This window comes from Pseudomonas paraeruginosa (genome assembly GCF_003025345.2).
GTDB lineage: Bacteria > Pseudomonadota > Gammaproteobacteria > Pseudomonadales > Pseudomonadaceae > Pseudomonas > Pseudomonas paraeruginosa.
This window is the reverse complement of sequence record NZ_CP020560.1, coordinates 2,191,563-2,247,157: the sequence shown is the minus strand read 5'-3', so window position 1 is coordinate 2,247,157 and position 55,595 is coordinate 2,191,563. Positions and strand designations below refer to the sequence as shown.

Below are 55,595 nucleotides of genomic sequence, written 5' to 3'. Positions count from 1 at the left end.
CAACGCCCGGCGCAACGCGCGCAGCCGCAACCCTGGATCATCCGCCCCGCCGTGTCCATAGCGCTGCGCCTCGAAGGCGTCGACGAAGCCGCCGATCGCCGCCGCCTGCGCCGGCAGGACGCGGGCGGCGCGCTCACCGAAGGCGCGCAGCCCCTCCCCCGGCGAGCGGCGCAGGCCCTGGCCTTCCAGCAGGCGCTCGAAACGTCGCAGCTGGCGATCCTGGGCATCGCCGCGAGCCTGCCAGGGCTTGAGCAGGAACAGCGCCAGCAGGCCCACCAGCAGCGCACCGGCGCCCCCCAGGAGCAGGCCCAGGCGGGTCGGGTCCAATCCACCGAACCAGCGCTGCAGGAAGGCCCCCTGCTGTTCGCCCTGGTAGGACAGGACCCAGCGCTGCCAGCCGTAATTGAGGTTGTCCCAGGCCAGGCGCATCTCGTTGAACCAGGGCAGGCCGCGGTAGCGCAGCGCCGACAGCGGCGAGTCGGCGAGGAAGTCGTCCTGCCCCGCCAGCGCCTCCTCGAGCCCCTGCTCGATGCGCTCCGGCGCCACCTGGTAGGTCGGGTCGACGCTGCGCCAACCCTGCCCCGGCTGCCAGTACTCGACCCAGGCGTGGGCATCGAACTGGTGGACCAGCAGGTAGTTGCCGGCCGGATTCAACTCGCCGCCCTGGTAGCCGGCCACCACTCGCGCCGGTATCCCCGCGGCGCGCAGGACGAAGGTCATCGCCCCGGCGTAGTGGGCGCAGAAGCCGCTGCGCGTCTCGAAGAGGAACGCATCCACGCCGTCGGCCCCGGTTGCCGGCGGTTTCAGCGTGTAGGCGAAGGGCTCCCGGTTGAACCGTCGCAGCAGTGCCTCGACCAGCGCCTGCGGTTGCCCGTGGGCCTGGCGCAGCGACTCGGCCAGGGCTCGCGCGCGCGGGTTGCCCTGGGCTGGCAACTGCAGGTTGCGCCAGCGCGTCCGCGGGTCGATGCCGGCTTCCCGCAGCGCCTGCGGCCAGGAACTGACGCGGTAGAACAGGCGCTGCTCCACCGGGCGCCGGCGCTGCAGGTGGAAATCGCTCATCAGCCGGGTGTCGGCCTGGTCGGTCTGGGCCACATCGAGGGCGAACAGCCAGGATTGCGAGCTGGGCTGCATGATCACCTCGTAGCGCAACTCCGGGCCACGCTTCTGCCACAGGCCGGCGCTGTCGCCGTCCCACTGCGGCCCCTGCGACCAGCGCCGGCCGTCGAAGCGCTCCAGGGTCAGGGCGCGCCAGTAGAGCTGCTCGCGCGGCGGCGGCGCGCCGTCGAAGCGGACCCGGAAGGCCAGTTCGGCGGAACGCCCGAGCTCGGCGATATCCCCCGGCGCCATGCTTTCCGAGAGACCGGTGACGCCCTTGTCGCTCGGCATCGGCAGCGACCACAACGGCCCCAGCCGCGGGAAGAACAGAAACAGCAGGAGCATCAGCGGCAGCGCCTGCAGCAGCAGGACGGCGGCCAGGCGCAGGGTCGGCCAGGGCCGCGCGGCGAATCCGCTCTGCTGCAGGCCGATCAGCGCCGCCAGCAGCGCGGTCAGCGGCAACAGGCTGTACAGCGCGGCGAGGAAGCCGTCGTCGAACAGGTAGCCGACCAGCACCGCGAAGAAGCCGAGGAACACCAGCACCAGGGCGTCGCGGCGGGTCTTCATTTCCACCAGCTTGAGGATGAACGCGGCGATCAGCAGCACCGCCCCGGCATCCAGCCCGACCAGGCTGCCGCGCGCCAGCCAGACCCCGGCTCCGGCGAGCAGCGCCAGGGCCAGCTTGACCCAGGTCCCCGGGTAGCCGGCGCGCATGCGGAAGATCTGCACGCGCCAGGCCGCGCAGCCCAGCCACATGGCGACGATCCACGCCGGCAGGTAGGCCAGGTGCGGCAGGATCACCAGCACCTGCGCCACCAGCAGCCAGACCAGCGCGACCCGCGGGATGGCGTTCACCGCGGCGTCCGGAACAGCGCCAGGGCGCGCAGGCAGGCCTCGCGCTGCGCCTCGCCGGTGGCCGGCGGCAGGCGCGTCCCGGGCAACGACAGGCCGTAGGGTTGCTGCCGCGCGGACAACTCCAGGACCGCCTGGCACAGGCGTCCCAGGCGGCTCTCGACGTCGCCGCCGAGGCGCTCGAACTCCAGCCACAGGTCGTCGCCACCGAGCGCGGCGAAGTCTTTCACCAGCAGCCCCTGGCCACGGGAAAACGCCTTCCAGTGCAGGCGTCGCCGCGAATCCCCCGGCTGGTAGGCGCGCAGGCCCTGGTAATCATCGACGCCGGCGTTCGCCAGGGCGCGCCCCTGCTGCTCGGCATCGCGCTCGCCGGGCGCCTGGAAGCGCTCGCCGGGCAGCGGCCGCGGATAGACCAGGGCCTGTTGCCGCAGGTCGACCCAGCTCCAGGCCACCAGCAGGCCGAGGGGAAAGCGGCTTTCCACCCGCAAGCGCGCCGGCCGCAGCCAGCCGCGGCGCTCGGCGGGATGGAACAGCAGGACTTCGCCGGCCGCGTCGCGCCCCAGGTCGCTGTACTCCAGGGGCCGCTCCGGCCAGCCGACGGCGATGGCCTGGCGCGCCCGTCCCGGGCTTTCCAGGCGCACCCGGAAACCGGCACGCTCGCCGACGAACACCGCCTCCGCGCCCAGCGCGGTGAGGCGCAGGCCGGCGAGATTGCGATAGGTATGGAGGATGGTCACCACGCCAAGCGACAGGAGCAGGAACGTCAGTCCATAGGCCAGGCTGTTCTGGTAGTTGATCGCCGCCAGCAGCATCACCAGCAGCGCCAGGCCGAAGGCGCCGCCCTGACGGGTCGGCAGGATGAAGATACGCCGCTGGTTCAGCTCGACGCTGCTCGCCGGCGGGATCCGCCGGTCCAGCCAGCGCTGCCAGCGTGCCCGGTTGCGCTGGCGCATCAGAGCGCCGGGACTTCGCGCAACAGCCACTGCACCAGCGCGCCGCCGCCATGGCCGGTGGGGTCGGCCTGGTCGCGCAGGCGGTGCCCGGCCACCGCCGGCAGCACCGCCTGGACGTCTTCCGGAATCACGTAGTCGCGTCCCGCCAGCAACGCCCAGGCACGCGCCGCGGCGAGCAGCGCCAGGCTGCCGCGCGGCGACAGGCCGAGGGCGAAGGCCGGCTGCGTGCGGGTCGCCTCGACCAGGCGCAGCACGTAGTCCACCAGCGCGTCGCTGGCACGGACCTTCGGCACTTCGGCCTGGAAAGCGGCCAGCGCCGCGTGGTCGAGCAGGGGCTCCAGGCGCGGCAGCAGATCGCGCCGGGCTTCGCCGAGCAGCAGCGAACGCTCCGCGGCGCGCCCGGGATAGCCCAGCGACAGGCGCATCAGGAAGCGGTCCAGCTGCGACTCCGGGAGAGAGAAGGTACCGCCCTGGCTGGCCGGGTTCTGCGTGGCGATGACGAAGAACGGCTCCGGCAGGGGCCGGGTCGCACCCTCGATGGTCACCTGGCCCTCTTCCATGGCCTCGAGCAGGGCGCTCTGGCTCTTCGGCGTGGCGCGGTTGATCTCGTCGGCGAGCACCAGCTCGGCGAAGATCGGCCCGGGATGGAAGACGAACTGCCCGCTGTCCTTGTCGAACACCGAAGTGCCGAGGATGTCGCCCGGCAGCAGGTCGGAGGTGAACTGGATGCGCTGGAAGCTGAGCCCGAGTACCCGCGCCAGGGCATGGCTGAGGGTGGTCTTGCCCATCCCCGGCAGATCCTCGATCAGCAGGTGACCGCGGGCCAGCAGGCAGGCCAGGGCCAGGCGTACCTGGTGGTCCTTGCCCAGCAGAATCTCGTCGACCGCCTTCAGACAGGCTTCCAGGGTGTTCAGCATCCCGACCTCGCGTTCCCGGGGAAAACAGCGATCCTACTGGCCTGGCGCCAGCGGGCAAGGCGCTTGCAATTTTTCCTCACGAAACTGTGAATCCGTGCCACCGGAAGTGGCCGGAGCGCCCATTACCAGCCTAGACGCTGGCGAGGACAGGCGGCCACCGGCGCTATCCGCCACGCCGGGGCCGACGGGAGATGGGGGGAGCGCCTCAGCCCAGCTCGGCGACGATCGCCGCCAGCGCCTTGGCCGGGTCGGCGGCCTGGCTGATCGGACGACCGATCACCAGGTAGTCGGAACCGGCGTCCAGGGCCTGGCGCGGGGTGAGGATGCGCCGCTGGTCGTCCTGGGCGCTGCCGGCCGGGCGGATGCCCGGGGTCACCAGTTGCAGGCGCGGATGGGCGCCCTTCAGCGCCGGCGCTTCCTGGGCCGAGCAGACCAGGCCGTCCATGCCGGCTTTCTCCGCCAGCGCGGCGAGCCGCAGCACCTGCTCCTGCGGCTCGATGTCGAGGCCGATGCCGGCCAGGTCCTCGCGCTCCATGCTGGTCAGCACGGTGACCCCGATCAGCAGCGGCTTCGGCCCGTTGAACGCCTCCAGCGTCTCGCGGCAGGCGGCCATCATGCGCAGGCCGCCGGAGCAGTGCACGTTGACCATCCACACGCCCATCTCGGCGGCGGCCTTCACCGCCATCGCGGTGGTGTTCGGGATGTCATGGAATTTCAGGTCGAGGAATACCTCGAAGCCCTTGTCGCGCAGGATCTCGACGATGCCCGCGGCGCAGCTGGTGAAGAGTTCCTTGCCGACCTTCACCCGGCACAGTTTCGGATCCAGCTGATCGGCCAGCGCCAGGGCGGCCTCACGGGTGGGGAAATCCAGGGCGACGATGATGGGGGACTGGCAGGCGGACATGGGCTCTCTCGCGGCGAATCGAAAACGGCGCGCATTGTCGCAGAATCCGGGCGTTTGCCGTAGCCCGGATCGCGCCGGGGGGACGAACGTCGCCGGGACACCTAGAGCCGCGCGCGGAGCAGCCGCTCCAGCCAGTCGACGAAGGCCTTGACCCGCCGCGACAGGTGCCGGCGGTGCGGATACAGGGCATAGACCGGCATCGCCTCGGCCCGCCATTGCGGCAGCACTTCGCGCAGTTCGCCGCGCTCGATGTGCTCACGAACGTCGTAGGCGGGAATCTGGATCAGCCCGAGGCCGGACAGGCAACAGGCGATGTAGCTCTCCGCATTGTTCACCGTGACCCGGCTGCGCAGCACGCGGGTCACGCTGCGGCCGCCCTCGCGGTACTCCCAGGGCAGCACCCGGCCACTGGTGGGCGAGGCGTAGTTCACCGCCCAGTGCCCGTCGAGCTGCTCCGGCGCCTGCGGCACGCCATGTTGCGCCAGGTAGGCGGGACTGGCGCAGTTGATCAGCGCCATCTCGCCCAGGCGCCGCGCCACCAGGCTGCTGTTGCCCAGTTGGCCGACCCGCAGGGCGCAGTCGACGCCCTCCTGCACCAGGTCCACCGAGCGGTCGCTGGAGCCCAGCTCCAGCTCGATGTCCGGATGCTCGCGGAAGAACGCCGGCAACGCCGGTGCGATCAGCAGGCGCGCCACCCGGCTCGGCACGTCGACCTTGAGCCGGCCGCTGGCGCGGCTGCCGTCGCGAAACAGGCCTTCCAGCTCCTCCATGTCTTCCAGCAGATGGCGGCAGCGCTCCAGCACCGCGCTGCCGTCCTGGGTCAGCTGCACCTGGCGTGTGGTGCGGTGCAGCAGGCGGCTGCCGAGCTGTGCCTCGAGCTGCTGGACCGCCGCCGAGACCGTCGCACGCGGCATGTCCAGCAGGTCGGCGGCCTTGGTGAAACTGCCGGTTTCGGCGACGCGCAGGAACACCCGCATGCTGTCCAGACGATCCATGGGCGGGCCCTTCTCTCTATACGGGATGGCTGGACAGTCTATTCAGTCGGATCCCGTTTATCCAAGGAATCCTGACCAATAGCCTGGTAGCCCGCCTTGTCCCGGAGCCACCCATGCCCCACGCCCCGCTCGCCTCCGCTACGTCGGACATCAGCCCGTTATCGGAAGTCGCCGTTTTCTGGCGCGAGGCCGGCCCCAGCTTCTGGTTCGCCAAGGACCCCCGCTTCGACCGGCGCTTCCGCCTGCGCTTCGCCCAGGCCCATGAACTGGCCCGCGCCGAGCGCCTGCGGCCGGGCCACACAGACGCCCAGGCACATCTTGGCCTGCTGGTGCTGCTCGACCAGTATCCGCGCAACGCCTTCCGCGGCACCCCGCGCATGTACGCCAGCGACGCCCTGGCCCGGCGCTGGGCGAACCGGGCGCTGGCAGCCGGCCTGGACCGGCAGGTCGAGGAAGCGTTGCGGCTGTTCTTCTACCTGCCGTTCGCCCACGCCGAGAACCTCGTCGACCAGGATCGCTCGGTGGCGCTGAATCGCGGCCTCGGCCAGCCGTACCTGGACCACGCCCGTGGGCACCGCGAGATCATCCGCCGCTTCGGCCGCTTCCCGCACCGCAACCCGATCCTCGGCCGCTCGTCCAGCGCCGCGGAACTGGCCTTCCTCGCCGCTGGCGGCTTCGCCGGCTGAGCCGGCGGGATCAGCGGCCGCCCCCGTCCGCCGGCAGGCCGCGATCCAGCAGGCGATCCAGCAGCCAGTTGGCCGCCGGACCCAACGGCCGCTGCCGCGACCAGACCACGTCCACCGCCTGGCTGCGCGGCCAGCCGGCCACCGGCAACTCCTGCAGCCGTCCGTTGGCATAGCCGCTGACCAGCCAGCGCGGCAGCTCCGCCCAGCCGAAGCCGTGGGTGGCCATCTCCAGCAGCAGCAGATAGTTGGGCGCCGACCAGCAGCGCCCGCCGCTGGACGGCAGGCCGTCGTTGATCGCCGCGCCGGTCTCGCTATAGGTGTTCAGGCGCAGCAGGCGCCATTCGGAAAGATCGCGCTCGGTCACCCGGGAGAGCGTCGCCAGGGGATGGTCGACGGCGGCGAACAGGCCGAACTCGGCGCGCTCGGCCACCGCCGCCACGCCCAGTTCCGGCGGGTAGTGCGGCTGCGCCGCGAGCAGGCCAAGGGTGGCGCGGCCACGGCTGACCTGGGCGATCACGTCCTGGTCCTCGGCGATCAGGCATTCGAACTCCAGTTCCGGGTAGCGCGCGTCCAGCTCGGCCAGGCGCGCCTCGTAGCGCGCCGAATGATAGGTATCGGACAGCGCCAGGGTCACCCGTGGCTCCGAGCCGCCGGCGAGCAGCGCGGCAACCCGGCGCAGGCGGTCGGAGGCGCCGAGGACCTCCTCGACCCGTCCCAGCAGCGTGCGCCCGGCCTCGGTCAGACGCGGCTGGCGACCGCTGCGCTCGAACAGTTCCAGACCGAGATCGATCTCCAGCCGGGCGATCGCCTCGCTGACCGTCGACTGGCTCTTGCCAAGCTTGCGCGCCGCCGCGCTGAAGGAGCCGAGGGAGACGGCCTGGACAAACGCCTCGAGTGATTCGGGAGAAAGGTGCATATCGGTTTTTCCGATGGTATCCAACTTAACCCTATCCCAGACTCCGATGACAATACAGCCCGAACCGTAACGACGAACCCGGAGCGTTCGCCATGAGCCACACCCCCACCGCCCTGAACAAGACCCTCAAGGAGCGGATCTTCCATGCCCTGGCCTTCGAGGGCCTGGCCGTCCTGCTCACCGCGCCGGTGCTGTCGCTGGTGATGGACAAGCCGCTGGCGCACATGGGTGCGCTGACGCTGATGTTCTCCACCGTGGCGATGCTCTGGAACATGCTTTTCAACAGTCTGTTCGACCGCGCCCAGCGGCGCATGGGCTTCCAGCGCACCCTGCAGGTGCGGGCGCTGCACGCGGCGCTCTTCGAACTGGGCCTGATCGTGGTGCTGGTGCCGCTGGCCGCCTGGTGGCTGTCCATCGGACTGGTCGAGGCGTTCCTCCTCGACATGGGCCTGATCCTGTTCTTCCTGCCCTACACCATGGTCTTCAACTGGAGCTACGACGTGCTCCGCGCGCGCCTGGTGGAAAATCGCCAGGCCGGGGCCGCCGGCTGCGACGCCGGCTGACGCGGCCTCAGGCGCTCAGGCGCTCGCGCAGCCGGCCGAGCATGCCGAGCAGGCTACCGACCCGCTCCTTCTCGCGCTCGTCGCGCGGCACCTCGGCCAGCCGGTCGACTTCCGGCAGGCCCTGCCCGCGCCACAGCAGGGCCTGCTCGGCGGCGGCCTTCAGGCCTTTCTCGAACAGCCCGCGGCGGATCGGCTTGGGCAGGTAGCGGAAGATCTGCGCCTGGTTGATCAGGTTCAGCAGGGCCTGGGTATCGCGGAACGGCGTGACCACCAGGCTGAGCAGGCGCGGATGGGCCTGGGCCAGCGACTTGAGCAGCGGTGCGGTGTCCTCGCCGGCCAGCTTCAGGTCGCTGACCAGCACCTCCACCGGCTCGGTGTTCAGCCACACCAGCGCCTCGGCCAGGTTGCGCGCGCGCAGCAGGCGATGCCCGCCGGCATGGCAGAAGGCGCCGACGCAGGCCAGGGTCTCCGGATCCTCGTCGAGCAGCAGTACGCTCAGCGGCGCCGCCAGCGAGGCCACCGGCGCCGCCGGCGGGAGCGCCTGGCGGCTGGCGATCTCCGCCGCCTGGCGTAGGGTGAAGGCCATTTCCTGGGGATTCCAGGGCTTGGTCAGGTAGCGGAAGATGCCGCCGTCGTTGAGCGCGTCGACGGCGGCGTCGAGGTCGGAATAGCCGGTGAGAAGGATCCGCAGGGTATCCGGACAACGTTCCCGGGCCTGCGCCAGCAACTCGGCGCCACTCATCCGCGGCATGCGCTGGTCGCTGACCAGCACCTGTACCCGCTCGCTCTTCAGGCGTTCCAGCGCGCGCCAGGGGTCGCTCTCGGTCAGCACCTGGTAGTGGCGGCGGAACTGCATGGCCAGGCTACGCAGGATGCGCTCCTCATCATCGACGAAGAGGATGCGGACGGGGGATGGGCTCATGTCAGGCGCTCCGTTGCAGTTCGCGGGCCTGCTCTCGCGGCAGGCTGATGAGGAAGCGGGTGCCGCGGCCCGGTTCGGAAGCCACGCGGATGCTCCCGCCGTGCTGCTGGATGATCTTGTAGCTGATCGACAGGCCGAGCCCGGTACCCTGCCCCACCGGCTTGGTGGTGAAGAACGGGTCGAAGATCCGGGCCAGGACTTCGGCCGGCATGCCCTTGCCGTTGTCCTGCACGGAGAGGTACACCTGGCGCTCGTCGGCCCAGCTCTTCAGCAGGATCCGGCCGAAACGCTCCATGGCCTGGGCGGCATTGGTCAGCAGGTTCAGCAGGACCTGGTTGATCTGCGACGGCGCGCAGGCGATCCGCGGCAACTCGCCCAGCTGGCTGCTGACCTCGGCCCGCTCCCTGATGCTGGCACGGGCGATCAGCAGGGCGTTGCGCACGCAATCGTTGAGGTCGACCTCCTCGCTGAAGACGCGGTCCAGGCGGGCGAAGTCCTTGAGCCCGGAGACCAGCTCGCCGATCTGGCCGAGACCGTAGCGGGTATCGGCGAACAGTTGCTGCAGGTCCTCGCGAACCTGCTCCACGGCTGCCTCGCGACGAGCCACGTCGGCCGCCTGCAGGGCCTGCGCCAGGCGCGTTTCGTCGCACTGCGGGTCGCCCAGGCAGTCGACCAGAGCCGCCTGGGCATCGGCCAGGCGCAGCAGCGGGTCGCTGAGTTCCTCCAGCAGCGCCAGGTTGTTGCCGACATAGCCGAGAGGCGTGTTCAACTCATGGGCGACCCCGGCCACCATCTGCCCGAGCGAAGCCATCTTTTCCGACTGCACCAGTTGCGCCTGGGACTCCTTGAGGTCCACCAGCGCCTTGCGCAGCACCCGGTTGCGCTGGGCGATGCGCGCCTCCATGGCCTTCAGCAGGTCGAGCACGGTGCCCAGGCCACGGTAGCGGCTCTCCTCGTCGATCAGGGCGAAGTCCTCGGTGATCGGGTATTGCAGGCGCCCGGTGACCTGCTGCGCAGCCTCTTCCAGGCTGGCGCCGAGGAATACGCTGAGGGGCGCCCGGTTCATCACCTCGCGCACCGGATGGCGGCCCCAGAGGTCGCGGCCGAAGCGCTGCATGAAGATGTCCTGGAGGGTGTAGCGGCTGACCAGGCCGAGCACCCGGCGTTCGTCGTCGACCACCGGCAGCGACAGGAAGGCGCGGTGCTCCGGCATCAGCAGGCGATCGGCGACATCGCTGATGCTCATCGCCGGGGTCAGCGGTTCCACCGGGCGCAACAGACGGGACAACGCGCTCGGAGACATCGGCAACCTCTCGACGGCAAGCCCGGACGGGGCAATGAAGGGATGGCCGCCAGTTAAGCAATGTCAGATTGCCAACATGTGACAGGCATCACGGCGCCTGGCCGCCATCCGCAACTTCGAGCGGGCAACGACAGTCTCAAGCACAAGGCGTGCGACCGGGAGTTGCCTGACAGAACGGCAAACCCGGCGTATGGTGGACAGTCAAATCGATGAGGAAGACGCTATGCCCTGGTATGCCTGGTTGATCATCGTGCTCGCCCTGGGCTCCATCGTCGGCGGGCTCCTGCTGCTGCGCGACTCGGCGAAGAAGCTGCCGCTGAGCGAGGAACAGCTCAAGCGCATCCACGAACGCAACGCCGAGCTGGACGCGCAGGAAGCGAAGGATCGCTGAACCCGTCGGCTCCGGACGGGTCATTAGCTCCAGGTCCGGGGCCGTTCCCGTTTTTTCTGGCAGAAGGTCCGTTCCTTGCGCTTTTCCCAACCGCGGGTCGAAATGCCTTTAGAATCCCTCCTTTAAACGGGAGGTTGCATGCTTGGGCGTCTGATACCGCTTCTACCCATTCTCTTTCTGCTCGGTGGATTCTTCACCGGGCATATCGCGCTGCTGACGGCGATCATCGTCCTGCTCTACATCCTCTGGGTGACCTATGCCGAGCGCTGGTTGCCGACACTGCTGTGGTGGCCGGTCAGCCTTGCCGCCAGCGCCCTCATCGCGATCCACTACCTGCCCGGCTTCATTCCCCTGCGCCTGTTCCCCTGGGACCTGGCCAGCGCCAGCCCGCCGATCCAGATGATCTGGCTGCCCTGGGACAAGGCCCTGGTCGCGCTGACCCTGCTCGCCTGGTGGCTGCGCCGGCCGAAGCAACCGCTGGTGTCGCTGGACATCACTGCGCTGGCGTTCTGCCTGACCTTCTTCGTGGTGCCGCTGCTGTCGATCATGACCAATGCCGCGAGCTGGCAGCCGAAGTGGCCGGAGGCCTTCTGGTGGTGGCTGGTGCTGAACGTCGGAGTGGTCTCGCTGGCCGAGGAGGCCTTCTTCCGCGGCCTGTTGCAGAGCCAGCTGATCCGCTGGTTCGGCGCCTGGCCGGGGATCATCGTCGCGACCCTCGCCTACGCGGCGCTGCACCTGCTGGTCAACCCGGTGTACGCGCTGCTGGCCGGGATCGCCGGGCTGGGCTACGGCATGGTCCTGCATTTCAGCGGGCGGCTGTCGCTGGCGGTGCTGCTGCACGCCTCGATCAATACCCTGCACTTCCTCCTGCTGAGCTACCCGTTCCGCCTGATCTCCGAGTGATCAGGCGTCCTTGAGCACCAGCGCCAGGGCCTCCTCGGCAAGCTGGTCGAGCGTCATCGGGCCTTCCGGCCGGAACCAGGTGGTAGTCCAGGACAGCGCCCCGGTGAGGAAACGCCGCAGGATGAACGGATCGCCCTGGCAGTAGCCGGCCAGGCGCGCCTCCCCCAGCACCTCCAGCCACATCTGCTCGTAGATGTCGCGCAGGCCGAGGATGTACTCCTGGCCCTCGGCGGACAGCGAGCGCCACTCGTAGACCAGCACCGCCATCGCCTCGCCGGTGCCGCCCATGATCGATTGCAGCTCGCAGCGGATCAGTCCCAGCACGCGCTCGCGCAGGTCCTGCGCGTCAGCCAGGGCGGCGCGCATCAGCGCGGTGTTGTAGAGGATGGTTTCCTCCATCACCGAGCGGAGGATCTCGTCCTTGCTCTTGAAGTGATGGAAGATGCTGCCCGACTGGATACCCACCGCGCTGGCCAGGTCGCGCACCGTGGTGCGCTCGTAGCCCTTGCTGCGGAACAGGTGGGCGGCGGTCTGCAACAGCTTGCCGCGGGCGCTTTCCGGGTCGGTGAGCTGTCCGCTGGCCACCAGTTCGAGCATTACTTCCCGGGCTTTCTGATCATCCAACGCTGAATTCCCCTTTTTCCGGATCGTCGGCGGCTCGGTGCCGCTCGTCCGCGCGCCCGACCGCTCCGTATGCGCCGACCGGCCTTACGACGTTCCCGCAAGTGCTTGTCAGCATTCATGAAATGTATGCCTGGGAAGACGACCGAGCAAGCGCTTGGGTAACACGCGTGACTGGATTTGTTTCCAGCCCCTTCTCAACCAAGCGCTTGCTTGGTAATGTCGCCCCACACTTTCGCCGTCACGGGTCAAGAACAATGCAAAAGACCGTACGCATCGGCTGCGCCTCGGCCTTCTGGGGCGACACCTGTACCGCCGCCGCCCAACTGGTGCGCGGCGCGCCGCTGGACTACCTGGTGTTCGACTACCTGGCCGAGATCACCCTGTCGATCATGGCCGGGGCCCGCCTGAAACAGCCGGACGCCGGCTACGCCACCGACTTCGTCGAGGTCCTCGCGCCGCTGCTCGCAGAGATCGCCGGGAAGAACATCCGGGTGATCAGCAACGCCGGCGGAGTCAATCCACAGGCCTGCGCAGCCGCCCTCGCCGCGGCCTGCGAAAAGGCCGGGGTGCGGCTGAAGATCGCCGTGCTGCACGGCGACAACCTGCAACCACGCCAGGCCGAGCTGGCCAAGGCTGGCATCCGCGAGATGTTCAGCGACGCGCCGTTGCCGCCGATGTGCGTCTCGATCAACGCCTACCTCGGCGCGCCGGGCATCGTCGAGGCCCTGCGCCTGGGCGCGGATATCGTGATCACCGGCCGGGTGGTCGACAGCGCGGTGGTCAGCGCCGCCCTGGTCCATGAGTTCGGCTGGGCCTGGGACGACTATGACCGCCTGGCCCAGGCCGCCCTCGCCGGTCACATCGTCGAATGCGGCGCACAATGCACCGGCGGCAACTTCACCGACTGGGAGCAGGTGCCGGACTACGAGCACATCGGCTTCCCCATCGTCGAGGTCGAGGCCGACGGGCGTTTCGTGGTGACCAAGGCGCCGGGCACCGGCGGCCTGGTCAGCGAACTGAGCGTCGGCGAACAGATGCTCTACGAGATCGGCGACCCACGCGCCTACCTGCTGCCCGACGTGGTCTGCGACTTCACCGAGGTGCGCCTGCGCCAGGCCGGTCCCGACCGGGTCGCGGTGGAGGGTGCGCGCGGCCTGCCGCCCACTGACCGGTACAAGGTCAGCGCCACCTATCCGGACGGTTTCCGCTGCACCGCCAGTTGCCTGATCGCCGGCATCGACGCGGTGAAGAAGGCCGAGCGGGTCAGCCGGGCGATCATCGCCAGGACCGAGGAACTCTTCGCCGCACGCGGCTGGGAACCCTACCGCGAGGTCAGCATCGAGCTGCTCGGCAGCGAAGCCACCTACGGTCCCCACGGGCGGCGCCAGGACAGCCGCGAAGTGGTGGTCAAGCTGGCCGCGCGGCATCCGCGCAAGGAGGCCCTGGTGCTGTTTTCCCGCGAGATCGCCCAGGCCGCCACCGGGATGGCGCCGGGCCTGACCGGAATCGTCGGCGGCCGGCCGACGGTGTATCCGGTGATCCGCCTGTTCTCCTTCCTGATCGACAAGGCGCAATGCGCGTTGAGCGTGGAGATCGACGGCCGGCGCCATCCGCTGGAACTGCCGCGCCTCGAAGCCTTCGACCCGGCGCGATTGGCCGAGGCGCGCCAGCCACCGCGCCCGGACCAGCCCGCCAGCGCCAGCGTGGCGCTGGTGAAGCTGGCGGTGGCCCGCTCCGGCGACAAGGGCAACCACAGCAACATCGGGGTCATGGCGCGGCGCCCGGAGTACCTGCCGTGGATCGCCGAGGCGCTGGAGGAAGGCGCGGTGGTGGACTGGATGCAGCACGTGCTCGACCCGCAGACCGGCCGGGTCGGCCGCTGGTACCTGCCGGGCAGCCACAGCCTGAACTTCCTGCTGGAGAACGCCCTCGGCGGCGGCGGCGTCGCCAGCCTGCGCATCGACCCGCAGGGCAAGGCCTTCGCCCAACAGTTGCTGGAGTTACCGGTGGCGGTGCCGCAGGCGCTCGCCGACGCGCTGGAGACGCAGGGCAGGTAACGACAATCATGAACGGCGAATGCGGCGTGGCGCCGCATCCACCCACAGGATTCATCGGAGTCACCAGAACAATGAGCTACGACTCGATCTTCCGGCCCGGCCTGTTCGCCGGCCAGACCATCATCGTCACCGGCGGCGGCAGCGGCATCGGCCGCTGCACCGCCCATGAGCTGGCGGCCCTCGGCGCCCACGTGGTGCTGATCGGACGCAAGGCGGAAAAGCTGGAGAAGACCGCCGGCGAGATCGTCGAGGACGGCGGCAGCGTCAGCTGGCACGCCTGCGACATCCGCGAGGAGGACGCGGTGAAAGGCCTGGTGGCGAACATCCTGGCCGAACGCGGGAGCATCCACCACCTGGTCAACAACGCCGGCGGCCAGTATCCCTCGCCCCTCGCCTCGATCAGCCAGAAGGGCTTCGAGACCGTGGTCCGCACCAACCTGGTCGGCGGCTTCCTGGTCGCCCGCGAAGTGTTCAACCAGTCGATGAGCAAGACCGGCGGCAGCATCGTCAACATGCTCGCCGACATGTGGGGCGGCATGCCCGGCATGGGCCACTCCGGCGCCGCGCGCTCCGGCATGGAGAACTTCACCAGGACCGCCGCCGTCGAGTGGGGCCATGCCGGCGTGCGGGTCAACGCGGTGGCGCCGGGCTGGATCGCCTCCAGCGGCATGGATACCTACGAAGGCGCGTTCAAGGCGGTGATCCCGACCCTGCGCGAGCACGTACCGCTCAAGCGCATCGGCAGCGAGTCGGAGGTCGCCGCCGCCATCGTCTTCCTGCTCTCCCCCGGCGCGGCCTTCATCAGCGGCAACACGATCCGCATCGACGGCGCCGCCAGCCAGGGCAGCCGCGCCTTCCCGCTGGTCAAGGGCAAGCCGGGACAAAGCCGCGCCTACAACGGCTTCCACCGCGCCTACCTGCCCGACGTGCTGAAGGACCAGGAGGACTGACATGCCCGCGATCCAGTCGCAACTCGACGTCAACGGCGAGGACTTCGCCCGCAATCGCCAGGCCATGCTCGCCGCCGTGGCCGGCTTTCGCGAGCTGGAGCGGAAGGTCCTGGACAAGGCCGCCGAGGCCCGGCCGAAGTTCGAGAAACGCGGCCAGTTGCTGCCGCGCGAACGCCTGGCGCTGCTGCTCGACCCTGGCGCGCCGTTCCTCGAACTGTCCTCGCTGGCCGGCTACAGGCTGCACGACGACAAGGACGGCACCCAGGCCGGTGGCGGGATCATCGCCGGGATCGGCTACATCGCCGGGGTGCGCTGCCTGGTCAGTGCCAGCAACAGCGCGATCAAGGGCGGCACCATCTCCCCGACCGGGCTGAAGAAGACCCTGCGCCTGCAGCAGATCGCCATGGAGAACAAGCTGCCGGTGGTGGCCCTCACCGAAAGCGGCGGCGCCAACCTCAACTACGCGGCGGAGATCTTCGTCGAAGGCGCGCGTGGCTTCGCCAACCAGGCGCGGCTCTCGGCCATGGGCATTCCCCAGGTCACCGTGGTGCACGGTTCCAGCACCGCCGGCGGCGCCTACCAGCCGGGGCTTTCCGACTACGTGGTGGTGGTGCGCGGCAAGGCCAAGATGTTCCTCGCCGGGCCACCGCTGCTCAAGGCCGCCACCGGCGAGATCGCCAGCGACGAGGAACTCGGCGGTGCCGAACTGCATGCCCAGGTCGCCGGCACCGCCGAGTACCTGGCGGAAAACGACGCCGACGGCGTGCGCCTGGCCCGCGAGATCATCGGCATGCTGCCATGGAACGCGCAACTGCCTGCGCGCCCGGCGCCCGCCTGGCGCGAACCGCTGTACCCGGTGGAGGAGCTGCTCGGGGTGGTCCCGGCCGACCCGAAGAAGCCCTACGACGTCCGCGAGATCGTCGCGCGCATCGCCGACGGCTCCGAGTTCCTCGACTTCAAGCACGAGTTCGACGGCCAGACCGTCTGCGGCCACCTGCGCATCGAGGGCCACGCCTGCGGCCTGATCGGCAACAACGGACCGATCACCCCGCAGGGCGCGGCCAAGGCGGCGCAGTTCATCCAGCTCTGCGAACAGAGCAACACGCCGCTGCTGTTCCTGCACAACACCACCGGCTTCATGGTCGGCACCGAGTCGGAGCGCCAGGGTGTGATCAAGCACGGCTCGAAGATGATCCAGGCGGTGGCCAACGCCCGCGTGCCCAAGCTGACCCTGGTGGTCGGCGGCTCCTACGGCGCCGGCAATTACGCGATGTGCGGCCGCGGCCTCGACCCGCGCTTCATCTTCGCCTGGCCGAACAGCCGCACCGCGGTGATGGGCGGCGCCCAGGCCGGCAAGGTGCTGCGCATCGTCACCGAGGAGAAGCACGCCAAGGAAGGCAAGGAAGCCGATCCGAAGATGCTCGACATGCTGGAAACCGTCACCGCGCAGAAGCTCGACAGCCAGTCCACCGCGCTGTACGGCACCGCCAGCCTGTGGGACGACGGCCTGGTCGACCCGCGCGACAGCCGCAGGCTGCTCGGCTACTTGCTGGATATCTGCGCGGAAGCCGAGGCGCGGCCGCTGAAGGGCAACAGCTTCGGCGTCGCGAGGTTCTGACTGAAACAACGGAGCCGGGGCGACAGCCCCTCTGCCCCTCCCCCCTGAAGAGAGGGAGCCAAACAGACCCGGTATGAAACGAACCGCCCAGCCACTCCGGAACACCCCCTCTCACTCCACGGAGAGGGTTGGGGAGAGGGCCGGAGGTCGAATCAAGACAAGGCCCAGGAGGAAAGACAACCCATGATCTTCACCCAGGAACACGAAGAACTCCGCCGCACCGTCCGCAGCTTCGTCGAGCGGGAAATCAACCCCCACGTCGACCAGTGGGAAAAGGACGGCCGCTTCCCGATCCACGACATCTTCCGCAAGGCCGGCGAACTCGGCCTGCTGGGCATCTCCAAGCCGGAGAAGTTCGGCGGCATGGGCCTGGACTACAGCTACTCGATCGTCGCCGCCGAGGAGTTCGGCGGCATCACCTGCGGCGGCATCCCGATGGCCATCGGCGTGCAGACCGACATGTGCACCCCGGCCCTGGCCCGCTTCGGTTCCGACGAGTTGCGCGAGGAATTCCTCCGCCCGGCCATCGCCGGCGAGATGGTCGGCTGCATCGGCGTCTCCGAGGTCGGCGCCGGCTCCGACGTCGCCGGCCTGAAGACCACCGCGCGCAAGGATGGCGACGACTATGTGATCAACGGCAGCAAGATGTGGATCACCAACTCGCCGTCGGCCGACTTCATGTGCCTGCTGGCCAATACCTCCGACGACAAGCCGCACGTCAACAAGTCGTTGATCATCGTGCCGATGAACACCCCGGGCATCACCCTCAGCCCGCACCTGGACAAGCTCGGCATGCGCAGTTCGGAGACCGCCCAGGTGTTCTTCGATAACGTCCGCGTGCCGCAGCGCAACCGCATCGGCGCGGAAGGCGCCGGCTTCATGATGCAGATGCTGCAGTTCCAGGAAGAACGGCTGTTCGGCGCGGCCAACATGATCAAGGGCCTGGAGCACTGCATCGACGTCACCATCGAATACTGCAAGGAGCGCAGGACCTTCGGCCAGCCGCTGATCGACAACCAGGTCATCCACTTCCGCATGGCCGAGATGATGACCGAGGTCGAGGCGCTGCGCGCCCTGGTCTACCAGGCCACCGAGCTGTACGTGAAAGGCAGGGACGTGACCCGCCTGGCTTCGATGGCCAAGCTCAAGGCCGGCCGCCTCGGCCGCGAGGTCAGCGACGCCTGCCTGCAGTACTGGGGCGGCATGGGCTTCATGTGGGACAACCCGGTCTCCCGCGCCTATCGCGACACCCGCCTGGTGTCCATCGGCGGCGGTGCCGACGAGATCATGCTCGGCATCATCTGCAAGCTGATGGGCATCCTGCCGGGCAAGAAGAAAGGCTGACGTTCCAGGAGGAAACCGGCATGAGCCTGCCGCATTGCGAGACCCTGCTGCTGGAACCCGTCGAAGGCGTCCTGCGGATCACCCTGAACCGCCCGCAAAGCCGCAACGCCATGAGCCTGGCGATGGTCGGCGAACTGCGCGCGGTGCTCGCCGCCGTGCGCGACGACCGTAGCGTGCGAGCGCTGGTGCTGCGCGGCGCCGGCGGGCACTTCTGCGCCGGCGGCGACATCAAGGACATGGCCGGCGCCCGCGCCGCCGGGGCGGAAGCCTATCGCACGCTGAACCGCGCCTTCGGCAGCCTGCTGGAGGAGGCCCAGGCCGCGCCGCAGCTGCTGGTGGCGCTGGTGGAAGGCGCGGTGCTCGGCGGCGGTTTCGGCCTGGCCTGCGTGTCGGACGTGGCGATCGCCGCCGCCGATGCGCAGTTCGGCCTGCCGGAAACCAGCCTCGGCATTCTCCCGGCGCAGATCGCGCCTTTCGTGGTCCGCCGCATCGGCCTGACCCAGGCACGCCGCCTGGCCCTCACCGCCGCCCGCTTCGACGGCCGCGAGGCGCTGCGCCTGGGCCTGGTGCATTTCTGCGAGGCCGACGCCGATGCCCTCGAACAGCGCCTGGAGGAAACCCTCGAGCAACTGCGCCGCTGCGCGCCGAACGCCAACGCCGCCACCAAGGCCCTGCTGCTGGCCAGCGAAAGCGGCGAACTCGGCGCCCTGCTGGACGATGCGGCGCGCCAGTTCGCCGAAGCGGTGGGCGGCGCCGAAGGCAGCGAAGGCACCCTGGCCTTCGTACAGAAACGCAAGCCGGTCTGGGCCCAGTGAGCCACGACCGCGAAACAGGGCAACAGCCTCCAGGAGCCGAACGACATGCCCAGCTTCAACAAGATCCTCGTCGCCAACCGCGGTGAAATCGCCTGCCGGGTGCTGCGCACCGCCCATGAACTGGGCTACCGCAGCGTCGCCGTGTACAGCGAGGCGGACGCCGACGCCCGCCATGTGCAACTGGCCGACGAGGCCGTGTGCATCGGCCCGGCACCGGTGGCGCAGTCCTACCTGGACCTCGAGGCGATCCTCGACGCCGCCCGTCGCAGCGGCGCCGAGGCGATCCACCCCGGCTACGGCTTCCTCTCCGAGAACGCCGAGTTCGCCCGAGCCTGCGAAGCCGCCGGGATCGTCTTCATCGGCCCGGATGCGGAAGCCATCCACCTGATGGGCAGCAAGCGCCTGTCGAAGATCGCCATGCTCGCCGCCGGGGTGCCGTGCATCCCCGGCTACGAAGGCGCCGAACAGGACGACGCGACCCTGCGGCGCGAGGCCGAACGCATCGGCTACCCGCTGATGATCAAGGCCAGCGCCGGCGGCGGCGGCCGCGGCATGCGCCTGGTGGAGGAACCCGACCAACTGCTGGACCAGTTGCGCACCGCGCGCTCGGAAGCGCTGGGCGCCTTCGGCAGCGCCGAACTGATCCTGGAGAAAGCCGTGCTGCGCCCGCGCCACGTGGAGATCCAGGTGTTCGGCGACCGCCACGGCAACCTGCTCTACCTCGGCGAACGCGACTGCTCGGTGCAGCGCCGCCACCAGAAGGTCATCGAGGAAGCCCCCTGCCCGGTGCTCGATGCCGACCTGCGTCGCGCCATGGGCGAGGCGGCGGTGAAGGCAGCGGCCTCGGTCAACTACGTGGGCGCCGGCACCGTCGAGTTTCTTCTCGCCGAGGATGGCCGCTTCTACTTCCTGGAGATGAATACCCGCCTGCAGGTCGAACACCCGGTCACCGAACTGGTCACCGGCCAGGACCTGGTGGCCTGGCAGATCCGCGTCGCCGAGGGCCATCCGCTGCCGCTGCGGCAGGAGCAGGTGGAACTGCGCGGGCATGCCATCGAGGTCCGCCTCTACGCCGAGGACGCCGGTCGCGGCTTCCTGCCGCAGACCGGCACGGTGCTGCGCTGGGACCCGGAACTGCTGCCCGGCGTACGCATCGACCATGGCTTGGTCGAGGGGCAGTCGGTGACGCCCTTCTACGACCCGATGCTGGCCAAGCTGATCGCCTACGGGGCGACCCGCGACGAAGCCCGGCGCAAGCTGATCCGCGCGCTGGAGCGCTGCGTGCTGCTGGGGGTCGACGGCAACCAGCGGTTCCTCGCCAACCTCCTGGCGCATCCGGACTTCGCCGCCGGCGAGGCGACCACCGCCTTCATCGGCGAACGCTTCGCCGAAGACCCCAGCCTGCAACCGCACCAGCCGGGCGCCGAGGAACTGGCCCTGGCCGCCGCCCTGCTCTACCAGGCCGGCGCCGAGGCCAGTGCGCACCAGCCCGGCCTGGCCGGCTGGCGCAGCGCCGCCGGGGCGCCGTGGAAGATCGCCCTGAAGCATGCCGAGCAACGCCTGGAGATCGATCTGGAAGTCCTCGAAAGCGGTCGCCGGCCGCGACTGCTGGCACGCCTGGAACGACGCGAGATCGCCGTGCGCCTGCTCGACTGCGACGGGCGCTGGGCCAGCGCCGAACTCGACGGCATTCGCCGCCGCCACGCCTACCACCTGGACGGCGGGCGCCTCTGGCTGTACGGCCACGGCGGCAACCTCGAACTGCTCGATGTCACCCACGCCGGCGCCAACGCCCAGGCCGGCGCCAGCTCCGGCACGGTCAAGGCGCCGATGGACGGCGCCATCGTCGAGGTGCTGGTCGGCGAAGGCGAACGGGTCGGCAAGGGCCAACTGCTGCTGGTACTGGAGGCAATGAAGATGGAACACCCGCTGAAGGCCGGGGTCGACGGCGTGGTCCGCCGCGTCCAGGTCGGCCGTGGCGAGCAGGTGCGCAACCGGCAGGTGCTGGTCGAGGTGGAAGCCGACGCCTGAGACAACCCGCCGCTCATCCGCAACGACGACGACAAGAAAACGGAGACGCCCATGTCACTGCACGGCAAGACCCTGTTCATCACCGGCGCCAGCCGCGGCATCGGCCGAGAGATAGCCCTGCGCGCCGCGCGCGACGGCGCCAACCTGGTGATCGCGGCGAAGAGCGCCGAACCGCATCCGAAGCTGGAAGGCACCATCTTCAGCGTCGCCGCCGAGGTCGAGGCCGCCGGTGGCCAGGCCCTGCCGCTGCAACTCGACGTGCGCGACGAACAGGCCGTGGCGGCGGCCATGGCCCGCGCCGCCGAACGTTTCGGCGGGATCGATGCGCTGGTCAACAACGCCGGGGCGATCCGCCTGGTCGGGGTGGAGAAGCTCGAACCCAGGCGCTTCGACCTGATGTACCAGATCAACACCCGCGCGGTGCTGGTCTGCAGCCAGGCTGCCCTGCCCTACCTGCGCGAAAGCGCCAACGGCCATATCCTCAGCCTCTCGCCGCCGATCAACCTGGCCGGCAAGTGGTTCGCCCAATACGGTCCCTATACGGTCACCAAGTACGGCATGAGCATGCTCACCCTGGGTATGCACGAGGAGTTCGGGAAGTACGCCATCAGCGTCAACGCGCTATGGCCGAAGACCATGATCGCCACCGCCGCCATCGAGTTCGAGCTGGGCAGCCGTGACGCCTTCCGCCGCGCACGCACCCCGGCGATCATGGCCGACGCCGCGCATGCCATTCTCACCAGCGAGGGGCGCAGCCTCAGCGGGCGCCTGCTGGTCGACGAGGAATTGCTGCGCGAACGCGGCCAGACCGATTTCGAGCAGTATCGCTACGACCCCGAGGGTGGCGCGCTGGTGCCCGACCTGTTCCTCGACTGAGGTCTCCGACGAAAGGCGCGCGGCGCTCTGCGGCGGGCTTCGGGGCTATTTGCCGAAGTGCCCCGGAGCGACCGCGCAACGGTCATAGCCGGGGCGGCGACTGCGGTCTAGAGTCGCGGGAGCGTCCCTACGCCCCGCACAACAACGACAAAGCGCGAGAGCCATGACCCACGCCGACCTGATCACCTTCAACCGTTTCGTTGCCCGCCTGCCCGCCACCTTCGGCCGCGTCCCGCGCATGCTGCGCGGCCTGTACTACACCGCGATTCGCAACCGCGAGAAGAGCCTGTCCCTGGGCTGGGCGCTGGAGCGCGCGGCACGCCTGTACCCGGACAACCCGGCGGTGCTCGACGGCCAGCGGCGAATCAGCTATGCCCTGTTCAACGGCTGGGCCAACCGCCTGGCGCGTGCCTTCAAGGCCGAGGGCGTAGGCCACGGCAGCGTGGTCGCGGTGATGCTGGAGAACCGCGTCGAGCTGCTGGCGATCCTCGCCGCGCTGGCCAAGCTCGGCGCCATCGGCGCGCTGGTCAACACCACCCAGCGCGGCAAGGTCCTGGTGCACAGCCTGAACCTGGTGAAGCCCGGTCACTTCGTGGTCGGCGAGGAACTGCGCGAAGTGTTCGAGGAAGTCCGCCAGGACGTGCTCGGCAACGCCGGCCACTGCTACTGGGTCGATGACGGCGATACCCTCGGCGATCCCGGCTCGCCGCCGATGGGCTGGCGCAACCTGATGCGCCTGGCCCAGGGACAGACCTCGGAAAACCTCGAGGATACCGGCAGGGTGCGGCTCAAGGATTCCTGCTTCTACATCTACACCTCCGGCACCACCGGCCTGCCGAAGGCTTCGATCATGAGCCACGGCAAGTGGATCAAGGCCTATGGCGGCTTCGGCCATTCCGGCCTGGGTCTTGGCCGCGACGACGTGCTCTACCTGACCCTGCCCTGCTACCACAACAACGCCGTGACCGTCTGCTGGAGCGCGGCGCTGGCCGGCGGCGCGGCCATGGCCCTGCGCCGCAAGTTCTCCGCCAGCGCTTTCTGGAAAGACGTACAGCACTACCGGGCGACCTGCTTCGGCTACATCGGCGAGCTCTGCCGCTACCTGCTGAACCAGCCGCCGTGCGCCGAGGAACGCGACAACAGCCTGACCTGCATGATCGGCAACGGCCTGCGCCCGTCGATCTGGGCCGAGTTCAAGCAACGCTTCGAGATCCAGCGGATCACCGAGTTCTACGCTTCCAGCGAAGGCAACATCGGCTTCACCAATGTGTTCAATTTCGACAATACCGTGGGTTTCTCCCCGGCCACCTACGCCATTGTCCGCTACGACCTGGAGAACGACCGCCCGGTACGCGACGCCAGGGGCTTCATGGAAAAGGTCGGCAAGGGCGAGGTCGGCCTGCTGATCAGCGAGATCAGCGCGAAGTGGCCGTTCGATGGCTACACCGACCCGGCCAAGAGCGAGGCGGTGATCCTCCGCGACGTGTTCAAGAAGGGCGACGCCTGGTTCAACACCGGCGACCTGATGCGCGACATCGGCTTCAAGCACACCCAGTTCGTCGACCGCCTCGGCGACACTTTCCGCTGGAAGGGCGAGAACGTATCCACCACCGAGGTGGAGAACGCCCTCGGCGCCTTCGACGGAGTCGAGGACGCGGTGGTCTACGGCGTGGAGATTCCCGGCACCAACGGTCGCTGCGGGATGGCCGCGCTACGCCTGGGCGATGGCACCGAGCTGGACCGCGACGCCCTCGCCGCGCACCTCGACCGCGAGCTGCCGGCCTATGCCGTGCCGGTGTTCCTGCGCCTGCTGCGCGAGGTCGAGACCACCGGTACCTTCAAGTACAAGAAGACCGACCTCAAGCGCGACGCCTACGACCCCTCCCGGGTGCAGGAGCCGCTGTTCGTCCGCCTGCCCGGCAGCGCCACCTACCAGCCGCTGGAGGCGGAGCTGTACCAGGCGTTGCAGGCGCAGCGCTATCGCTTCTGAGCGCCGGGGCGGCCTACTGGCGGAACTCGAACTGCAACTCGGCCCCTTCCAGGGGCCGTGATACGCCCAGTTCGCGGTCGCGATAGAGCAACTGGCCGTTGAGGCGGAAATCGCTGTCGTCCTTTTCCTCGAACATCGGCGGCAGCAGCGGCTTGGGCTTGTGCGTCTCGTCCGCCCCCGGCGGCGCCATCTTCTGCACCAGTTCCTTCGGCAGGCGCAGGTCCAGGCTGGCGCTCGGCAGCGGCTTGCGCACCTCGGGATCGAGACGGGTGTTGGAAGCGCGCTTCGCCGGCGCCGGCTTGTCCTTGGCGACCGCCTTGCTGGCCGGCTTCTGTGGCGCAGCCGCCGGCTTCGGCTTGGCCGGCGGCTTGGGCTCGGCGACCTGCCCAGCGCTCGGCGCGGCCTTCTTCGGAGCTGTTTCCGGCTCGACAGGTGCGGCAGGTGGCGGCTCCGGTGGTGGAGCCTGCACTGGCTGCACCGGAGCGCGCTGCTCCTGCAACGGTGCTTCCGGGGCTTTCTTTTCCGGCGCCTTGGAGCCGTCATCGCAGGCCGCCAGGAAGCAACCGGAAAGAACAACGACGCAAATTCGGCACAAAAGACGTTTCATAGTCACGCAGGTATGGCCAACTGCGGCAATGCTGACGGCAGACTGCAACCAAGGCAAGGGTTCGCTATCGTCATCCTGGCACTCCCTCCGTTGTTCGCACCATGCCTAACCTGCCATGGGCGGATAACCGCTTGATGTCAGCCCGCGATACCTCGCGGCGGCGCGGGTCATGGCCGTCATGGCTGTTTGCGGGCGCTCGCGGCCATCGTCGCGAGCCGTTCCAGGCGCTCCACCAGGTTCTCCCCGGGGAAACGCTTCTGCAGCTCGGCCAGCTGGGTCGCGGCCTGCTCCGCCTTGCCCTGCTCACGCAGGGCAAGGACGGCCCTGAGCGCCTCGTCGAGCACTTCCGGCTTCACCGCAACCGCCTTGCCCCTGGCCTGGGCAACGAAATCGCCGGCCAGCTCCGCCTGCACCTTCGCCTGCTGCGCGGCCTGGGCCGGCGGCCGGTCGGCCAGGGCAGCCGGAGCCGGCGGCGCGGCCTCTGCCATCAGCTGCGGCGCTTCCCCTGACGAAGCGTAGCTGGCCAGCAAGGCCGGGGGTTCCGCCATCTCGCCGGGTAGCGGAGCCGGCGCCGCCGGTGCGCGCATGACCCGCTTCGCGGCGCCGGCCCCGGCGACTCCGTCGCGCAGGGGCACATCGCTGAACGCCACTTCGGGACGAGCCTGGCGCTCGGCGTCGTCAAGCACGTCGTGGCTGACCAGCCCCAGCACCAGCGCCACGCCCAGCAGGCTGGCGAAAGCCGCCTGCCAGCGCGGCCTGCGGGTGGCCTCCAGCCAGCGCCGCCACCAGGACCGGGCGGGTTCGGCATGCGCCGCCTGGCGTCGCGCGGCGGCGAGGATCGCCTGGTCCAGCACCGGCGCCGGCTGCTGCGGCGCGTGGGCGCGGAAATGCGCCAGCATCTGCTCTTCGGCGACGCTCGCGGAATGCTTCTGTGGGTTCATACCGCCACCTCCTCGGCCAGCAGCCGGCGCAGCTTCTGCACCGCATAGCGGAACCGGCTCTTCACCGTCTCCAGCGGCGACTGGGTGAGCGTGGCGATCTCGGCCAGTTCCAGTTCGCCGTGGGCGCGCATCAGGAATACTTCGCGCTGCTCCTCGGGCAGGGTCTGCAGCGCGCTCTGCAAGCGCTCGCCGTCGCGGATCAGGCTGAGCTGCTGCTCGGGGCCGGCGCCCTGGTCGGGTTGCGCGTGCAACTGTTCGTCGTAGCTGTCCTGCAACGGCTGGCGCTGGCCATGCTTGCGCCAGTGATCGATCAGGCGGTTGCGGGCGATCTGGTAGAGCCAGGTGCGGAAGCTCGCCCGGCCCTGCGGCTGGCTCTGGCTGCGGATCAGGCTGAGCCAGGTTTCCTGGTAGATCTCGTCGGCCAGCTCGGCCTGTCCGGCGAGACCGCAGAGAAATCGGTAGAGACCCTGCCGGTGGCGCTGGTAGAGCACCTCGAAGGCCGCGCTGTCGCCCTTGCGGTAACGCGCCAGCAGCGTTTCGTCGCTGCCGGCGGCGGCCGTGGCGCTGGTGGAGGCATGCATGCCGCTGGTCGACTCCTGTCCTGTATCAAAGGCGACCGAGAGCAGGCTCATCGGCCACATCCTTCGCGGCGCGCATCGGCGGCGCCGCGAAACGCCCGGACCGTCGCCAGAAGCGCGGCCGGAGCGGCTATCGGTAGACATTTTCCAGCACCGGACAGTTCGGCGAAAGCGCCGGTCCGGATGGAAGCCGGGAAAAACATCGAGACGACCTCGTCGTGCGGCGGAGATTATCCGCTGAGACGAAGCTGTCGAGGGATTCGGGTCAACCCTCGGGAAAATTCTTCGCGGGCTGCCGCGGGGCGCCCCTCAACCGAGGGAGCGCCTGGCGCTCAGGCGGCGATCAGGCCTTCCTGGCAAAGCTGTCCGGCGAGCATGCCGAGGGTCATGATCGCCCGCTCCGCCTCGCGGTTCCAGGGGATCCCGCAGGTCAGCCGCAGGCAGTTGTTGAACTGCTCGGTGTTGCTGAAGATCAGCCCCGGGGCGATGCTGATGCCCTGCTCCAGCGCCCGCACGTGCAGTTCCTTGGTGTTGACCTTGGCCGGCAGGCTGACCCAGAGGATGAAGCCGCCCTTGGGCCGGGTCATCTGCGTCCCTTCCGGGAAGTACTGCTGCACCGCCAGCTGGTAGGCGGTCATGTTCTTCCGGTACTCCTGGCGGATGTAGCGCAGGTGGCGGTCGTAGCCGCCGTTCTCCAGGTACGCGGCGACGCCCATCTGGGTCACGGTACAGGCCGAGTGGGTGGTGAAGGTCTGCAGGCGGCGGATCTCCTCCTGGTAGCGTTCGGCGATGATCCAGCCGATGCGCACGCCAGGCGAGATGGTCTTGGAGAAGCTCGAGCAGTAGATCACCCGGCCGTCGCGGTCGTGGGACTTGAGCGAGCGCGCCTGGCCCTGGTCGAACATCAGTTCGCCGTAGATGTCGTCCTCGACCACGCCGATGTTGTGCTCGGCGGTCAGCTTGAGCAGTTGCTTCTGGCGATCCTCGGGAATCGTCCCGCCGAAGGGATTGCTCAGTCGCGCGGTCAGCACCAGCGCCTTGATCGACCACTGGTTGGCCGCCAGTTGCAGCGCCTCCAGGCTGATCCCGGTACGCGGGTCGCTGGGGATCTCGATGACCTTCAGGCCCAGCACGTCGGCCAGTTGCAGCAGGCCGTAGTAGCTCGGCGACTCGGTGGCGATCAGGTCGCCAGGACGGGTCAGTACCCGCAGGGCCATGTGGATGGCGTCCACGCAGCCGTGGGTGATGGTCACCTGCGACGGATCGACCACCACGCCGGCGTCGCGCATGCGGATCGCCACCTGCCGCCGCAGCGGCTCGAAACCGGGGCTGAACATGTAGCTGAACGCCCGCGGGCTCTGGAAGCGGGTGACCTTGGCCAGTTGCTGGTGCAAGGCGCGCACCGGCAGGTAGTCCACGTGCGGCACCGCCGCGCCGAGCGGGAACACCCCCTCGCGGCGGGACTCGGCGAGCACCTGGTTGATGATGCTGCTACGGGTGACCAGGCCGGGACGCTCGACCCGCGCGATGTCCGGGGTCGGCGCGGTCAGCGCCGGGGTGCGGTGGACATAGAAGCCGGACTGCGGACGGGCGCGGATCAGGCCCTGGTCCTCGAGGGTGGCGTAGGCCTGCAGCACGGTGGCGTGGCTGACGTTCAGCTGGGTGCTGAGCTTGCGCACCGACGGCACCCGCTCGCCCGGCTGGTAGACGCCACGGCGGATGTCCTCGGCCAACTGCTGGGCGATGCGTTGGTAGAGCAGCAGATTGGTCATGGCGGGAATTCCTCGGCGATTGAACCGAAACAGTAGCTCAATTCATGTAACTGCTCCAGAACAGTTGGACCGGAAACCCCGCATACAGTCGCAAAACTGTACGGGTCGGTCGCGGGAACGATGGGTTGCCGCTGAAAAGAAAACCCGGGCGGTCGCCACCGGCCGGGCGCGGGCGGGAAGCGACCCCGCCAAGAGCCGCCTTGGGGAACGGCTTGGGGAAACCTCAGAAGCGCAAGGCGTCCGGCGCCGCGCGCTCGCCGGTCGACGCTTGCCAGGCGAAGGGACTTGCCGCGAGGCCGAGGTCGCCGAACAGGCGGAAGTCCGGAAGCTCGGCGGGCTGGCGCGAGACCGGGGAAAAATCCTCGAGAGCCAGGCGGGTGACGAAGATCCGGGTCTCCACCTGCAGCGCCAGCAGGCTGACGCGTTCCGGCGTCGGGCAGTCCGCCTCGCCGCAGGACGCCGTAGAGGCGGCCAGCAGCAGCTCCTGGCGGCGGGCTTCGGGAACCGCGCGGAGTTCGGCGGCGAACGACGGCTGGCACAGGCTCAGCAGCAACGGCAGGATGAAACGGGTAAGGCGGAACGGGCGGCTCATGCGGACTCCTGGACGGCAGCGGGGAACTCCCGCGGGCTGTAAAGGATTGTTCCGCAACTGCCGGTCGAGATGTTTCGAACCCGGTCAGCAGAGTTCGTGAAGCCAGTTCAGCACGCCCAGGGCGATCAGCTCGGCATCGCTGTTGAGGCCGATCTTGACCATCGCGTTCTTCTTGTGGGTGCTGATGGTGGACACGCTGCGCATGGTCCGCTGCGCGATCTCGCTGACCGTGTCGCCCCGCGCCAGGCGACGGAGGATATCGATCTCGGTGGGGCTCAGCGGCTTGCCGGCGTGTCGTTGCGGCTGTAGGCCGGGGTCGAGGAAGGTCTGTCCGAGCGCCATGCATTCCAGCGCGCTCTGCAGGGTGTCCAGGGGGCTGCGCTTGCTGATGTAGGCCGAGGCGCCGCTGCGCAGCACCGCCTTGGCCAGCAGCGGCGCGCTGAATATCGAATAGACCATCACCTTCAGTTGCGGGCAACGCCGGGTCAGCCATTCCACCAGGTGGATGCCATCGCGGCTGCGCTGCCCGGGCAGGCCCAGCTCGGTGATCAGGATGCAGTCCGGCGGCAGCTCGGCCAACCGCGCCAGCAGGCTGTCGCTGTCGCCGACCACCGCCAGCACCTGGCGTCCGCACGCTTCGTCCAGGTAACGCTGCAGGGCCCACTGCATGACCGGGAGGGAGTCGGCGATCACCACGCCGGGCCGTGTTTCGTTCGAACTCATTGCGCATCTCTACTCGTTATTACGAAATACAAGGTGCTTATGCTGCCCTGATTGGTGCTCGAACTATTTCGATCCCGATGATAACGCCGCTTTCCCGCACCGCAGGGAGGAACAACCACCCGCGACGCCGCGGCAGACGAAAAAGCCCCGGTCCTCGCGGTACCGGGGCTTTCCCGAGCCGGGCATGGCTCAGCGCGGCGCGCTGAGCTGGCCCTTGTCGTTGGAGAAGACGATCTCCACCCGGCGGTTCTGCGCCCGTCCGCGATTGGACGCGTTGTCGGTGACCGGGAAGGCCTCGCCATAGCCGGCCACCTGCATGCGCGCGGGATCCACGCCGAGATCGGCGAGCACGTCGGCCACCGCCTGGGCGCGCGCGCGGGACAGGTCGAGGTTGGCCTGCCGGTCGCCGACGCTGTCGGTGTAGCCTTCGATGCGGATCACCCGCCGCGGGTTGAGCTGGAGGAACTGCACCAGCTTCAGCGCGGTGCGGTTGGCCGCCGGCTTGAGCTCGGCGCGGTTGAAGTCGAACAGTACGTCGCCGAGGGTCAGCACCAGGCCACGCTCGGTTTCCTCGGTGCTGAGGCTGGCGATTTCCTCGCTCAGGCGCTGGCCCTGTTCCTGCACGCTGAGCAGCTTGGCTTCGCGCAGGGCCAGTTGCAGGCGCTCGCGCTCCAGTTGCAGGCGGACCAGGCGCTCCTGGTTGAGATTGAGCTGCGCATGCTGGCGGGCGATCTCGCTGTAGCGCTGGCTCAGGTAGGCGTACTGGATCACGTCGCTGCTGCTGCCCCAGTAGCTGGACAGGCGCTCGGCACGGGCCAGCGACTCGCCGGCGCGGATCACGTCCTTGGGCGCCGCGCGCAGCACATCGGAATCTTCCTTGACCTGGTCGAACTCGCTCTGCGCCTTGGCCAGCGACTGTTCGCTGAGCTTGTGGTCGGCGCAGCCGACCAGCGCGGCGCAGGCCAGCAGGGTGGCGAGGAGCGTGGTTTTCCCCGGCATCAGTGGACCTCCCCCAGTTGCCTGCGCAGGCGCTTCAGGCTCTTGTCCAGCTCGCCGAGCTGGTCCTTGCTCTTCTGCGTCAGCACCTTGGACTCGGCGAGACGCGCGTCCAGCTCGGCCTGCTCGGCCAGCAGCCGGGCCTTCTTGTAGGATTCCGCAGTCAGCGCGATCTGCGCCGCGGCGTACTTGTCCTGGGCCAGCTTCAGCTCGGCCACGTCATCGGTGGCGCCGACCGCCTCGGCCTGCCTGAGGGCCTGCTCGGTCAGGCGCATCTGCTCCAGCGGAGCCGGGTCGTTGCTCGCACAACCGCTCAGGGTCAGCGCGGCGAGGCCTGCGGCCATCATCCATCGAATGCTCACAAGTCACTTTCCTGCGTTGTCGGACGGGCGCCGGAAGCCGGCAATTGCTGGGCTTTCCAGCGTTCGAGATTGTCCTGCAAGAGCGTTACGGGAACGCCGGCAGCCGACAATTCTGTCATCTTTTTCGCCAGTTGTCCGCGCAGCCACGGATCGTTGCAGGCGGAGTTGTGCGACAGCGCCAGGTACAGCCCCTCGCTGCTCAGCACCGGCTCCAGCGCCTGCAGGTCGTCGGCCATGCCCAGCGCCTCGACCTGGGCCTGCCCGGGCAGCGCCTGGTAGAGGAGGAACTCGCTGCGCTTGAGCATCAGGTCCTGCAGGCCCTGGGTCAGGCTCGGCACCGGTTTCAGGTCGAGGCTGGCCCTGGCGAAGCGGTCGAACTCCTCGCCCAGGCTGCCGCCGGCCAGCACGCTGCCCTTGTGCCCGATCAGATCGTCGCGGCCGATGAACGGAAACACGGCGTCCCTGTTCACCCAGGCCACCCCGCTGGTCATCAGGAACGGCGGATGCACGTAGTCCATGCTGCCGAGCCGGGCCAGGGTCAGGTAGGCCCCGGCGAGCAGGTCGGCGCGACCGCTGGTCACCTCTTCCTGGGCCTTCTCCCAGGAGCCGCCGTAGAGCACGTCGATGCGCACCCCGAGTTCCTTGCCCAGGCGCTGCAACAGGTCGGCGTTGGCGCCGATCAGGCGCTGCGGGTCCTGCGGGTCGCGCCACAGGTAGGGTGGGTATTCCGGGTTGCCGGTGGCCACCAGGCGCTCGCAGGAGCCGGCCGCCGCGGCCAGCCCCGGAACGAACAGCGCCGCCAGCAGGATGCCGGCCAGGCGGCGCGGGGAACAGCGAAAGGACATGGATTCAGGCTCCGCGGTACAGGGATGCGCGCAGCAGTCTGCCACATTTCCGCGCGCGCTCCCGCCCCGCTATTGCGATGGGTACCAGCGCGGCGTGTAGACCCAGGCCTCGCCGTCGGCGCGGGGGAAGCTGCAGGTGGTGGACGAGCCGACGATCACCAGGGTGCGCATGTCCACCTGCTCTACGCGCAGTTCGCCCAGGGTGGTGCGCAGCAGGCGCTCGCCGGGCCGGCCGATGTCGCGGCCGAGCACCACCAGGGTCTGCGGCGCACGATGGCGGGCGACGATCTCCAGCGCCCGTCCCAGTTGCCAGGGCCGCGCGCGCGAGATCGGGTTGTAGAAAGCCATCGCCAGGTCGGCGGCGGCGGCCAGGTCGAGGCGCCGTTCGATCACCTCCCAGGGCTTGAGGTTGTCCGACAGCGACAGCAGGCAGAAATCGTGGCCCAGCGGCGCCCCGGCCCTGGCCGCGGTGGCCAGGGCCGCCGAGACGCCAGGGAAGATGCGCAGTTCGACCGCGTCCCAGGCCGGCTCGCCGGCGCCATGCAGGGCTTCCAGCACCGCGGCGGCCATGGCGAACACGCCGGGATCGCCAGACGACACCACCACCACCGCCCTGCCCGTCGCCGCCAGTTCGAAGGCGTGCCGGGCGCGCTGCAGTTCTTCGCGGTTGTCGCTGCCGTGCAGCACCTGGCCGGCGCGGAACGGCCCGGCCATGTCGACATAGGTCTGGTAGCCGAGGATGTCCTCGGCCTCGTCCAGCGCCTGGCGCGCCGCCGGCACCATCAGCTCGGCGCAGCCGGGACCAAGGCCGATCACCGTGAGCCGGCCGCGGCGCTGGCCGATGGCGTCCATCGCCAAGGGCGCGGCGGCCAGCGCCAGTCGGCCGCCGACCTGTTCGGCAGCGGGCAAGGCGCGACGTAGGCGCGCGGCGGGGTCGGCTTCGGCGAGGAAGCGCAGCGGCACGCCGAGCGCTTCGGCGGCGGCCCGCAGACGCGGATCGGCCATCCGCGCGCTGTCGGCCAGCAGCCCACCCAGCGCCGCCTCGGCCAGCCCGGCGGCGGCCAGCGCCTGGCGCACCGCGTCCGCCGCCGCGTCGGCGGGTTCGAGCGCCGCCAGCACGCAGCGCGGATGGATCAGCAGTTCCTCGGCGCTCGGCGCCCGGGCGGAAGGAGTCACGTGAATCGCCAGCGTCGCCGCCGGGTCGCGCGGCAAACGGGCCGCGTCGAGCCAGCCGGCGACGCCCTCGACGCGCACCGGCTGGCCGCCGAGCAAGTCGGCAACGAAGCGCTTGCCCTGCTCCAGGTCGGCCAGGACATAGCCGGCGGGCGGGTTGAGCACGCAGGTGCCGAAGCGCAGTTCGCCGCTGGTGGTGATCGCCGGCGCCACGTCCAGCGCCTCGCCGATCTCCCGCGCCAGCCGGTTGACCCCGGCCAGCCCGCCGAGCAGCGGCACCACCGCGCTGCCGTCCTCGGCAACGGCCAGCACCGGCGGCTCCGCGCCCTTGCGTTGCAACAACGGCGCCAGGCTGCGGATGACGATGCCGGCGGCGCACAGGGCGACGATCGGCCGGTCGGCGCAATACAGTTCGCGCAGGGTGTCGCCGAAGTCCGTATAGGAACGGTCGGCCTCGACCCGCCCGGCGAGCCCGTGGACCAGCGCCCCGGGGTAGCGCGCCTGGACCCGCCGCGCGGTGGCCAGCGCGCCCTGGCCGAGGATGACGATGGCTGGCGCCTGGAGAATCTCACTCACCGCCCGCTCCTCCCTGCCACTTGTCGCCGGGCACGACGATCAGCGAGAAATACGGCGAGGCCATCGGCTCCACCTGTTCCAGCGGCACGATCCGCTGGTTGGCCATGGTCGCCCGCTCGACGTACAGCGCGCGGCGCTCGAGGCCAAGCTCGACCAGCACGCGGCGGACCTTGTCGAAATTGCGTCCGAGCTTCATCACCACCGCCGCGTCGGCGTCCGCCAGGCGCCGGCGCAACTCCTCCTCCGGCAACACCCCGGAGAGCACCGAGAGACTCTGGTTGCGGTACACCAGCGGCGCGCCGAGCACCGCCGCGCCGCCGAGCATCGAGCAGACGCCCGGCACCACCTCGCTGTCGTAGCGCGCCGCCAGGCGGTCATGGAGATACATGTAGGAGCCGTAGAAGAACGGGTCGCCCTCGCAGATCACCGCGACGTCGCGGCCGGCGTCCAGGTGCACGGCCAGTTGCTCGGCGGCGGTGTCGTAGAAGTCGCTGATGATGGTCTCGTAGCACAACGGCGGTTCCAGCTTCTCGGTGGTCACCGGATAGACCAGCGGCAGCCGCAGCTGGGCCTCGTCCAGATGCGCCTCGATGATGCCGAAGGCGTTGCCTTTCTTGCCCCTGGCCACGAAGTAGCCGACCACGGGCGCCGCGCGCAGCAGGCGCAGGGCCTTGAGAGTGATCAGTTCGGGATCGCCGGGGCCGACGCCCAGGCCCAGCAGGCGGCCTTTGCCATGACTCATCATTCGCGCTCCGTGGCCAGGGCGTTCACTGCCGCCGCGGCCATGGCGCTGCCGCCACGCCGGCCACGGACGATCACGTAGGGCACGCCACGGCTGTCGGCGGCGAGCATCTCCTTGGACTCCGCGGCGCCGACGAAGCCGACCGGGAAGCCCAGGATCAATGCCGGCTTGGGCGCGCCGGCGTCGAGCATTTCCAGCAGGTAGAACAGCGCGGTGGGCGCGTTGCCGATCACCACCACGCTGCCCTCCAGGTGCTCGCGCCAATGTTCCAGGGCCACCGCCGAGCGGGTGTTGCCGCGTTCCACGGCAAGCGCCGCGACGTCCGGCTCGTTGAGGGTGCAGATCACCCGGTTGTCGGCGGGCAGCCGCGAGCGGGTCACGCCCTCGGCGACCATCCGCGCGTCGCAGAGGATCGCCGCGCCGGCGGCCAGCGCGGCGCGTCCGGCGGCGCCGGCGCCCGGCGAAAAGCGCAGGTCGTCGACCACGTCGACCATGCCGCAGGCGTGGATCACCCGCACCGCGAGCTTTTCCAGATCGGCCGGGATGCCGGCGAGGTTCGCTTCGGCGCGGATGGTGGCGAACGACTGGCGATAGATCGCCTGGCCATCGCGGATGTAGTCAATCATGCGGAATTTCCGGAGGTGGGCTGGGAAGGCAGAGCCGCCAGGTAGTCGGCGGCCGTGGCGAAAGTCAGGCGGCTGGCCAGCAACTGGCCGAATCCGGGGTGGCGCGGATCGCGCCGGTACAGGTCGTAGAAACCGCCGTCGCGCGCCAGCAGGGTCAGCGGCGCACGGTGGGCGGCGGCGCAGGACCGTTCGCAGCCGCACAGGTGCAGTTGCGCCAGGTCGCTGCGCGGACCGAGGCGTTCGGCCATTCGCAGGGCGTCGCCCTTGGTGTCGGCCAGGCCCCTGGCGCAGGCGCTGGAACCGCTGCAGGCGATCAGCCGCGCCAACGGCGCGTCGGGCTCGCTCACCAGGCCGAGCCGGCGCAGGCCATGCAGCGCCTGGTCGGCCTCGGCGCGGGGCAGGTTCGGCAGCAGCACACCCTGCCAGGGCGTCAGGTGCAGGCTGCCGTCGCCGTGGCGTTCGACCAGTTCGGCGAGGCCTTCCAGGCCGGCAGCGTCGAGCCGGCCGAGCGGAGCCACCGCGCCGACCATCGCCAGGCCCGGCTGGCGTTGCGGCTGGACGCCGAGATGACTCCACGGACGCCCCGGCGAACGCCGCCAGGCCGCCACCCGCTCGTCGCGGCACAGGGGGAACTCCAGGCGCGCCTGCAAGGCCTCCAGCAAGGGCTCCCCGGCCAGGTCCTGCAACAGATGGCGCATCCGCGTCTGGTGCGGCTGGGCGCGCTCGAGGAACAGGTCGAGCAGCGCCAGCACCAGGGCCTCGCCGCGTTCAGCCGGCAACGCCGCCAGGGGCCGGTCGTGGGCCGGACAGCCGGCGAGGCCGAAGACCAGCGTCGCGGTCGACGCGCCGGGCATCGGCGAGAGCCAGATGTCATGGGGATGTTCGAGCATCGCCAGGTCTTCGCCGCCGTCCAGCTGGATGGCGAACTTGGCCGACAGCGCGTGGTAGCGGCTGTCCGCCTGGAGCCGCAGCAACATTCGCGCGGCCAGCGGGCGTACATCCAGCGACAGGTGCGGATCGAGCCCGGCGGCCGGGCTGAGCATCAGGTTGCGCACGTCGTCGGCGCCGGCCAGGGCGCCATGCCGGGGACCGAGGCCGGCGTCCAGCAGGCGGCGGACAAGCCGCTCTTCCTCGCCGCGCCGCACGCCGCGCAGTTGCAGGTTGGACCGATTGGTCGCCTCGATCACGCCGCTGGCGCAATCCCGCGCCGCGGCCGCCACGGCGCGCGCCTGGACGGCTTCCAGGCGGCCGGCGTCGAGCTTGATGCGACAGATGCCGCCGTCCAGCGCCTGGACGATGCGCAGCAGGCCGGGACAGGGCGACGGACGTGGTACGGGCAGGGGCACCGGGGTCTGGTCGTCGTTCAAAACGCTACTCGAGTCGACGTCGCGGCGACCGGACCGCTGTCCCCAGGGACAGACCACGGCATCGGTACACCCCGCCCGATGTTGGCACTCGCGACTGGTTTCGGCGGCAGGTCTCCTGGCTCGCAGCTCGGCATTCCGCCCACGGGCGGAACCTCCGCTTCGCGCCGCCTTCCCGGAAACCCAGTGGCGAATGGCGCGAAGACACGCTGCATACAGTTGCGGGGGCAGCCACGGCTGGCTCCAGGCTTTCGGCAAGCCCCGGAACTCCGTATTCCCTCTTCGGCCCTCGATGGCCCCCCGCACGTTATCGCGAAAGGGCCGGGCACCGACGAACGCGCTATTATGCCGCCCAGCCCGGGACAGGGAAAACCCATTCCGTCCGGAAACCGTCGCGGGCCCTTCACAGACGCATTTCAGGAGAACCCGCACCGTGTCATCGGCAGACTCGACGCCGCCCTGGCTGACCCTGGTGGGCATCGGCGAGGACGGTTATCCCGGCCTCGGCAAGCAGGCCCGGCGTGCCCTGCTGCAGGCCAGCCGGATCGTCGGCGCGGCGCGCCAGCTGGAACTGCTGCCGCCGTGCATCGGCGCCGCCCGCGAAACCTGGCCGACGCCGTTCTCCCTGGAACCATTGCTGGCCCGGCGCGGCCAGCCGACCTGCGTGCTGGCCAGCGGCGACCCGATGCTGTTCGGCGTCGGCGCCAGTCTCGCCCGGCAACTGCCGGCGACCGAACTGCGGGTCCTGCCGGCGCCCTCCTCCCTCTCGCTGGCCGCCGCCCGCCTCGGCTGGGCCCTGCAGGAGGTCGCCTGCCTGTCGCTGGTGGCGCGCCCGCTGGCGGCGCTGCAGGCACAGGTCCACGACGGCCGGCGCCTGCTGGTCCTCAGCAACGACGGCGACAGCCCGGCCGCCATCGCCCGCCTGTTGAACGCCCGTGGCTTCGGCGCCAGTCGCCTGAGCGTGCTGGAACACCTCGGCGGGCCGCTCGAGCGCCGTCTCGACGGCCTCGCCGGCGACTGGTCGCTGCCGCGCGCCGCCGATCTCAACCTGGTGGCGGTGGAATGCCGCGCCGGCGCCGGCGCCGTGCGCCTGCCGCTGACCCCGGGCCTGGCCGACGAAGCCTATCGCCACGACGGCCAGTTGACCAAGCGCGACGTCCGCGCCGTGACCCTGGCGCGCCTGGCGCCCTGCCCCGGCGAGCTGCTCTGGGACGTCGGCGCCGGCTGCGGCTCCATCGGCATCGAGTGGATGCGCGCACATCCCGGCTGCCGGGCGATCGCCGTCGAGGCCAACGAAGAACGCCAGGATCACATCCGCCACAACCGCGACGCCCTCGGCGTGCCGACCCTGCACCTGGTCGCCGGCAGCGCCCCGGAAGCGCTGCTGGAGCTGCCGGCCCCCGACGCCATCTTCATCGGCGGCGGCGTCACCGCCGAGGGCGTCCTGGAAACCTGCTGGGAGCGCCTGCGCCCCGGCGGCCGGCTGCTGGCCAACGCGGTCACCCTGCAGAGCGAACGGGTGCTGCTCGACTGGCAGCAGCGCCTGGGCGGCGAACTGACCCGCATCGGCGTCGCCCACGCGCGTCCCCTGGGCGGTTTCGACACCTGGCGCCAGGCGCTGCCGATCACCCTGCTGGAACTGCGCAAGCCGCTGACCCGGGACGCCCGCCGCGATGCGTGAGGAAACCCCGGAGCAGCCCGCGCCGCTGCGCAGCGGCTACACCACCGGCAGCTGCGCCACCGCCACCAGCCTGGCGGCGGCGCGCCTGCTGCTGGGCGGCACGACCAGCGACGCGGTGCGGATCGTCCTGCCCAAGGGCCAGCAGGTGCCGATGCGCCTGGAGTTCTGCCGCGCCTGGGAGAACGGCGCGGAAGCCGGCACCCTCAAGGATGCCGGCGACGATCCCGACGTCACCCACGGTGCCCTGGTGTTCGCCCGGGTGCGCCTGAGCGCCGCGCCCGGCGTGCGCTTCCACGCCGGTCCCGGGGTCGGTACGGTGACCCGCCCGGGGCTGACCCTGGCGGTGGGCGAGCCGGCGATCAACCCGGTGCCGCGTCAGATGATGGAGCGTCACCTCACCCAGTTGGCCGCCGAACACGGCTACACCGGCGGCTTCGAGGTGACGATCGGCATCGAGGGCGGCGAGGCGCTGGCGCTGAAGACCATGAACCCGCGCCTGGGCATTCTCGGCGGGTTGTCGATCCTCGGTACCAGCGGCATCGTCCGGCCTTTCTCCTGCTCGGCCTACATCGCCTCGATCCACCAGGGCATCGACGTCGCCCGCGCCAATGGCGTGCGCCACATCGCCGCCTGCACCGGCAACGCCAGCGAGGACGCCATGCGTCGCCGCTACGCGCTGCCGGAGATAGCCCTGATCGAGATGGGCGACTTCGCCGGCGCGGTGCTCAAGCACCTGCGCAAGGCGCCGGTGGAAAAGCTCAGCCTGTGCGGCGGCTTCGGCAAGATCAGCAAGCTCGCCGGCGGCCACCTCGACCTGCATAGCCGCCATTCCAGCATCGACCTGCCGCAACTGGCCGGCTGGGCCGCCGCGCTCGGCGCCAGCGCCGCCCTGCAGCAGAGCATGCGCGCCGCCAACACCAGCCAGCAGGCGCTGGCCCAGGCGCACGCCGAGGGCGTGGCCCTGGGCGACGCGGTCTGCGCCCACGCCCTGCGCTTCGCCCGCGGCATCGTGCCGGCCGAGGTGGCGCTGGAAGTCTTCGCCATCGATCGCCAGGGCAACCTGGTCGGCCAGGCCGGCGAGGAGCGATCGTGAAGCGCCTGCTGCTGCTCGGCGGGATCGGCGAGGCCCTGGCCCTCGCCCGTCGGCTCGGCCCCAGGCACCTCTACAGCCTCGCCGGATTGGGCAAGGTACCCGACGACCTGGCCTGCCCGGTGCGGGTCGGCGGCTACGGTGGTGCCGAAGGATTGGCGGCGTTCATCGGCGAAGAGGGTTTCGACCTGCTGGTGGACGCCACCCACCCCTACGCGGCGCGGATCAGCCGGAACGCCGTGCGCGCCGCGCGACTGGCCGGAGTGCCGTGCTGGGCGCTGCGCCGGCCCGGCTGGCAGGCCGGTCCCGGCGACGACTGGCGCGAGGTGGCCGACTGGGACGGACTGGTCGAGGCCCTCGCCCCCTTCTCCCGGCCGCTGTTCACCCTCGGTCGCGAACCGCTGCAGCACCTCGGGCGGATCCCGCCCCATCAGCACTGGACCATACGCTGCCTGCACGGCCAGCCGGCCGGCCCGCGCGCCGAGGTGATCGGCGCACGCGGCCCGTTCAGCCTGGACGGCGAGCGGGCGCTGTTCGAACGCCTGGGCTGCGACGTGCTGGTGAGCAAGAACAGCGGCAGCCAGGCCACCGAGCCGAAGCTCCAGGTGGCGCGGGAAATGCGCCTGCCGGTGCTGGTCCTGGCGCGTCCGGCGCTGCCGCCGGCGGACCGCGAGTTCGCCGACGGCGAGGCGCTGCTGGCAGCGATCCGCGATTGGGAAAGTGCCTGAAGCGAACGCTCATCCGCCCCGAGCTGCCCCGCCCCCGTCTCCGGCGCCGCCCACGCCGCGCTGAGATGTTCGTAGAGAGGGTCGCGCCAACCAGGATCGGCCCTACCCCGCCGACGATCTCCGCACGCGTGCCGGTCACCGCGCCGAGTGCCCGGCCGAGCATCAGGACCCCGCGGCCCGGCTTCGGCGCAGGAATGTCGTTGGTCTCACCAGTCCGGATGGAGACGCTGGCCATGGCGGTTGCCAAGAATGTTGACCAGCGCGTCGGCGGCGGGCTACTCCCCAGGGAAGGTCGGCAACCTGGCAGACATGAAAATTATGCGATGGAGGATGGACTGCGCCGCCACGCAGGCGGTGGCGAAGAAAAGTCTGCACAGGTGAATTGTTATAGTATAACATTTTATCCAATCCAGATCGTTCAAGGCTTGACTGGAAAGGGTGCGGATGTTCCCATCCGCCCCGTTCCAGGTGCTCCCTGCCGCCGCGCAGGGAGTGAAACGGGAAGCCGGTGCGTCACTTCGGTGACCAGTCCGGCGCTGCCCCCGCAACGGTAAGCGAGCGAGATCCTCATCAGGCCACTGTGCTCCGGCATGGGAAGGCGAGGATCTCACGACCCTCGCAAGCCCGGAGACCGGCCTGCAACGCCCTGTTGGCACACCCGCGGTGGGCGGGAGCGAGCCGGTTGTTCGAGGCGCTGTCGCGCCTGCGATTTCCCGCGCGTTCCGTCCTGCCCGGTCATGAGATGGAACGCCCATGCCCCGCTTCAGCCGTTTGCGCACCGAGCCTTTCGCCCTCGGCCTGTCCACCAGCCTGCTGCTGGTGCCGCCCGCCCTCGCCGAAACCGAAGAAGCCGCCCTCGCCCTGCCCAGCCAGTGGGTCAGCGCCCGCCAGGATCCCGCCGAAGCCGACCACATCGACCTCGCCACCCCGGTCGACGCCGGTTCGCGCCTGGGCCTCAGCGCCCTGGATACCCCGGCCAGCACCAGCAGCATCAGCGGCGCGGAAGTCCGCGGGCGCAACAACCCCAGCGTCCAGGCCGCCGTCACCCGCAGCCCCGGTATCAGCTTCATCGGCACCCCCGGCGACGGCGGCACCGGCCTCTCGGCGCGCGGCTTCAGCGGCCATGCGTCGGTGATGCAACTGTTCGACGGCACGCGCCTGTACACCGGCATGGGCACGGTGAACTTCCCCAGCGATCCGTGGATGGTCGAGCGCATCGACGTGATCCGCGGCCCGGCCTCGGTGCTGTACGGCGAAGGCGCCACCGGCGCGGTGATCAACGTGGTGCCGAAGAAGCCTTTCGCCGGCGAGATCCGCAACCACCTGCGCCTTGGCTACGGTTCCTACGACAACCGCCAGTTGGCCCTGGACAGCGGCGGCTCGCTGACCGACAGCCTCAGCTACCGGCTCAACCTGAACCAGCAGCAGAGCCACGGCTGGATCGACCGTGGCGACTCGCGCAACCTGGGCATCAGCGCGGCGCTGCGCTGGCAGGCCAGCGACGATCTGGCCTTCACCCTCGCCCACGACTATGGCGACCAGGAGCCGATGAACGACTTCGGCACCCCGCTGGTCGGCGGCAAGTACCACAAGCGCCTGCGCGAGAAGAACTACAACGTGCGCAACGACGTGCAGCGCTACAACGACCAGTGGACCCGCCTGACCACCGACTGGAGCCTTTCCGACAGCGTCAGCGCGAGCAACCAGCTGTACTACATCAAGGCCCGCCGCCACTGGCGCAACGCCGAAACCTACGAATGGGACGTGCCGCGCGAAGAGCTGTTGCGCAAGGACTACCTGCGCATCAGCCACGAGCAGGAGCAGATCGGCGACCGCCAGACCTTCGCCTTCCAGCACGCCCTGTTCGGCCTCGACAGCCGCACCCTGATCGGCGCCGAGTACAACCGCATCCGCTTCCGCCTGACCAACAACGCGCCATACGAGGACGTTGTCGACGGCGGCGAAAGCATCGACCCCTGGCATCCCGCGCCCGGCTACTTCGAAAGCCGCTCGCCCTACCGGCCGCACTCGCGCAGCCAGACCCGCACCTTCGCCCTGTTCGCCGAGAACCGCCTGCAGCTCAACGAGCGCCTGTCGCTGGTGACCGGGGTGCGCCGCGACCAGAACCATATCGAGCGCGCCGACCTGCGCGACGGCAGCCACAGCGACCGCAGCCTGCAGGGCGGCAACTGGCGCGCCGGGCTGGTCTTCGCGCTGACCCCGGAACTGTCGCTGTACGGCCAGTACTCCACCAGCGAGGACGGCGTGAGCAACCTGATCACCCTCAGCCCGACCCAGCAGCAGATGGACCTGACCCACTCGAAGCAGACCGAGGTCGGCCTCAAGCAGCTGTTCCCGGAAGGTCGCGGCGAATGGACCCTGGCCGCCTACCATATCGTCAAGAAGAAGCTGCTCAGCGCCAGCCCGCTGCCGCCGCACGACGCGCAGCAGGTCGGCCAGCAGAGTTCGGACGGCCTGGAGGCCAGCCTGGAGCTGAACCTGGCCCAGGACTGGCGGCTGTCGGCGAACGCCGCGCTGGTGCGTGCCGAATACGACGACTTCGACGAATCGGTCGGCGGGCAGACCTACTCGCGCAACGGCAACCGCCCCAAGAACGTGCCACGGCGCACCGCCAACCTCTGGCTGGACAAGTCCTTCGCCGATACCCTGCGCGTCGGCGCCGGGCTGCGCTACGTCGACCGGCGCTACGCCGACGCCGCCAACCAGGCCAGCCTGCCCGGCTACACGGTGGTCGACGCCAACCTGGGCTGGCGGGTACGGCCGGACCTGACCCTCGGCCTCGAGCTGTACAACCTGTTCGACCGCCAGTACGCCCTGGCTGACAACAACAACGGCCAGCAATGGATCATGGGCCAGCCGCGCTCGTTCAACGTCACCGCCGACTTCAGTTTCTGAAGCCGGCGCCGCGGCAATCGTCTCTGCTGAACCACCGGACCTGCGAGTAGCCATGTCGTCCCTTCACCTCGATGCCCTGCACTGGTCGCCCGACGCCTCCACCGAGCTGCTGCGCGGCGTGCACCTGGAAGTCCCGGCCGGCAGTTTCGTCGGCCTGATCGGCCCCAACGGCAGCGGCAAGACCAGCCTGCTGCGCTGCGCCTTCCGCTATGCGCGACCGCAGCGCGGCCGGGTGGTGCTCGACGGCGACGACCTCTGGCGCCAACCGCCGCGCTGGGCCGCCCGGCGCATCGCGGTGGTGTTGCAGGAATTCCCCGAGGACTTCGGCCTCGCCGTCGACGACGTGGTCGCCATGGGCCGCACGCCGCACCAGGGCCTGTTCGACGGCCACGGCGCGGACGACCGTCGGCGAGTCGAGCGAGCACTGCTCGCGGTCGGTCTCGAAGGGCGCGCCGCGAGCCCCTTCGCCAGCCTCTCCGGTGGCGAGAAGCAGCGCACCCTGCTGGCCCGCGCGCTGGTCCAGGAGCCGCGCCTGCTGATCCTCGACGAACCGACCAACCACCTCGACCCGCGCTACCAGCTGGAACTCCTGCGCCTGCTGCGCGGCCTCGGCCTGAGTACCCTGGCGAGCTTCCACGATCTCAACCTGGCGGCGGCCTTCTGCGATCGCCTCTACGTGCTCGACGGCGGCCGCATCGTCGCCCAGGGTACGCCGGCCGAGGTGCTCGACGCCGACCTGCTGTGGCGGGTGTTCGGCGTCCGCGCCCTGGTCGACCGCCATCCCCTTGCCGACCACCCGCGCCTGACCTGGATTACCCAAGCATGAAGCACGCACTCCTGCGCCACCTGCTGCCGGGCGTCCTGCTCGCCTGCGCCGATGCCGCCCTGGCCGACCACTATCCGCTCAGCGTGCGCAGTTGCGAGCGCGAGGTGACTTTCGAGCGGGCGCCGTCGCGCGCGGTCAGCCACGACATCAACCTCACCGAGATGATGGTCGCCCTCGGCCTGCAGACGCGCATGGTCGGCTATACCGGCATCAGCGGCTGGTGGAAGAATGCCGATCCCGGACTGATCGCCGCGCTCAAGCCGCTGCCCGAGCTGGTGGCGCGCTACCCCACGGCGGAAACCCTGCTCGATGTCGACGCCGACTTCTTCTTCGCCGGCTGGGGCTACGGCATGCGCGTCGGCGGCGACCTCACCCCGGCCAGCCTGGAGCCGCTGGGGGTGAAGGTCTACGAGCTGAGCGAATCCTGCGCGCAGATCGGCGAGCCGCGCCGCGCCAGCCTCGACGAGCTGTACCGCGACCTGCACAACCTGGGGCGGATCTTCGACGTCGAACCGCGCGCCGAGCGCCTGATCGCCAGCCTCCAGGCACGCATCGAGCGCGCCCGCGCCGGCATCCCGGCGAACGCCGAGGCGCCGCGGGTATTCCTCTACGACAGCGGCGAGGACCGCCCCTTCACCTCTGGCCGCCTGGGCATGCCGCAGGCGCTGATCGAGGCCGCCGGCGGTCGCAGCGTGACCGACGACGTGGCGGCCAGTTGGACCCAGGTCAACTGGGAAAGCGTGGTCGCCCGCGATCCGCAGGTGATCGTCATCGTCGACTACGGCGAGACCAGCGCCGCGCAGAAGCAGCGCTTCCTCGAAGACAACCCGGCGCTGCGCAGCCTGACCGCGATCCGCGAGCGACGCTTCATCGTCCTGCCCTATAACCAGGCCACGCCGGGCATCGGCAACGCCGCGGCGATCGAGACCCTGGTCGCCGGCTTCCACCCTCGGGCGCCACGTCCATGACCCTGTTCCGCAGCCCGCGCGCCTATTTCCTCTTGCTGGCCGGCCTGGTCCTGCTGCTCGGCCTGTCCTGCGTGGTCGCCCTCGGCTTCGGCCCGGCGCGACTGGACAGCGGCCTGGTCGGCCGCATCGTCCTCCAGCGCCTGTTCGGCGTGGCCGCGGAGCCCGGCGCCTGGAGTGCCGGCCAGGAGCATATCGTCTGGCTGATCCGCGCCCCGCGGGTATTGCTCGGCGCCTGCGTCGGCGCCGGCCTGGCGCTGGTCGGCGCGGCGCTGCAGGCGGTCACGCGCAATCCCCTGGCCGATCCGCACCTGCTCGGCGCCACCTCCGGTGCGACCCTCGGTGCGGTGCTGGTCGTGCTCTACATCGGCGAGGTGATCGGCCTGCTGACCCTGCCGCTGGCGGCCTTCCTCGGCGCCCTCGGCAGCATGCTGCTGGTGCTCGGCGTGGCCAGCCGCGGCGGCCGCCTGGGCCGCGAGCGGCTGTTGCTGGCGGGGGTCGCGGTGTCCTTCGTGCTGCTGGCGCTGGCCAACCTGCTGCTGTTCCTCGGCGACCACCGCGCCGCCTCCTCGGTACTGTTCTGGATGCTCGGCGGCCTCGGCCTGGCGCGCTGGTCGCTGATCTGGCTGCCGGCGCTGTGCGTGGCCGGCGGCCTTCTGCTGCTGCTCGGCCTGGGCCGCGCGCTGAACGCGCTGATGGCCGGCGAACAGACCGCCGTGACCCTCGGCCTGGACGCCCGCCGCGTACGCCTGTGGGTCTTCGTCTGCTGCTCGCTGCTGACCGGCGTGCTGGTCTCGGTGAGTGGCGCGATCGGCTTCGTCGGTCTCATGCTGCCGCACGCCGCGCGCCTGCTGGTGGGTGCCGAGCACCGCCGGCTGCTGCCGGTGTGCGCCCTGCTCGGCGCGCTGTTCCTGGTCTGGATGGATGTCGCCGCGCGCACCCTGATCGCCCCCCAGGACCTGCCCATCGGCATCGCCACCGCCGCCATCGGCGGGCTGTTCTTCATTCTCCTGCTGCGGCGCCGCAGCTGATCAGAACAGATCCAGCGGGATCTTCAGGTAACGCACCCCGTTGCCTTCCACCGGCGGCAGGTTGCCGCCGCGCATGTTGACCTGGATCGCCGGCAGCATCAGGGTCGGCATGCCGAGGCTGGCATCGCGCTGCTGGCGCATGGCGACGAACGCCTCCTCGTCGACGCCTTCGCGGACGTGCACGTTGTGCCGGCGCTGCTCGCCGACGCTGGTTTCGCAGCGGTGCTCGTCGCGGCCAGGCGCCGTGTAGTCGTGGCACATGAACAGGCGGGTCGCGTCGGGCAGCGCGAACAGGCGCTGGATCGAGCGATACAACTGGCGCGCGTCGCCGCCGGGGAAGTCGCAGCGGGCGGTGCCGTAGTCGGGCATGAACAGGGTATCGCCGACGAAGGCGCTGTCGCCGACCAGGTAGGTCATGCACGCCGGGGTATGCCCCGGGGTATGCAGCGCGCGGCATTCCAGGGCGCCGATGCGGAACGACTCGCCGTCCTCGAACAGGTGCTCGAACTGGCGGCCGTCCACCGGGAACGCCTCGCCGAGGTTGAACAGGCCGGAGAATTTCGCCTGCACCTGGGTGATTCGCGCGCCGATGGCCAGGCGCCCGCCCAGCTCGCGCTGCAGGAAGATGGCCGCCGACAGGTGGTCGGCGTGCACGTGGGTCTCCAGCAGCCATTGCACCTGCAGGTCGTGCTGGCGAACGTGGGCGATCAGGCGTTCGGCGCTGGCATGGCTGGTGCGCCCGGCAGCCGGGTCGTAGTCCAGCACCGGGTCGAGGATGGCGCAGGCGCGGCTGGACGGGTCGCGCACCACGTAGCTGTAGGTGGAGGTGGCCGGGTCGAAGAAGGCGGTGATGTCGGGTTTCAACATGGGGGTTCCTTGCGCGGCGTCCTGACGGCGGCCGCGCCATGGCTACGGATCGTCCCACCATAGCCAACCCGGGCCCCGCGTACCAACCCAGAGGTTTGTCAGGAAGCTACCGGATCGGTTCACAGCAGCAGCGCGGCCCAGGCCGAGGCCAGCAGCACCAGCGCCATGCCCTGGTTGAAGCGCTTCATCAGCGACGGCGAGCGCAGCAGCCGCGCGCTGCCGACGCCGAGCAAGGCCCAGCTGGCCAGGCACGGCAGCGAGACCAGGAAGAACAGCAGCGCCAGCAGGCCGATCCGCCCGGCCTGTCCGGCGCCCTCGCCGGCGAACAGCGCCAGCGCGGCCAGGGCCATCATCCAGGCCTTGGGGTTGACCAGTTGCAGCGCCGCGCCGCCGAGCACGCCGAGGCGCCGTGGCGCTTCCGCGTCGTCGATGCCGCCGGCGGCGCGGAACAGACTCCAGGCCAGGTAGCTGAGCCAGGCCACGCCCAGCCAGGCGAGCCCCTGCCGGGCCAATGGGTGGCGCCGCAGCAGCTCGCCCGGGCCCAGCCCGAGCAGCAGGATCAGCGCCGCCACCGCCGCGCAGGCACCGATCACGATCGGCCAGGTAGCGGCCAGGCCGTAGCGCTGGCTGTTGCTCAGGACCAGGATATTGGTCGGCCCCGGGGTGATCGAGGCGACGACGGCGAACAGCAGGAAGGGAACGAGGGATTGCATGGGCGGGCTCCATTGAGGGGGAGCCCTCATCCTGGCGGCCCGCCGGCTCTCAGTCTGGAAGCTGGGTGCATTGCCGGCGGTAGGCCGCCGGGGTCATCCCGTAGGCACGGCGGAACCAGCGCCCGAGATGGCTCTGGTCGGCGAAGCCGAGGGCACTGGCGAGGTCCGCCGGTTGCCCGCCGACAGCGAGCATCTGCCGCGCCCTGGCCAGGCGCAGCTGGACCAGGTAAGCGTAGGGCGGCAAGCCGTAGGCGGCCTTGAATGCACGGTTCAGACGGAAGCGGTCGGTACCGCAGGCGCTGGCCAGCTCGTCCAGGCCGATGTCCTGGTAGAAGTGCGCGTGCAGGTAGTCGCGGGCTTTCTGCGCCACCAGCGGCAGGCGCGGATCGAACGGCTTCGCCTCGCGCCAGCCGAGGTGGACGCGCAGCCGTTCCAGCACCAGTTCCAGGGCGGTCTGCCGCAGCAGCCGCAATTCGCGGCCATGCAGGACGCGGAAAGCCTGGGCGATGGCCAGGGTCAGGCGCGGATCTTCGGTAAGATTGGCGTGGAAGCCGGGATCGCGGTCGCCGGGCGCATCGGCGAAGGTCGCCTGCAGTTCGCGCCGCAGCCAGTCCGGCTGCAGGTACAGCATCGAATAGGTGAAGCCGCCGGCGCTCGGCGCACGACCGTCGTGGATCTCCCCCGGCTCGACCAGGAATACCTGGCCGGCGGTGCTGTCGTGGCGCCGACGGCGACAGTTGAATTGCTGCACGCCGATCTCGGTGTAGCCGATCAGGTAGCTGTCGTGCCAGTGCGGATCGTAGGCATGGCCCTCGAAATGGGCGCGCAGGGTTTCGATCCCGGTCTCGGCGTCGCGGGCCAGGTCGATCCAGTCTCGGCTTCCCATCGCGCGTCGGCATTTTCCCGTGGAACAGTTCATCGTCGCGACTATAACGTGCCCGGACTGGCGTTCTAGAAGATTCGTGCAGCCGGCACTGTCCAGCGCGGACGGCAATTGATCGGCGTTTCTGGACAATCTATCCAGGCCACCCTGATTAATCCCGCGGGCAGCGCTACCTACACTGTTTTCTCCACTCACCGTAGGAGAAACACCTCATGGCCGACCACTCCATCAAGGGCAAGACCGTCCTCATCACCGGCGGCGCCAAGAACCTGGGTGGGCTGATCGCCCGCGATCTCGCTAGCCACGGCGCGAAGGCTATCGCCATCCATTACAACAGCGCGGCGAGCAAGGCCGATGCCGACGCCACCGTCGCCGCGCTGCAGGCCGCCGGCGCCAAGGCCGTGGCCCTGCAGGGCGACCTCACCAGCGCGGCGGCCATGGAAAGGCTGTTCGCCGACACCATGGCCGCGGTCGGCAAGCCGGACATCGCGATCAATACCGTGGGCAAGGTGCTGAAGAAGCCCTTCACCGAAATCAGCGAAGCCGAGTACGACGAGATGTCCGCGGTCAACGCCAAGTCGGCGTTCTTCTTCCTGCGCGAGGCCGGCAAGCATGTCAACGACAACGGCAAGATCTGCACCCTGGTGACCTCCCTGCTCGGCGCCTATACCCCTTACTACGCCGCCTACGCTGGCACCAAGGCGCCGGTCGAGCACTTCACCCGCGCCGCCTCCAAGGAGTTCGGCGCGCGCGGCATCTCGGTCACCGCGGTCGGCCCGGGACCGATGGACACGCCGTTCTTCTACCCCGCCGAAGGCGCCGACGCGGTGGCCTACCACAAGACCGCCGCGGCGCTGTCGCCGTTCTCCAGGACCGGCCTGACCGATATCGAGGACGTGGTGCCGTTCATCCGCCACCTGGTCAGCGACGGCTGGTGGATCACCGGCCAGACCATCCTCATCAACGGCGGCTACACCACCAAGTGAGCCGCGCAGCGGCCGCCAACGCGGCGGCCGCCGCCTGCCAACGGGAATCCCCATGCACGTGACCCTGGTGATCGCCGGCGGCATCGTCCTGCTCGGCCTGTTCCTGCTGTTCGGCAAGCTCTGGGGTGGCGATCCGGCCAGCCTGGGCCTGGCCGCGACGCTGTTCGTCCCCGTCTGGCTGGGCGTGGCCCTGGTCAACCTGTGGATCGGTGTGCGCCATGCAGGCTACGGCCTGCAGGAAGAGTTGCCGATCCTGCTGCTGGTCTTCGCGCTGCCGGCTGCGCTGGCCGGCATGCTGCTCTGGCTGCTGCCGCGCTGAAGCGGCAGCGGCGGCTCAGACGCGGAAACGCCCGACCAGCCGCGCCAGCTCCGAGGACAGTTCGGACAGCCGGCGGCTGGCGCCGGTGCCCTGCTCGGAGTGTTCCGCTGCCTGGGCGGAGAGTTCGCGGACGTCGCTGATGTTGCGCGCGATGTCGTCGATCACCCGGCTCTGCTCCTCGCAGGCCGAGGCGATCTGCGCGGCGAGGTCGTTGATCCGCCCCACCGCCTCGCCGGTGGCGGCCAGCACGCCGTCGACGCCAGCGGCGCGTTCGACGCTGTCGCGCGCCTTCAGGCTGCCCGACTGCATGGCGCGTACCGCGTTGCGCACTCCGGACTGGAGGCGCTCGATGCGCGCCTGGATATCCTTGGTCGAGTCCTGGGTGCGCGCCGCCAGCGCCCGCACCTCATCGGCGACCACGGCGAAACCGCGCCCCTGCTCGCCGGCCCGCGCGGCCTCGATCGCCGCGTTGAGAGCGAGCAGGTTGGTCTGCTCGGCGATGCCCTTGATCACCGTCAGCACCGCGTCGATGCTGGCGGTTTCCTGGGCCAGTTGCTCGATGCTCTCGGAACTGCTCTCCACCTCGCGCGCCAACTGACGAATCGCCTCGATGGTCGCCTCCACCACACCGGCCCCCTGCCGCGCCTGTTCGCGCGCCTCATGGGCCACCTGGGCGGCGCTCTGGGCGTTGCGCGCCACTTCGTGGACCGCCGCGCTCATCTGCGTGGCGGCGGTACTGACCTGGTCCACTGCGCTGTGTTCGCTGCTGATCAGGCGGTCGTTGGCGGCGGTCATGCCGGCCAGCGAACCGGCCGAGCCGGCCACCTCGCCGGTGACCCGACCGACCTCGCGGATCAGCGGCTGCAACTTGTCGAGAAAGGCGTTGAAGGCGCTGCCGAGACGCCCGGGCTCGTCGCGCGAGACGACCTCCAGGCGCACCCGCAGGTCGCCATCACCGTTGGCGATTTCCTCCAGGCGCTGCAACAGCCGCTGCAGCGGGCGGGTCACCAGGCCGGGGAACACCAGCACCAGCGACAGGCACACCAGCAGGCCGAACGCCACCAGCGCCATCTGCTGCCAGCGGTGGCGCTCGCCCAGCGCGGCGGCCGCGGCGCCTTCGCCGGTCGCGGCCGTCTCCTCCATCCCGTCGAGCTGGTCGATCGCTTCGCGCATGGCGCCGAACTGCCGGTCGCTGTCGCCGTAGCTGAGCTGCGCGGCAGCGGCCGGGTCACTGGCCGCCAGCGCCAGTACCCGCGCCGAAGTCGCGCTCCAGAGGGCATAGCCCCGCTCGAACTCGGCCACCTTGGCCTGGGCCGCCTCGCCCGGCTGCATGGCCGCATACTGGCGGACCCGGTCCAGCGCCTGCTGCAGGTTCTCCGCATGGTCGCCGCGCAACCCTGTCACCTGCTCGGGGGCCAGGTGGCCGGCGAGCAGGCTGCGCTCGGCGACGAAGGCCTGGTACAGGTCGCGGTCGGCATTCAGCAGCAGGGCGATGCCGGGAAGGAAACGCTTGCCCAGGCGCTGGTTGGACTCATTCAATTGAGCGAGGCCGTGTACGGCGAGCGCGCCCACCAGCAACAGCAGCACGGCAAGCAGAAGGATCGGCAGGGCGATCTTTCTGCGAAACGAGAGATCAGCGAACCATTGCGGCATGTCGTCATCCTCGACAGGGCTTCCCAGGCTATCGTTGCCGGCCGGGCAAACTTGAGCCGGCCTCTCCTGACGATAGCCCGCCACGGCGCTTCGGCCAGCGGGCATTCGCCCTGGCCCAGGCGTCCGCCGAGGAATGCGCGGCGCCCGGCCTGCTCGCGGGCGAGCGGGTCGATGGCCAGCAGGCCGGCGCGGTCGGCCCGGCGACCCGGGCGGATGCGAAACGGCGACGGCGGCATGCGTCCTCCAGGACCGGCAGGCGCATCCTGGATGTTTTCACAGGTCGCGCCCGCGGCTGCGGGCGCTGAACTATAGTCCGCAGGAGCCGCGCCGGAGAACTCTAGACATGCCCCGTTCGATCGTCATCGTCCACGGCTGGAGCGACGATTCGAAGTCGTTCCGCCGCCTCGCCGAGCAACTCGAGGCCTGGTTCGGCAGCGCGCCGACGCAGATCCGCCTGGCCGACTGGGTTTCCCTGCAGGATGACGTCACCTACGCCGATCTCGCCACCGCCCTCGACCGCGCCTGGACCGCCAGTGGCCTGTCGCGGGCGCCGCGCAGCGTGGACGTGGTGGTGCACAGCGCCGGCGCGCTGGTCCTGCGCGACTGGCTGACCCGCCGCTTCACCCCGGCCAGCGCGCCGGTCAAGCGCTTGCTGATGCTCGCCCCGGCCAACTTCGGCTCGCCGCTGGCGCACAAGGGGCGCTCCTTCATCGGCCGCGTGCTGAAAGGCTGGAACCGCTTCGTCGGCCAGACCGGCACCCAGGTGCTCAAGGGCCTGGAACTCGGCTCGCCGTACTCCTGGACTCTCGCCGAGCGCGACCTGTTCGCCGCCGAGAGCTGGTACGGCGCCGGCCGCCTGCTCGCCACGGTGCTGGTGGGCAACGTCGGCTACAACGGCGTGGAGGCCATCGCCAACGAAGCCGGTGGCGACGGCACGGTGCGCATCTCCACCGCCAACCTCAACGCCCGCCGCCTGACCCTGGAGCTGGACGTGCGCCAGCGCGCCAGGCCCGGTTGGAGCCTGGAACGCTCGCGTGGCGAGATCGCCTTCGCGATCCTCGACGGCGAGAATCATTCCACCCTGGCGCTCAAGGACCGCGGACCGAAGAATCCGCTCAGCCTGGAACTGATCCGCGCCGCCCTGGAAGTCGAGGACGCCGACTACAAGACGTCCGCCGGAAGCTTCCCCTGGCAGCGCCGCATCGACCAGTTCGATCCGGGCATCGCCGAGCGCTCGCCGCGCTACCTGAACCTGGTCAGTCACGTCTGCGACGACCTCGGCCAGGAAGTGCACGACTATTTCATCCAGTTCTTCCGCAAGCTGAACAGCGACCGGCGTTTCGAACAGCGCTTCTACGAACGGGTGATCGCCGATGTCCACCCCTACGAGGACAACCCCGCGTACCGTTCGATCCATCTGTCGGTACAGGCCCTCGACGAACTGCTCGCCGGTTTCGCCGTGGACAGCCTGTCGCTCAGCGTCTCCGCCCAGCCGCTGTTCGACCCGCCGCGCCAACCGGTCGGCTACAGCGCGGTGGGTCCCGGCGACAGCGAGGGCCTGGGCGTTCCGCGCGAGCGCCTCGGGGAGTTCTTCGCCGCCCACCAGACCCTGCTGCTGCGCATCCGCCTGACCCGCCTGGTGGACGGCCGGGTGTTCCTCCTCAAGGACGCCTGACCAACCGCCCTGCGCCAGCGCCGACCAGCGGCGTGGCTCGATGGCGAAGCATGGCGTCCGCGCAGCACACTGAACGGATAGGCATCGGCCACGCCGAAATCGCCGAGCAGGTACTGCTCGCCCCGCCGCCGCGCCTGCAGCGGCTCGAAGCACCTGAGCAGGCGCGCGGCGCGCCCTCGCCGGCGGTCGCCGCGCTGCTACGCCTGTTCGACGAAGATGCCTCGTGTGCGCCGCTGGCCCGCGTTCATGGCCTTGCCTCCGGCCATTCGATCCGCCGCAACGGCGCGCCGGCGCCGCGCGCGAGGCGATGGGCGACGCCAGCGCCGCAGCGCAGGTCGACCCGCAGCACGCGTCCACCATCTTCTGCGCGCCCGCTGAGAAGCAGGTTCTCCCCGTCCAGCCGGAACAACCGCTCGGGGTACTCGACGGGCAGCTCCAGGGTCCAGTTCAGGTGGCCCCCGGCGGATACCGAACTGAGCAGCAGCTCGCTGCGTTCGGCGAGGCTGCGCCGGTGCACCACCAGCCAGTTGCCTTCCACCTGCCAGGGCCGCCGCGCCAGTCCGGAAGCGCCGCCGGGCAGCGCCTGGGCATAGCGGCGATACAGCGCCTGCTCGCGTGCCTGCTCGTCGCGGCGGCGCCGATACTCGGCGTCCGCCGCCGCCTCGAGGGCGGCGACGCGGTCGCGCCAGGACTCGTGCGCGGCGATCCAGCGTCGCCGTTCCTGGCGATAGGCGTCGCGTGCGGCGAGGAACGCGCGGGGGCCGGGGAAGCGCTCCAGCCGTTCGTCGAACTCCGCCGGCGGCTGCGGCTCGGGCGGCAGGTGCGGGCGCTGGCGCTCGCGCTCGGCGGGTTCGTCGAACAGCTTCGCCGCCGCTTCGGCGGAGTCCGGATCCGGCAACAGCCCGGCCCGCAGGAAAGCCGTGTCGAGCAAGGGCGCCAGCCGGTTGCCGGCAGGCGAACGCCAATCCAGCGTGCCGAGCTGCAGGCGCTGGCGCCGCAGCCGTTCGTTCGCCGCCGGCAGCGCCTCGCCGCGTTCCAGGGCGCGGGCCTCGTGGTCGCTGGCGAAGACCAGCAGGCGCCCGTCGGGCAGTCGCGCCAGGCCCGGCGCCTGCCAGGCGATCCCGGAGCCCGCTGGCGCCGGCGGGTCGCCATGGAAGTACCGCGCCGCATCCACCTCCGGGGCTTCGCGCAGGGCCAGGCTGTCACCGTCGAGGAACCAGACGCGGCCGTCCAGGGCGAGCATCAGCAATCCGCCCCGGCCTTGGTCGTAGCGATAGGCGTCCTTCCCCCAGGGCGCCGACTTCAACGGCAGGCCTCCAGTGCGCCGCTCCAGCTCGTCGAACGCCAGCACCGGCTCGCCGCTGCGCCGGTCGAGCACGTAGAGCGCGTTGCGCAGGTAGAACAGGTAGCGCGACGATTGCCCGAGCAGTTCACCCGCGCCCCAGTCGTCGCCGCGCTCGTTGTCGGCGTCCAGTCGCGTGCTCCAGCGCAGGCGGCCGTCCGCGAGGTCGACCACCTGGGCGTAGACCCGGCTGCTGCCGTGGACCACGCCATTGTCCACTTCGTCGGCCCGGTACTCGTCGAGAGTGAATGCCAGGTAGGCGCGCCCCTGCTCTTCGAACGCCAGTTGCGGCCCGCTGAAACGGGCATCGTCGTACTGGCCGAGAATGAAATGGATGCCTACCGGCAGGCCGACCACCAGGCCCAGGCCGAGCACCACCCAGAAGACGGCGAACAGCTTCGCTCCCTTGTCCATGCAACTCCCGTGCGTCCCGGACTCCTGGGACCGTCGCGCAGCGGCGACGGCATGAATGACGCATTGTAGGGAGCCGCCGGGCCCGGCTCAAAGGCGGCAGGCGGCCATCAGTGGCGCGCGCTCACGAACTCTTCGTCCCCAGCAACACGCCGAAGCCCACCAGCAGGGCGCCGAAGAACTGGTCGATGCGCCGGCGGAAACGTACCAGCCGGGCGCGGACCGGCGGGCTGGAAAGGAAGCAGGCGACCAGGCCGAACCAGGCCAGGTGGGCAGCGACGATGAAGGCGCCGTAGCCCAGTTGCGCAGGCAGGACGCTATGCGGATCGATCACTTGCATGAACAGGCTGACCACGAACAGGCAGGTCTTCGGATTGAGCACATTGGTCAGGAAGCCGCCGCGCAGCATCGCCCAGGACGAAACCCCGGCGCCGCCCGCCACCTCGTCCGCCACCGCGACCTCCCGCGCCAGCAGCATGCGCAGGCCGAGGAACACCAGGTAGGCCGCGCCCACCAGCTTCAGCGCGGTGAACAGCGCCAGCGACTCGCGCACCAGCATACCGACGCCGAGGATGCTGTAGCCGACATGTACCGTCACTCCCGCGCCAATGCCCAGCGCGGTAAGCAGGCCGGCGCGGCGGGAATACAGCAGGCTGTTGCGCGAGACCATGGCGAAATCGGCGCCGGGGCTGATCACCGCGAGCACGGTGATGGTCAGGAAAGCTATCAGCTCTGTCATGCCAGGAAGGTTCCCAGGTAGAATGTATGGCGCAATTTACCTGTATCCAGCGCCGAGCGAGAACGATGAATACTGACAATCATGGTGAGGAGAACTCACAATTCAGACGCCGTCGCCTACCCTCGCTGAACGCCCTGCGTTGCTTCGAGGCCGCCGCCCGCCTGGAGAATTTTTCCCGTGCCGCCGAGGCCCTGTGCCTGACCCACGGTGCGATCAGCCGCGCGGTACGGAGTCTCGAAGAGGAGTTCGGCTGCGCGCTGTTCGAGCGGCGCGGCCAGCGGGTGTTCCTCAGCGCGGCCGGGCGCCGCCTGCTCGACGGCACCGGCCAGGCCCTCGACCTGATCGAGCGCACCAGCGACGCCCTGCGCGCCGAGGCCGGACCCACGGCTCTGGTGCTGTCCTGCGAGCCGACCCTGCTTATGCGCTGGCTGATCCCGCGGATCGCCGGGTTCATGGCGGAACAGCCGCAGCTGTCGATCCAGTTGGTCGCCGGCGGCGGGCCGTTCGCCTTCGGCCGCGGCATCGACCTGGCGATCCGCCGCAACGACTTCCCCTGGCCGCCCGGCAGCCACGCCCACTGGCTGTTCGACGAGCAGGTCGGGCCGGTCTGCCGGGCCGGCGACGCCACCCGGCACATCCAGGCCGGCGAGGCCGGCGCGCCACGGCTGAAGCCCGAGGCTCCGCGCCTGCACACGGCGAGCCGCGCCCAGGCCTGGGACACCTGGACCGAGCTCGCCGGACAGGCTCCCGCCAGCGCCGCGGGCCAGCGCTTCGAGCACTTCTACCTGAGCCTGCAGGCCGCCGCCGCCGGGCTCGGCGTGGCCATCGGCCCCTGGCAGCTGGTGCGCGACGACCTCGCCGCCGGCCTGCTGGCGGCGCCGCTGGGGTTCCTCGCCGACGGCAGCAGCTATCACCTGCTGACCCCGCGGCCGCTGCGAGTCGGTGAACCGGCCGCGCTGCTGCTGGACTGGCTGCGGCGCAGCGCGGCGGCCTGACCGCAGCGCTCAGGGCCAGGCGCGCAGCGACCGCTCGACCGCCGTCAGCAATACCGGCCAGGACGCCAAACTGGCGAAGATCGGTCTGAAGATACCGAGCATGCCCCCTGTCGGTGGCGCTGGTGGCGGCATGGGCGAGTCCGGCTGGAGCAGACGAAAAGCTGGGCGGACGA

General features: G+C 69.9%; 51 protein-coding genes, 1 pseudogene and 2 riboswitches (1 of these 54 only partly in view). Of the genes and pseudogenes, 23 read left to right on the top strand and 29 right to left on the bottom strand.

From position 1 onward, the window contains the following. The 5 genes from B7D75_RS10765 to B7D75_RS10745 form a co-directional block, all read right to left on the bottom strand. A protein-coding gene (locus tag B7D75_RS10765) for a transglutaminase TgpA family protein (protein ID WP_058145829.1) crosses the window boundary here: on the bottom strand, positions 1–1,950 show its 5' portion. 39 nt of this gene lie to the left of the window's left edge; the window shows 1,950 of its 1,989 coding nt (coding positions 1–1,950); it begins with the start codon at positions 1,948–1,950; its stop codon lies beyond the left edge, outside the window. Beyond that, a complete protein-coding gene (locus B7D75_RS10760; protein WP_107113993.1) occupies positions 1,947–2,900 on the bottom strand; it encodes a DUF58 domain-containing protein in 954 nt (317 codons plus the stop codon). Before B7D75_RS10760 ends, B7D75_RS10765 begins: the two co-directional genes overlap by 4 nt. After that, a complete protein-coding gene (locus tag B7D75_RS10755; RefSeq protein ID WP_012075239.1) occupies positions 2,900–3,817 on the bottom strand; it encodes an AAA family ATPase in 918 nt (305 codons plus the stop codon). The genes B7D75_RS10760 and B7D75_RS10755 overlap by 1 nt, the downstream gene beginning before the upstream one ends. A 205-nt stretch (positions 3,818–4,022) precedes the next feature. Next, positions 4,023–4,721, bottom strand: coding sequence for an orotidine-5'-phosphate decarboxylase (gene pyrF, locus B7D75_RS10750; protein WP_012075238.1), 699 nt, complete (start codon positions 4,719–4,721; stop codon positions 4,023–4,025). Between the two features lie 101 nt (positions 4,722–4,822). Beyond that, complete coding sequence (locus tag B7D75_RS10745) at positions 4,823–5,716, bottom strand: LysR family transcriptional regulator (protein ID WP_012075237.1); 894 nt, start codon at positions 5,714–5,716, stop codon at positions 4,823–4,825. 113 nt (positions 5,717–5,829) lie between these two features. Between B7D75_RS10745 and B7D75_RS10740 the strand changes: the two genes are divergently transcribed. Beyond that, positions 5,830–6,402 carry a DUF924 family protein gene (locus B7D75_RS10740; RefSeq protein ID WP_107113992.1) on the top strand — a complete coding sequence of 191 codons (573 nt, stop codon included), beginning with the start codon at positions 5,830–5,832 and terminating at the stop codon, positions 6,400–6,402. A gap of 10 nt (positions 6,403–6,412) precedes the next feature. Here B7D75_RS10740 and B7D75_RS10735 read toward each other — a convergent pair whose 3' ends face one another. After that, the gene (locus B7D75_RS10735; RefSeq protein ID WP_043104229.1) at positions 6,413–7,318 is read right to left on the bottom strand and encodes a LysR family transcriptional regulator; all 906 of its coding nucleotides are present in this window, start codon (positions 7,316–7,318) and stop codon (positions 6,413–6,415) included. A 92-nt stretch (positions 7,319–7,410) separates the two neighbouring features. Between B7D75_RS10735 and B7D75_RS10730 the strand changes: the two genes are divergently transcribed. Then, entirely contained in the window at positions 7,411–7,881 is a 471-nt protein-coding gene (locus tag B7D75_RS10730; RefSeq protein ID WP_012075234.1) for a multidrug/biocide efflux PACE transporter, read from the top strand. A 7-nt stretch (positions 7,882–7,888) separates the two neighbouring features. On the opposite strand, the gene B7D75_RS10725 is transcribed toward B7D75_RS10730, so the two are convergent. Both B7D75_RS10725 and B7D75_RS10720 read right to left on the bottom strand, forming a co-directional pair. Beyond that, positions 7,889–8,803 (bottom strand): response regulator, encoded by a 915-nt coding sequence (locus B7D75_RS10725; RefSeq protein WP_033997783.1) that lies wholly within the window; start codon positions 8,801–8,803, stop codon positions 7,889–7,891. Between the two features lies 1 nt (position 8,804). Further along, complete coding sequence (locus B7D75_RS10720) at positions 8,805–10,106, bottom strand: sensor histidine kinase (RefSeq protein WP_107113991.1); 1,302 nt, start codon at positions 10,104–10,106, stop codon at positions 8,805–8,807. A 223-nt stretch (positions 10,107–10,329) separates the two neighbouring features. Between B7D75_RS10720 and B7D75_RS10715 the strand changes: the two genes are divergently transcribed. Both B7D75_RS10715 and B7D75_RS10710 read left to right on the top strand, forming a co-directional pair. Next, positions 10,330–10,497 carry a DUF2897 family protein gene (locus tag B7D75_RS10715; RefSeq protein ID WP_003090984.1) on the top strand — a complete coding sequence of 56 codons (168 nt, stop codon included), beginning with the start codon at positions 10,330–10,332 and terminating at the stop codon, positions 10,495–10,497. Positions 10,498–10,635: 138 nt separating this feature from the next. Continuing rightward, positions 10,636–11,400 (top strand): CPBP family intramembrane glutamic endopeptidase, encoded by a 765-nt coding sequence (locus tag B7D75_RS10710; RefSeq protein WP_003154336.1) that lies wholly within the window; start codon positions 10,636–10,638, stop codon positions 11,398–11,400. Here B7D75_RS10710 and atuR read toward each other — a convergent pair whose 3' ends face one another. Continuing rightward, the gene (gene atuR, locus B7D75_RS10705; protein ID WP_003154334.1) at positions 11,401–12,024 is read right to left on the bottom strand and encodes an atu genes transcriptional repressor AtuR; all 624 of its coding nucleotides are present in this window, start codon (positions 12,022–12,024) and stop codon (positions 11,401–11,403) included. It lies immediately after the preceding gene. A 254-nt stretch (positions 12,025–12,278) separates the two neighbouring features. Here atuR and B7D75_RS10700 point away from each other — a divergent pair, with 254 nt between their 5' ends. The 8 genes from B7D75_RS10700 to B7D75_RS10665 all read left to right on the top strand — a co-directional run bounded on the left by B7D75_RS10700 (position 12,279) and on the right by B7D75_RS10665 (position 23,705). Further along, the gene (locus B7D75_RS10700) at positions 12,279–14,081 is read left to right on the top strand and encodes an acyclic terpene utilization AtuA family protein (protein WP_107113990.1); all 1,803 of its coding nucleotides are present in this window, start codon (positions 12,279–12,281) and stop codon (positions 14,079–14,081) included. Between the two features lie 71 nt (positions 14,082–14,152). Continuing rightward, the gene (locus B7D75_RS10695) at positions 14,153–15,031 is read left to right on the top strand and encodes an SDR family oxidoreductase (protein ID WP_107113989.1); all 879 of its coding nucleotides are present in this window, start codon (positions 14,153–14,155) and stop codon (positions 15,029–15,031) included. 1 nt (position 15,032) lies between these two features. Beyond that, positions 15,033–16,649 (top strand): geranyl-CoA carboxylase subunit beta, encoded by a 1,617-nt coding sequence (atuC, locus tag B7D75_RS10690; RefSeq protein ID WP_012075228.1) that lies wholly within the window; start codon positions 15,033–15,035, stop codon positions 16,647–16,649. Between the two features lie 183 nt (positions 16,650–16,832). Beyond that, a complete protein-coding gene (gene atuD, locus B7D75_RS10685) occupies positions 16,833–17,993 on the top strand; it encodes a citronellyl-CoA dehydrogenase (RefSeq protein WP_012075227.1) in 1,161 nt (386 codons plus the stop codon). A 20-nt stretch (positions 17,994–18,013) separates the two neighbouring features. Further along, entirely contained in the window at positions 18,014–18,808 is a 795-nt protein-coding gene (gene atuE, locus B7D75_RS10680) for an isohexenylglutaconyl-CoA hydratase (protein WP_003119850.1), read from the top strand. A 45-nt stretch (positions 18,809–18,853) separates the two neighbouring features. Further along, positions 18,854–20,839, top strand: a complete 1,986-nt coding sequence (gene atuF, locus B7D75_RS10675) for a geranyl-CoA carboxylase subunit apha (protein WP_107113988.1) — start codon at positions 18,854–18,856, stop codon at positions 20,837–20,839. A 51-nt stretch (positions 20,840–20,890) separates the two neighbouring features. Then, positions 20,891–21,715 carry an SDR family oxidoreductase gene (locus B7D75_RS10670; protein ID WP_012075225.1) on the top strand — a complete coding sequence of 275 codons (825 nt, stop codon included), beginning with the start codon at positions 20,891–20,893 and terminating at the stop codon, positions 21,713–21,715. Positions 21,716–21,878: 163 nt separating this feature from the next. Continuing rightward, positions 21,879–23,705, top strand: coding sequence for a long-chain-acyl-CoA synthetase (locus B7D75_RS10665; protein WP_058130176.1), 1,827 nt, complete (start codon positions 21,879–21,881; stop codon positions 23,703–23,705). A 13-nt stretch (positions 23,706–23,718) separates the two neighbouring features. On the opposite strand, the gene B7D75_RS29335 is transcribed toward B7D75_RS10665, so the two are convergent. The 13 genes from B7D75_RS29335 to cobG all read right to left on the bottom strand — a co-directional run bounded on the left by B7D75_RS29335 (position 23,719) and on the right by cobG (position 35,605). Then, the gene (locus tag B7D75_RS29335) at positions 23,719–24,183 is read right to left on the bottom strand and encodes a translation initiation factor 2 (RefSeq protein WP_176540968.1); all 465 of its coding nucleotides are present in this window, start codon (positions 24,181–24,183) and stop codon (positions 23,719–23,721) included. Between the two features lie 305 nt (positions 24,184–24,488). Beyond that, positions 24,489–25,253: an anti-sigma factor SbrR gene (sbrR, locus tag B7D75_RS10655; protein WP_043104223.1), complete on the bottom strand. Its 765-nt coding sequence runs from the start codon at positions 25,251–25,253 to the stop codon at positions 24,489–24,491. Next, entirely contained in the window at positions 25,250–25,834 is a 585-nt protein-coding gene (gene sbrI / locus B7D75_RS10650; protein ID WP_107114666.1) for an ECF family RNA polymerase sigma factor SbrI, read from the bottom strand. The genes sbrR and sbrI overlap by 4 nt, the downstream gene beginning before the upstream one ends. Before the next feature lie 329 nt (positions 25,835–26,163). Then, entirely contained in the window at positions 26,164–27,603 is a 1,440-nt protein-coding gene (locus B7D75_RS10645; protein ID WP_003091003.1) for an aminotransferase-like domain-containing protein, read from the bottom strand. A gap of 223 nt (positions 27,604–27,826) precedes the next feature. Beyond that, the gene (locus B7D75_RS10640) at positions 27,827–28,195 is read right to left on the bottom strand and encodes a hypothetical protein (protein WP_003157867.1); all 369 of its coding nucleotides are present in this window, start codon (positions 28,193–28,195) and stop codon (positions 27,827–27,829) included. 84 nt (positions 28,196–28,279) lie between these two features. Continuing rightward, entirely contained in the window at positions 28,280–28,918 is a 639-nt protein-coding gene (locus B7D75_RS10635; RefSeq protein ID WP_003157868.1) for a response regulator transcription factor, read from the bottom strand. Between the two features lie 189 nt (positions 28,919–29,107). After that, positions 29,108–29,917, bottom strand: a complete 810-nt coding sequence (locus B7D75_RS10630; RefSeq protein ID WP_107113986.1) for an OmpA family protein — start codon at positions 29,915–29,917, stop codon at positions 29,108–29,110. After that, a complete protein-coding gene (locus B7D75_RS10625) occupies positions 29,917–30,276 on the bottom strand; it encodes a DUF4398 domain-containing protein (protein ID WP_034078527.1) in 360 nt (119 codons plus the stop codon). The genes B7D75_RS10630 and B7D75_RS10625 overlap by 1 nt, the downstream gene beginning before the upstream one ends. Continuing rightward, positions 30,273–31,121: a substrate-binding periplasmic protein gene (locus B7D75_RS10620; RefSeq protein WP_034078525.1), complete on the bottom strand. Its 849-nt coding sequence runs from the start codon at positions 31,119–31,121 to the stop codon at positions 30,273–30,275. The genes B7D75_RS10625 and B7D75_RS10620 overlap by 4 nt, the downstream gene beginning before the upstream one ends. A gap of 69 nt (positions 31,122–31,190) precedes the next feature. Then, positions 31,191–32,870, bottom strand: a complete 1,680-nt coding sequence (gene cobJ, locus B7D75_RS10615; RefSeq protein WP_107113985.1) for a precorrin-3B C(17)-methyltransferase — start codon at positions 32,868–32,870, stop codon at positions 31,191–31,193. Continuing rightward, entirely contained in the window at positions 32,863–33,615 is a 753-nt protein-coding gene (locus tag B7D75_RS10610; protein WP_012075217.1) for a precorrin-2 C(20)-methyltransferase, read from the bottom strand. Before B7D75_RS10610 ends, cobJ begins: the two co-directional genes overlap by 8 nt. After that, entirely contained in the window at positions 33,612–34,238 is a 627-nt protein-coding gene (locus B7D75_RS10605) for a precorrin-8X methylmutase (protein ID WP_012075216.1), read from the bottom strand. Before B7D75_RS10605 ends, B7D75_RS10610 begins: the two co-directional genes overlap by 4 nt. Beyond that, a complete protein-coding gene (gene cobG, locus B7D75_RS10600; RefSeq protein ID WP_107113984.1) occupies positions 34,235–35,605 on the bottom strand; it encodes a precorrin-3B synthase in 1,371 nt (456 codons plus the stop codon). Before cobG ends, B7D75_RS10605 begins: the two co-directional genes overlap by 4 nt. A gap of 88 nt (positions 35,606–35,693) precedes the next feature. Further along, positions 35,694–35,950, bottom strand: a riboswitch (cobalamin riboswitch). A gap of 85 nt (positions 35,951–36,035) precedes the next feature. Here cobG and B7D75_RS10595 point away from each other — a divergent pair. From B7D75_RS10595 to B7D75_RS10585, 3 genes are read left to right on the top strand one after another with little or no spacing between them, the layout of a single operon-like run. After that, positions 36,036–37,283: a bifunctional cobalt-precorrin-7 (C(5))-methyltransferase/cobalt-precorrin-6B (C(15))-methyltransferase gene (locus B7D75_RS10595; protein ID WP_058174308.1), complete on the top strand. Its 1,248-nt coding sequence runs from the start codon at positions 36,036–36,038 to the stop codon at positions 37,281–37,283. Next, positions 37,276–38,376 (top strand): cobalt-precorrin-5B (C(1))-methyltransferase, encoded by a 1,101-nt coding sequence (locus B7D75_RS10590; RefSeq protein ID WP_034078518.1) that lies wholly within the window; start codon positions 37,276–37,278, stop codon positions 38,374–38,376. Before B7D75_RS10595 ends, B7D75_RS10590 begins: the two co-directional genes overlap by 8 nt. Then, positions 38,373–39,101: a cobalt-precorrin-6A reductase gene (locus B7D75_RS10585; RefSeq protein WP_107113983.1), complete on the top strand. Its 729-nt coding sequence runs from the start codon at positions 38,373–38,375 to the stop codon at positions 39,099–39,101. Before B7D75_RS10590 ends, B7D75_RS10585 begins: the two co-directional genes overlap by 4 nt. A gap of 53 nt (positions 39,102–39,154) precedes the next feature. Here the strand turns inward: B7D75_RS10585 and B7D75_RS29725 are convergent. After that, positions 39,155–39,264 (bottom strand): annotated as a pseudogene (locus B7D75_RS29725) (hypothetical protein); the annotation flags it as partial. A 286-nt stretch (positions 39,265–39,550) separates the two neighbouring features. Further along, positions 39,551–39,755, top strand: a riboswitch (cobalamin riboswitch). Positions 39,756–39,854: 99 nt separating this feature from the next. Between B7D75_RS29725 and B7D75_RS10580 the strand changes: the two are divergent. The 4 genes from B7D75_RS10580 to B7D75_RS10565 are packed head-to-tail and all read left to right on the top strand — an operon-like array spanning position 39,855 to position 44,839. Further along, the gene (locus tag B7D75_RS10580; protein ID WP_034078515.1) at positions 39,855–42,017 is read left to right on the top strand and encodes a TonB-dependent receptor; all 2,163 of its coding nucleotides are present in this window, start codon (positions 39,855–39,857) and stop codon (positions 42,015–42,017) included. A 52-nt stretch (positions 42,018–42,069) separates the two neighbouring features. Beyond that, a complete protein-coding gene (locus B7D75_RS10575; protein WP_033997764.1) occupies positions 42,070–42,843 on the top strand; it encodes an ABC transporter ATP-binding protein in 774 nt (257 codons plus the stop codon). Further along, a complete protein-coding gene (locus tag B7D75_RS10570; protein WP_107113982.1) occupies positions 42,840–43,811 on the top strand; it encodes an ABC transporter substrate-binding protein in 972 nt (323 codons plus the stop codon). Before B7D75_RS10575 ends, B7D75_RS10570 begins: the two co-directional genes overlap by 4 nt. Then, positions 43,808–44,839: a FecCD family ABC transporter permease gene (locus B7D75_RS10565; protein ID WP_053817008.1), complete on the top strand. Its 1,032-nt coding sequence runs from the start codon at positions 43,808–43,810 to the stop codon at positions 44,837–44,839. The genes B7D75_RS10570 and B7D75_RS10565 overlap by 4 nt, the downstream gene beginning before the upstream one ends. Here the strand turns inward: B7D75_RS10565 and B7D75_RS10560 are convergent, their stop codons facing one another. The 3 genes from B7D75_RS10560 to B7D75_RS10550 all read right to left on the bottom strand — a co-directional run bounded on the left by B7D75_RS10560 (position 44,840) and on the right by B7D75_RS10550 (position 47,305). Continuing rightward, positions 44,840–45,706: an MBL fold metallo-hydrolase gene (locus B7D75_RS10560; RefSeq protein WP_034078512.1), complete on the bottom strand. Its 867-nt coding sequence runs from the start codon at positions 45,704–45,706 to the stop codon at positions 44,840–44,842. A gap of 119 nt (positions 45,707–45,825) precedes the next feature. Further along, on the bottom strand, positions 45,826–46,419 hold the full coding sequence (locus B7D75_RS10555) for a LysE family translocator (RefSeq protein WP_043103413.1): 594 nt from the start codon (positions 46,417–46,419) through the stop codon (positions 45,826–45,828). A gap of 49 nt (positions 46,420–46,468) precedes the next feature. Next, entirely contained in the window at positions 46,469–47,305 is an 837-nt protein-coding gene (locus tag B7D75_RS10550) for an AraC family transcriptional regulator (RefSeq protein WP_012075204.1), read from the bottom strand. Between the two features lie 209 nt (positions 47,306–47,514). Here B7D75_RS10550 and B7D75_RS10545 point away from each other — a divergent pair, with 209 nt between their 5' ends. Next, a complete protein-coding gene (locus B7D75_RS10545; RefSeq protein ID WP_012075203.1) occupies positions 47,515–48,288 on the top strand; it encodes an SDR family oxidoreductase in 774 nt (257 codons plus the stop codon). 52 nt (positions 48,289–48,340) lie between these two features. Beyond that, the gene (locus B7D75_RS10540; protein ID WP_003157742.1) at positions 48,341–48,607 is read left to right on the top strand and encodes a hypothetical protein; all 267 of its coding nucleotides are present in this window, start codon (positions 48,341–48,343) and stop codon (positions 48,605–48,607) included. 15 nt (positions 48,608–48,622) lie between these two features. Here B7D75_RS10540 and B7D75_RS10535 read toward each other — a convergent pair whose 3' ends face one another. Continuing rightward, positions 48,623–50,260 carry a methyl-accepting chemotaxis protein gene (locus tag B7D75_RS10535; protein ID WP_034078508.1) on the bottom strand — a complete coding sequence of 546 codons (1,638 nt, stop codon included), beginning with the start codon at positions 50,258–50,260 and terminating at the stop codon, positions 48,623–48,625. 343 nt (positions 50,261–50,603) lie between these two features. Between B7D75_RS10535 and B7D75_RS10530 the strand changes: the two genes are divergently transcribed. Next, entirely contained in the window at positions 50,604–51,935 is a 1,332-nt protein-coding gene (locus tag B7D75_RS10530; protein WP_012075200.1) for an esterase/lipase family protein, read from the top strand. A 244-nt stretch (positions 51,936–52,179) separates the two neighbouring features. Here B7D75_RS10530 and B7D75_RS10525 read toward each other — a convergent pair whose 3' ends face one another. Beyond that, positions 52,180–53,691: a PA2928 family protein gene (locus tag B7D75_RS10525; protein WP_311622352.1), complete on the bottom strand. Its 1,512-nt coding sequence runs from the start codon at positions 53,689–53,691 to the stop codon at positions 52,180–52,182. 121 nt (positions 53,692–53,812) lie between these two features. Next, positions 53,813–54,427 (bottom strand): LysE family transporter, encoded by a 615-nt coding sequence (locus B7D75_RS10520; protein ID WP_107113981.1) that lies wholly within the window; start codon positions 54,425–54,427, stop codon positions 53,813–53,815. A 65-nt stretch (positions 54,428–54,492) separates the two neighbouring features. Here B7D75_RS10520 and B7D75_RS10515 point away from each other — a divergent pair, with 65 nt between their 5' ends. Then, positions 54,493–55,422, top strand: coding sequence for a LysR family transcriptional regulator (locus B7D75_RS10515; RefSeq protein ID WP_107113980.1), 930 nt, complete (start codon positions 54,493–54,495; stop codon positions 55,420–55,422). Positions 55,423–55,595: the final 173 nt, after the last annotated feature.

Coding starts and splice junctions, on each gene's coding strand:
- B7D75_RS10630 (WP_107113986.1), bottom strand. CDS start 29,917: ATGCCGGGGAAAACCACGCTCCTCGCCACCCTGCTGGCCTGCGCCGCG.
- B7D75_RS10540 (WP_003157742.1), top strand. CDS start 48,341: ATGCACGTGACCCTGGTGATCGCCGGCGGCATCGTCCTGCTCGGCCTG.
- sbrR (WP_043104223.1), bottom strand. CDS start 25,253: ATGAACCCACAGAAGCATTCCGCGAGCGTCGCCGAAGAGCAGATGCTG.
- sbrI (WP_107114666.1), bottom strand. CDS start 25,834: ATGCATGCCTCCACCAGCGCCACGGCCGCCGCCGGCAGCGACGAAACG.
- B7D75_RS10725 (WP_033997783.1), bottom strand. CDS start 8,803: ATGAGCCCATCCCCCGTCCGCATCCTCTTCGTCGATGATGAGGAGCGC.
- B7D75_RS10590 (WP_034078518.1), top strand. CDS start 37,276: ATGCGTGAGGAAACCCCGGAGCAGCCCGCGCCGCTGCGCAGCGGCTAC.
- atuD (WP_012075227.1), top strand. CDS start 16,833: ATGATCTTCACCCAGGAACACGAAGAACTCCGCCGCACCGTCCGCAGC.
- B7D75_RS10695 (WP_107113989.1), top strand. CDS start 14,153: ATGAGCTACGACTCGATCTTCCGGCCCGGCCTGTTCGCCGGCCAGACC.
- B7D75_RS10515 (WP_107113980.1), top strand. CDS start 54,493: ATGAATACTGACAATCATGGTGAGGAGAACTCACAATTCAGACGCCGT.
- B7D75_RS10665 (WP_058130176.1), top strand. CDS start 21,879: ATGACCCACGCCGACCTGATCACCTTCAACCGTTTCGTTGCCCGCCTG.
- B7D75_RS10670 (WP_012075225.1), top strand. CDS start 20,891: ATGTCACTGCACGGCAAGACCCTGTTCATCACCGGCGCCAGCCGCGGC.
- B7D75_RS10610 (WP_012075217.1), bottom strand. CDS start 33,615: ATGATGAGTCATGGCAAAGGCCGCCTGCTGGGCCTGGGCGTCGGCCCC.
- atuE (WP_003119850.1), top strand. CDS start 18,014: ATGAGCCTGCCGCATTGCGAGACCCTGCTGCTGGAACCCGTCGAAGGC.
- B7D75_RS10520 (WP_107113981.1), bottom strand. CDS start 54,427: ATGACAGAGCTGATAGCTTTCCTGACCATCACCGTGCTCGCGGTGATC.
- B7D75_RS10550 (WP_012075204.1), bottom strand. CDS start 47,305: ATGGGAAGCCGAGACTGGATCGACCTGGCCCGCGACGCCGAGACCGGG.
- B7D75_RS10570 (WP_107113982.1), top strand. CDS start 42,840: ATGAAGCACGCACTCCTGCGCCACCTGCTGCCGGGCGTCCTGCTCGCC.
- B7D75_RS10730 (WP_012075234.1), top strand. CDS start 7,411: ATGAGCCACACCCCCACCGCCCTGAACAAGACCCTCAAGGAGCGGATC.
- B7D75_RS10555 (WP_043103413.1), bottom strand. CDS start 46,419: ATGCAATCCCTCGTTCCCTTCCTGCTGTTCGCCGTCGTCGCCTCGATC.
- B7D75_RS10525 (WP_311622352.1), bottom strand. CDS start 53,691: ATGGACAAGGGAGCGAAGCTGTTCGCCGTCTTCTGGGTGGTGCTCGGC.
- B7D75_RS10720 (WP_107113991.1), bottom strand. CDS start 10,106: ATGTCTCCGAGCGCGTTGTCCCGTCTGTTGCGCCCGGTGGAACCGCTG.
- B7D75_RS10745 (WP_012075237.1), bottom strand. CDS start 5,716: ATGGATCGTCTGGACAGCATGCGGGTGTTCCTGCGCGTCGCCGAAACC.
- B7D75_RS10575 (WP_033997764.1), top strand. CDS start 42,070: ATGTCGTCCCTTCACCTCGATGCCCTGCACTGGTCGCCCGACGCCTCC.
- B7D75_RS10700 (WP_107113990.1), top strand. CDS start 12,279: ATGCAAAAGACCGTACGCATCGGCTGCGCCTCGGCCTTCTGGGGCGAC.
- B7D75_RS10640 (WP_003157867.1), bottom strand. CDS start 28,195: ATGAGCCGCCCGTTCCGCCTTACCCGTTTCATCCTGCCGTTGCTGCTG.
- B7D75_RS10580 (WP_034078515.1), top strand. CDS start 39,855: ATGCCCCGCTTCAGCCGTTTGCGCACCGAGCCTTTCGCCCTCGGCCTG.
- B7D75_RS10530 (WP_012075200.1), top strand. CDS start 50,604: ATGCCCCGTTCGATCGTCATCGTCCACGGCTGGAGCGACGATTCGAAG.
- B7D75_RS10605 (WP_012075216.1), bottom strand. CDS start 34,238: ATGATTGACTACATCCGCGATGGCCAGGCGATCTATCGCCAGTCGTTC.
- B7D75_RS10715 (WP_003090984.1), top strand. CDS start 10,330: ATGCCCTGGTATGCCTGGTTGATCATCGTGCTCGCCCTGGGCTCCATC.
- B7D75_RS10760 (WP_107113993.1), bottom strand. CDS start 2,900: ATGCGCCAGCGCAACCGGGCACGCTGGCAGCGCTGGCTGGACCGGCGG.
- atuC (WP_012075228.1), top strand. CDS start 15,033: ATGCCCGCGATCCAGTCGCAACTCGACGTCAACGGCGAGGACTTCGCC.
- B7D75_RS10710 (WP_003154336.1), top strand. CDS start 10,636: ATGCTTGGGCGTCTGATACCGCTTCTACCCATTCTCTTTCTGCTCGGT.
- B7D75_RS10620 (WP_034078525.1), bottom strand. CDS start 31,121: ATGTCCTTTCGCTGTTCCCCGCGCCGCCTGGCCGGCATCCTGCTGGCG.
- B7D75_RS10635 (WP_003157868.1), bottom strand. CDS start 28,918: ATGAGTTCGAACGAAACACGGCCCGGCGTGGTGATCGCCGACTCCCTC.
- B7D75_RS10755 (WP_012075239.1), bottom strand. CDS start 3,817: ATGCTGAACACCCTGGAAGCCTGTCTGAAGGCGGTCGACGAGATTCTG.
- B7D75_RS10560 (WP_034078512.1), bottom strand. CDS start 45,706: ATGTTGAAACCCGACATCACCGCCTTCTTCGACCCGGCCACCTCCACC.
- B7D75_RS10545 (WP_012075203.1), top strand. CDS start 47,515: ATGGCCGACCACTCCATCAAGGGCAAGACCGTCCTCATCACCGGCGGC.
- atuF (WP_107113988.1), top strand. CDS start 18,854: ATGCCCAGCTTCAACAAGATCCTCGTCGCCAACCGCGGTGAAATCGCC.
- B7D75_RS10740 (WP_107113992.1), top strand. CDS start 5,830: ATGCCCCACGCCCCGCTCGCCTCCGCTACGTCGGACATCAGCCCGTTA.
- B7D75_RS10645 (WP_003091003.1), bottom strand. CDS start 27,603: ATGACCAATCTGCTGCTCTACCAACGCATCGCCCAGCAGTTGGCCGAG.
- B7D75_RS10535 (WP_034078508.1), bottom strand. CDS start 50,260: ATGCCGCAATGGTTCGCTGATCTCTCGTTTCGCAGAAAGATCGCCCTG.
- B7D75_RS10565 (WP_053817008.1), top strand. CDS start 43,808: ATGACCCTGTTCCGCAGCCCGCGCGCCTATTTCCTCTTGCTGGCCGGC.
- B7D75_RS10735 (WP_043104229.1), bottom strand. CDS start 7,318: ATGCACCTTTCTCCCGAATCACTCGAGGCGTTTGTCCAGGCCGTCTCC.
- pyrF (WP_012075238.1), bottom strand. CDS start 4,721: ATGTCCGCCTGCCAGTCCCCCATCATCGTCGCCCTGGATTTCCCCACC.